Here is a 53,357-nt window from a genome sequence, read left to right as displayed (position 1 = left end):
TCGTCATCGGGCGGTTCGCACCGGACGTGCTGTCGCTCTCGCTGGGGACCAACGACGCCCCCGCCGGGCTGGAGGGGCTCGGGGAGTTCCGCGACGCCATGCGCGAGATCGTCGCCCGGTCCGCCGGCGCGCAGATCGTGCTGCACACGCCGCTCGTGGCCAGCCAGGCCGGGCGCGCCGCCCGCCCCGAGCTGCCCGCGTACTGCCAGGCCGTGCGCGAACTCGCGGTGGAGACGGGCGCGTTGCTCGTCGACCACGAGGCGTACTGGCTCGCCGAGTTCCCCGGCGGCGAGGCGATCCCGTGGCTGGACGACCCCACGCACCCCAACGGCGCCGGCCACCTGCACCTGGCCGACCACACGCTGCGCACCCTGGGGCTGGGCGAACTCACCGCCCTGTGAGCGGGCCGCGCCGGGCGGGCCGGCGGGGCGGTTGCCGCTGGTCCTGGGCTGATCGGCGGCTGGGCGGCGTCGGAAATTTTTGTCGGGTCCCTGTCTAGTTCGCTTGCGTCCTGGTGTGGTGGGATGTGCCCGTCACGGGATTTGAGGGCGCTGACGGGGGTGCGCGGTGAGGGGTGGACGGCTGTGCGGGCTGGACGGGGACGCGGCGCGGCTTGCCGCGGCGGGCCTGGTCCGGCTGGGTGCGCAGGAGTGGGTGGGCGACGCGGCCGGGGCGCCGGCGTGGCTGGGGCGGCTGCGGGCGGCGTCGTTCGCGGACGCCTGGCTGGCGTTCGGCGAGACGGCGGTGCCGGGGCTGCGGGTGCCGGCCGGGGAGGTCCTGCGGGCGCTCGCGTACCGGGCGGCGGAGCTGGTGCTCCAGGCCCGCGAGGGGGATGTGCCGGCGGTGCTGGAGTGGCTGGGCCGGCGGTCGGCGGAGGCCCGTGAGCAGGCGGGCCGGGCGGAGGTGACGCACCCGGCCGAACCGGCCGCGCTCGCCCTGGTGTGGCACGGCGTCCAGGCGGTCACCGCCGACGACGGGGGCGGGGGCGGGGGTGCTTCGGCGCACGGTCGGGAGGCCGAGGGCCGGGAGGCACACGGCCGGCGCATCGACGAGCGGGGCGAGGCGTACGTCCGGGAGCGGTACCACCGCCGGGACACCCTGGCGCTGATGCTGGCCTGCGCCCGGATCGCGGCCGCCGCGCTGGTGGAGTCGTGCGGCGGCGATCCGGGCCGGGTGGACGGGTGGCTGGAGGAGGACGCGGCCCGGTACATGGCGCTCGGCGGCCCGGCGCCGCTGTGGGTGCCGGGCCGGCCCGGGCAGCCGGCGGGGTGAGGCCAGGGCTCGGCGGGACGGCGGCCGGGCTCAGCGGGCCGGGAGGCCGAGGGTGGCGCGCAGGCCGCCGCCGGGGGCGGGGGTGAGGCCGAAGTCGCCGTGGTGGGCGTCGGTGATGGCCGCGACGATGGCCAGGCCGAGGCCGTGACCGCGGCGGGCGGGGTCGGACTGGGCGGTGCGGCCGCGGCCCCGCAGGAAGGGCTCGGTGAGGGTGGGGACGGTCTCGGGGGCCAGGCGGGGGCCGGTGTTGGTGACGGTGAGCCGGACCCGGCCGGGGCGGTCCGGATCGGCCCCGGTGGTGACGGTGACAAATCCCCCGGTCGGCAGGTTGTGGCGCAGCGCGTTCTGCAGCAGGTTGACGGCGGCCTGGCGCAGCAGGACCGGGTTGCCGGTGGCGGGGGCGGGCCGGCAGTCGGTGGTGACGGTGACGCCCAGGGCGGCGGCCTCCTCCTGGACGGCGGCGAGGGCGTCGCCGGTGGTGCGGGCCAGGTCGAGGGGTTCGAGTTCGGGGGCGGTGTGGCCGAGGTCGGCGAGTTGGAGGAGGGCTTCGCTGATCTCGATGCCGCGCTGGTTGGTGTCCTGGAGGCGGGCGACGAGGGTGGTCCAGTCCTGGTGGGCCGGGTCGGCGGCGGCGACCTGGAGCATGGTGCGGGTGATGGCCAGGGGGGTGCGCAGTTCGTGGGAGGCGTTGGCGGCGAAGCGCTGCTGGGCGTCGAAGGAGCGCTGGAGGCGTTCGAGCATCTCGTCGAAGGCGTCGGAGAGGTCGGTGAACTCGTCGCGGGGGCCGGCGAGGGCGATGCGGTGTTCGAGTGCTCCGCTCGCGGCGCGGTGGGCGGCCCTGGTGATGTCCTGGAGGGGCCGCAGGACGCGGCCGGCGATGAACCAGCCGCCGATCGTGCCGACGGCGGTGAGCAGGGCCAGGGCGTAGCCGGAGATGGTGAGCAGGGAGCGGAGGATCTCCTGGCGGGAGGGGGCGGAGAGACGGTCGCGGGGGTTGGAGGAGGTGAGCGGGTAGTTGGGGATGTAGCGCATGCCGACGTAGACGACGGCCAGGCAGAGGGTGCCGGTGATGACGGCGAAGAGGGTGTAGCTGAGGGTGAGCCGCAGGCGGGCGGTCAGGCGGCGCGGTCGCGGCGCGGGGCGGGTGCGGGGCGGGGCGCTCACGTGGGGGTGCCGTCGGTGAGGCGGTAGCCGACGCCGGGCACGGTCTGGATCACCCAGGGTTCGCCGAGTCGTTTGCGCAGGCCGGAGATGGTGATGCGGACGGCGTTGGTGAACGGGTCGGCGTTCTCGTCCCAGGCGCGTTCGAGGAGGTTCTCGGCGCTGATGACGCCGCCGCGTGCGGTCATCAGGACCTCCAGGACGGCGAACTGCTTGCGGGAGAGGGCGACGTAGCGGCCGTCGCGGTAGACCTCGCGGCGGAAGGGGTCCAGGCGCAGTCCGGCGTATTCGAGGACGGGGGGCGCGGCCTGGGCGGGGCGGCGGGCCAGGGAGCGCAGCCGGACGACGAGTTCGGCGAGGTCGAAGGGTTTGGTCAGGTAGTCGTCGGCGCCGAGTTCGAAGCCGGCGACCTTCTCGTTGAGGCGGGCGGCGGCGGTGAGCATGAGGACGCGGCAGCCCAGGCGGTGCTCGACGATGGTGCGGCAGACGTCGTCGCCGTGGGTGCCGGGGATGTCGCGGTCCAGGACGACGACGTCGTAGGTGTGGACGGCGAGGCGTTCGAGGGCGGCGTCGCCGTCCGTGACGATGTCGCAGGCGATCGCCTCCAGGCGCAGGCCCGCCTGGACCGCCTCGGCGAGGTAGATCTCGTCCTCCACCACCAGGACCCGCACGCGCTGTTCTCCCGTCCCGCTCTTGTGCCGTTGCCGTTGCCGTCGGTGTCCATTGGACACGAACGGGCCTATCGAAAACGTATCGGTTAGTGCAGACGTCCTGGTAACACCGCATTTCCTCCCATGGTGTGGCCGCCGGGTTTCCCCGTCGCGGCGAGATGACGAGCGCCGGGAGGCAGCGATGGACGGGACGACGCGCCGGGAGGCGACGCGGTGGCGGACGGTGGGGGGCGGCCGGCGGGCGGTGGCCGTGGGCACCGGGGCGGTGGTGGTGCTGGCGCTGGCCGGCGCCTGCGCGGCCGCCGACCCGCCGGCGACCGAGGCGGCGCTGCGGACCCTGGCGGCCACCGTCGCGCCGTTCTCCTCCTCCCTCGCCCCGGGCTCCGGCTCCTCGGCGGGGGCGGACGGCGACATACCCGACGGCACGACGCTGACCCCGTTCGACACCGGGGCGCCGGCGGTGGGCAACCTGGACGGGCCGCTGCTGGAAGCCGTCCAGCAGGCCGCCCGGGACGCGCGCGCCCAGGGCATCGAGATGACCGTCACCTCGGGCTGGCGCAGCAAGGAGTACCAGCAGCGGCTGCTCGACAAGGGGGTGGTCAGGTACGGGAGTCTGGAGCGGGCCAGGCAGTTCGTGAACACGCCGGAGAAGTCGGCGCACGTCTCGGGCAAGGCGATCGACATCGGTCCGACCAATGCCGACTACTGGCTGATCCAGCACGGCGCGCGGTACGGGCTCTGCCAGGTGTACGCCAACGAGATCTGGCACTTCGAGCTGCTGACCAGCCCTGGCGGGACCTGCCCGGCCCTGTTGCCCGACGCGGCCGGGTAGGGGGCGTTCATGATCCGATCGCAGGAGGGGCTCGCGCCGGGGGCGGGGGCGGTCTCAAGGCCGGGGGCGGGGGCCTCAAGGCCGGGGGCGGGACAGGGGACGGCGGGGGGCGCCTCGGCGGGTGTCTCCCGCCCGGGCGGGCGTCGATGCCGTCGGCGGCGGCAGCGGCGCCCGCCGGTCGGGCGCTGGCGGCGCGGCCACGTGGCCGCCGCCGTGGCGCTGCTGACCGCCCTCGCCCTGGCCGGTCACCGGCACGTGCCGAGCCTGGGCGTCCAGCTGGGGAGCCTGTGGGAGAGCGCCCTGCCCTGGGCCGGCGTCGTGGTGCCCGCCGTACTGCTCGCCGCCGCGCTGCGGCGCGCGCCGGTGCCGGCGTGCGCCGCGGTGGTGCTGGCCGCGGTGTGGGCCGTCGTGCTCGGGCCGGTGCTCGCCGGCGGCGGCCCGCCGCCGGGGGGCGGTGCGGGCCCGGCCGACGGTGCGGGCCTGACCGTGGTCACCCACAACGTGAGCGCGCAGAACCCGGATCCCGCCGACACGGCCCGGGCGCTGCTCGCCGCCCGCCCCGACCTGGTCGCCCTGGAGGAGGTCACCGACGCCGCGCTGCCCGTCTACGAACACGTGCTGGACGCCGAACTGCCGCACCGCACGCGGATCGGCACCGTCGCGCTGTGGAGCCGCTACCCGGTGACCGACGCACGGCGGCTGACCATCGACCCGGGCTGGAGCCGCTCACTGCGGGCCGAAGTCCAGGCCCCCGGTGGGCCGCTGGCCGTGTTCGTGGTCCATCTCGCCTCCGTCCGGCTCAACGTCACCGGCTTCGCCACCACTCACCGCGACCGCAACCTCGCCGCGCTCGGCGCCGCGCTGGACGAGGAGCCCCTGCGCCGGGTACTGCTGCTGGGCGACCTCAACACCGCCGCCGGGGACCACGCGCTCACCCCGGTCACCAGCCGGCTGAGCTCCGCGCAGGACAGCGCGGGCGGCGGCTTCGGGTTCACCTGGCCGGCGGTCTTCCCGCTGGCACGGATCGATCACGTCATGACCCGGGGCCTGACCGCGACCGCCGCCTGGACCCTGCCCGCCACCTCCAGCGACCACCTGCCCGCCGCCGCCCGGCTGACGCCGTGAGGGGCGCGCGGGCGGCGGGGGCGGCTATGGACCGTGGTCTCCCTCACGGCCCGACGAGTCCCATCAGGCGAGGAGGTCGGACTGGAGGGTGACCACCTGGCGGAAGGCCGCGTCCGGGACGCCGTCGGGGTTGGTCATGGTGACGACGGCGACGAGGTCGGAGGCGCAGAGGTAGGCGACGCGGCCGGTCGGGGTGCCCTTGGCGCCCTTCGCCGTGCTCTCCTGGGCGTCCAGGTGGACGCCCTCGACGGTGTCCCAGGCGCTGTGGGAGGTGCTCTTCGCGCCGGGCAGGGCATTGGGCCTGGCGTCGGAGCGCAGGGAGGAGAAGACGTTCCAGGACTCGAAGGAGGCGCCGAAGCGCAGCAGCCGGATCTGGGTGCGGGTGCCGTCGGAGGCCGTCCACTCCCGGACGGTGGCCGCCCGGCAGGCGTCCCGCAGGAGCAGTGCGCGGAGCTCGGCAGGGTCCCGCTGGTCGGCGAGGATCGCGTCGCAGGTGACCCAGTCGGCCGGGGCCTGGCCGGCGGGGGCCGTGGACGGGCTCGCGCCCGCCGAGGCCGACGCCGACGCCGAGGCGGAGGCGGTCGGGCTCGGGGTCGCGCTCGCCGACGGGGTGCCGGTGGCCGAGGTGGTGGGAACCGGGTAGAGCGCCGGGGTGAGGCTGCCGCCGGCCTCCTTGGGGGCGGGCAGCAGCAGGTAGCGCAGGTCCGCGGCGTGCAGGGCGTTCTTGCCGCCCGTACGGTCCGGCGCGCCGCTGCCCGAGGGCAGCGGCGGCAGCGTCAGCGGCGGGAAGGTGTAGCGGCCGTCGCCCGGGGTGGCCAGGCCGGGCAGGTCGGTGCGCTCGGGGGCGGTGACCGCAAGCGCGGCGCCGGTGCCCGTGAGGGCGAACACCAGGGTGGCGGTGGCCCAGCGCGCGGCCGCCCTGCGGCGGGCGCTGCGCCGGGCGAGGCGGGCCTCGTGCTCCTCGGGGGTCTCGGCGAGGGTCTCGGCGGGAGGGCCCGCGGGGGCCTCGGAGAGGGCGGCGGGCTCGTGCGGGGTGGCGTGGTCGGTCATGCGGACGCTCCCGGGCGGGCGAGGCGGTCGAGCTGCAGGGTGAAGAGGGCGACGATCCGGTCCTTGGGCAGCGGTGCCACGCCCTCGACGTTCATGACCACCAGGAGGTCGCCCTCGGCGGCCGAGCACTCCAGGTAGTCGATCGGCGCGGACGGCGGCGCCGGCATCAGGTAGCAGTGCGCCTCGGGGTGGCCCGGGATCTCCGGACCGATCCGGAACAGGCCGGTGTCGCCGGTGAAGACCGCGGTGTACTCGTTGAGCTTCTGCACTTCCTGCTGGTTGAACTGGCGCAGCTTCAGGCCGACCACCAGGTCGTCCTCGCTGGTCCGGTACGTCCGCACGCCGGTGGCCTTGACGTGCAGGCCCTCCCAGTAGGAGCGCAGCTTGTCGCGCTTGTCCTTGGGGATCTGCTGGAGTTCGTCGTCCAGTTCGGCGGACAGGAACTCGGCGCCGAGTTCGGTGTCGTTGCCGTAGCCGCCGTCGTCCGGGCCGAGTTCGTAGCCGGCCGGGACGGGCAGCAGCAGGTCGCGCAGCGAACCGAAGTGGTTGCCGTTGGACTTGGCGCCGAACGGCGTGGCGGTCGCGGTCGGGACGGGCGCGGCGGACGGCCCGGCGGCCACGGCCGGGGCCGGGTCGTCGTACTGGGTCTTGATGATGCCGACGCCGATGGCCACCCCGGCCAGCGCCGCCGCGGCCGTCGCGGCGCCCGCGCGCAGCAGGCGGCGGGAGGCGGGGCGCGGGGCGGCGGGCGCGGTGGGTACTGCGGGCTCGGCGGGTACCGGGGGCTCGGGTGCGAACTGCTGCTCGGCGACGGGCTGTTCGGCGGCGGCCTGCTCGATGGCGGGCTGCTCGGGGGCAGCCGGGGCAGGCTCGGCGGCCGGGGTCCCGGTCATGGTGTTGTCGGTCATGCGAGTCGCTCCCACTGCTGCTTGGCGAGGTCCTTCACGACGGCGGGATCCACCGGCTTGGTGCCGAAGACCTCCACCACCATCACCACCGTGCCGCGTTGGGCGAGGGCGCTGCCGTAGTAGTACTGCTCGGTGGTCTCGGCCCAGCGGCGGGGATCCTTCTCCACCTGGTAGCCGCCGTTGGCGCCGCTGGCGGCGTCGGCGAACGGCTCCATGGTGCGGGCGGTCAGGACGTTCGTGACGGCCTCGTTGGCGCGGTCCGGCGCGTACTGGATCAGCGACACGCGGTACTTGACGTCGTCCTTCTTCCAGTCCACCTCGGCCGCTCGCCGGAAGCCGCGCGCGTTCAGGTCCTTGAAGGCGCGGACCGCGCCGCCGTTGCGCTCGGCTATCTCGCCGACCGACATCCAGCTCGGCTTGTCCGGGTAGTCGGCCCAGGCGGTGCTGCCGTCCGGGGCGCCGATCAGCAGCTTGAGCAGGTCGCCGTCGATGGCCAGCGGCTTGGGCTGCTGGGCGGCGTAGGCGGTCGGGTCGACCGCCACGGCCGGGTAGGACGGGCGCGCGACCTGGATCGGCGGCAGCGGCGTCGGCGGGCGCTGGGCCTGGACGGCGTAGCCGACCCCGCCGCCGGCCAGGGTGCCGAGCACCAGGCCGGACACCGCCAGCAGCACCGGGCGCGGGCGACGCGGGGCGCGGGGCGCCCGCTCGGGGGCGGGCGGCAGGAACTCGGTGGCCGGCGCGTCGGACGGCGGTTCAGTGGCGAACTGCGGTGCGGCGAAAGGCGATTCGGCGGCAGGCGATTCGGCGGCAGGTGCTTCGGCGGCCGGGGTCTCGGCGGGCGCGGCGGCGGGCCGCGGCGGGGCAGCGGGCGCCGGCGCGGTGCCGGGCGGGGGCAGCGCGGGTTCGGTGGTCACGGGGTGGCTCCAGAGGAGGGTGGGGAGGACGGCGTCGGGGCGGGCGGCGGCGCGGGTCCAGCCGCGTTCAACCGCGTTCAGCTGCGTTCAGCCGCCGGAGGCGAGCCACTCGCGCTGGCGCTTCATCAGCCCGCTCAGCAGCGCCTTGTCCGGTGTCCCCTTCACCTCGACGTCGATCGTGTACTGGACGTCGCCCTGGCTGGAGATGCCGGTCATCGAGCCGGTGTACGCCTGCTGCTTGGGCTTGTGCAGGTAGCCGTGGGCGTTCGGGTCGCCGTCGATGTCGATCGGGTCCTGCGACTTGAGGGTGTATCCCTGGACGAACTCGCGCGCCATCGAGGTGGAGCCGAAGCGCAGCAGGGTGACGGTGACCTCGGCCTTGCCGTCGGCCGTCCGGTACATCCGGGTGGCGCCCGACTGGTAGCCGTACGAGCCGAGGATGTCCATGATGCCGTCCTGCTTGCCGAACAGGTCGGCGACGTCGTCGTTGGTCATGGTCATCCCGTCCGCGGGCCCGTACGACTCGCCGCCGTCCGGGATCGGGAGCAGGAAGTAGCGCAGGTCGCCCTCGTGCTTGCCGCCGTTGACGGTCCCCTTGACGGTGCTGGCCGGTTTGGGGGTGGTCGGGGCGGCGGTGGGCGTCGGCACCGGCACCGGGGTGGCGGAGGGCGTCGGGGTCGGGCTGGCGGTGGCGGTGGCCGGCGCGGGTACGGCGGCGGCCACCGGGCGGGCGTCCGGCCTGCCGACGGCGACGGTCACCGCGGCGCTGGTCGCCGTGACGGCGAGCAGGCCGGCGGTGGCCAGGACGACGCCGACGGCGCGCGGCAGCCGGCGCGCGGCCGGTTCGGGTGCGACGACGTGCTCCGGTACGGCGGGGTGCTGCGGCGCAGCGGGGTGCTGTGGTACGGCGGGGTGCTGCGGTACGGCGGCCGGTTCCGGCACAGCGTCGGGCTGCTCCGGAACGGCGGCTGTCTCGTTTTCGGGCGCGGACAAGGAACTCCCCCGGGAAAATGTGGGATCTCGCGCGCGGACTCCCTCGCAAACCGCTTCCCCAGCGGTTCTCCGGACCGTCCATCACGCGTCTCAGCAGGAATTATGAGAGACCGTTCGCATCACTGCCAACAAAGTTAATCGCCGCACTCCGGTCCAATTCTCGATGAATCGGACACGTCGTGATGTAACCGCAACAGGCGATCCCGGCGTGGTACTGCGGTACCGCGCCCCATCCGATGATCGGTCCGGGGTACCACGGATCGCGCCGGCGCCGCACCTAGCGTGGAGTGTGAGGGAGGCCGGGACGGTCCGGCCCCGGAGCGTAGGGGTGAGCGATGATCGAGGCGCACCAGCTGACGAAGCGGTACGGGGAGAAGACCGCCGTCGACCGGCTCGACTTCACGGTCAAGCCCGGCACGGTCACCGGCTTCCTCGGGCCCAACGGCGCCGGGAAGTCCACCACCATGCGGATGATCGTCGGGCTGGACGCGCCCACCAGCGGCTCGGTGCGCGTCAACGGGCGCCGTTACGCCGCGCACGCGGCGCCGCTGCAGGAGGTCGGGGCGCTGCTGGAGGCCAAGTCGATCCACCCGGGGCGCTCCGCGTTCAACCACCTCATGGCCCAGGCGCACACCCACGGCATCCCGCGCTCGCGGGTGGAGGAGGTCGTCGAGCTGACGGGGCTGCAGTCGGTGGCCAGGAAGCGTGCCGGGGCGTTCTCGCTGGGCATGGGCCAGCGGCTGGGGATCGCGGCGGCGCTGCTGGGCGACCCTGCGACGGTGATGCTGGACGAGCCGGTCAACGGTCTCGACCCGGAGGGCGTGCTGTGGATCCGCAACCTCCTCACCTCGCTGGCCGCCGAGGGCCGCACCGTCTTCGTGTCCTCGCACCTGATGAGTGAGGTCGCGCTGGTCGCCGACCACCTGATCATCGTCGGGCGGGGCCGGCTGCTGGCCGACACCACCGTGCAGGACCTGGTCCGCCAGGCCGGTGGCGACGTGGTGAAGGTGGCCGGCGCCGATCCGGCCCGGCTGCGCGCGGCGCTGGCCGGGCCGGGTGTGGAGGTCACCGGCCGTTCCGGTTCGGAGGAGCTCCTCGTCACCGGCCTGGCCGCGCGGGAGATCGGCCTGCGGGCCGCCGAGCAGGGCATCGCGCTGTTCGAGCTCACCACCCGCACGGTCTCCCTGGAGGAGGCGTTCATGGAGCTGACCAGGGACGCCGTGGAGTACCACGGCACCACCACCGCGACCGGGCCCGCCGCCAGTGCGGGTGCCGGCGCCGAGTCCCCGAGGAGCGCGGCATGAGCACCATCGCACCGAGCCAGACGCCCGCGGCCGCCGACCGTCGGCCCGCGCGCCCCGCCTACCGGGTGACGCCCGTGCGCGTGCTGCGCTCGGAGTGGGCCAAGCTGTGGTCGCTGCGCTCGACCTGGATCACGCTGGGCCTGGGCCTGCTGTTCCTGGTCGCGTTCGGTTTGATCGCCGCGTTCCAGTTCAAGTCGAGGATCACCTCGGGGCGCCCGATGGACCGGGGGGACTTCGCCGACGCCAGTGCCCTGAGCCTGTCGCTGTTCGGCACCAACTTCGCGCAGCTGGCGTTCGGCGTCCTCGGTGTGCTGGTCGCCGCGGGCGAGTACTCCACCGGCATGATCCGCTCCACCCTGGCCGCGGTGCCGCGCCGGCTGCCGGTGCTGTGGTCCAAGGCGGCGGTGTACGGGGTGGTGGTGCTGCTGCTCGGCACCGTCGGGGTGTTCGTCGCCTTCGCGGCCGACAGCGGCATTCTCTCCGGCACCCGCGCGGCGATGACATTCTCCGACGCCGGCGTCCTGCGCGGCCTGCTGGGGGCCGGGCTCTACCTGGCCCTGGTGGGCGTGATCGGTGTCGCGCTGGGCGCGCTGCTGCGGTCGGTGGCGGGCGGCATCTCGGTGCTGGTGGCCTCGCTGATGCTGGTCCCCGGCCTGATCTCGCTGCTGCCCTCGTCCTGGCAGGACCACATCAGCCCGTACCTGCCCAGCAACGCGGGCCAGGCGATGTTCGCCCTGCACCACGACGCGGCCACGCTGTCGCCCGCCGCGGGGCTGGCGGTCTTCCTGCTGTGGACGGTGCTCGCCCTGGCGGGCGCGGCCGTGCGGCTGATGCGCAGCGACGCCTGAGGGCTGGGAGACTGCGTGGACGTCCCGGTGCGGTGCCCGTTCGAGTCGGGTGCCGCACCGGGCCCGTTTCGTATCCGTATCCGTATCCGTATCCGTATCCGTATCCGTATCCGTTCCGGGGTGAGCTGGACGAAGGCGAGGTCCGTCGCGGATGGGCTGGACGAAAGTGACGTCCGTTTGCGGATGGGCTGGACGAAGGTGACGACCGTTCCGGACGAGCTGGACGAAGGTGACGCCGTGAGCGAGCACGACACCGCCGCGGGGGCGGGGGGCGACCCGCTGTCGGGGTACCCGGTGTTCGCGCGCCTGGCCCGGCTGGGGCAGCGGGCGCGGCAGGCGGACCGCGACCACCCGTGGGTGCTGGACACCGCGGTGGTGGCCGCGGTCTTCCTGCTGTTCTGCCTGCCGGACCTGCTGCCCTTCCACGACGGCGGGGAGCGGGCGCGCGAGCACCGGATCGTCTTCGCCCGCCCGCCGCTGGCGGCGATGCTGGCCTTGCAGGCGGGGCTGCTGCTGCCGCTGCTGTGGCGCCGGCGGCGACCGGCGGCGGCGTTCGCGGCGGTCGCGGCCGTGTTCGTCCTGCAGTGGTCGCTGGGGGTGGCGCTGCGCGCGGACGTCGCGCTGCTCGTCGCCCTCTACAGCCTGGCCCTGCACGGGAGCCTGCGGCACCTGGCGTGGGCGTGCGCGGCGATGGCCGGCGCGTCGGCGCTGGTCGCGGTGGAGCTGTCCGGCGGGCTGCCGGTCGGGGACGCGCTGTTCTTCCTGTTCAGCGCGGCGACGGCGGCGGTGGCCGTCGGCATCGCGGTGCGCATCCGCCGGGCCCAGCTCGCCGGGCTGCGCGAGCGGGCGGCGCGCCTGGAGGTCGAGCGCGACCAGCGCAGCCGGCTGGCCACCGCCACCGAGCGCACCCGGGTGGCCCGGGAGATGCACGACATCATCGGCCACAACCTGTCCGTGATCATCACCCTGGCGGACGGCGGCGCGTACGCGACCGAGGCCTCCCCCGAGCGGGGCCGGGAGGCGCTGCTGTTGATCGGGGAGACCAGCCGCCAGGCGCTGGGCGAGCTGCGGCGCATGCTCGGTGTCCTGCGTGACCAGGGCGGCGAGCAGGGCCCCGAGTTCACGCCGCAGCCGGGCATCGCCGACCTCGACGGGCTGTGCGCGCGCATCCGGGCCGCCGGGCCGCAGGTCGTGTACACCGCGCGCGGCGAGGTGGGGCGGCTGGACCGCGGGGTGCAGCTGATGGCGTACCGCATCGTCCAGGAGGCGCTCACCAACACCCTCAAGCACGCCGGGCCCGAGACCCGGGTGCACGTGACGCTGGCCGCCGAGGGCGGCCGGCTGCGGGTGCGGGTGCGGGACGGCGGTCCGCCCGGCGGGGTGGTGCGCGGCGGGACGGCGGGCGAGGAGGGGCACGGTCTCACGGGCATGCGCGAACGCGCGGCCCTGTACGGGGGCACCGTCACCGCCGGGCCCGGGCCCGGGGCAGGATGGACCGTGGAGGCCGTCCTCGACCTCACCCCCGACGGACCCGACGGACCCAGTGCCTTCACCTCCGGTCCCGACCCCGACTTCGACCCGACAGGCGGCCTGACGTGACCACGGTCCTCATCGTCGACGACCAGCCGCTCCAGCGGTACGGCTTCCGGATGCTGCTGGAGAGCCAGCCCGGCACGGAGGTCGTCGGCGAGGCCGCGCACGGCGCCGAGGCCGTGCGCCTGGCGGCCGACCTGCGGCCCGACGTCGTCCTGATGGACATCCGGATGCCCGGCATGGACGGCATCGAGGCCACCCGTCGCATCGTCGCCACCGGCGGGCGCTCGCGCATCCTCGTCCTGACCACCTTCGACCTCGACGAGTACGCCCACGCCGCGCTGCGCGCCGGCGCCAGCGGATTCCTCCTCAAGGACGCCCGCCCGGAGGACCTCCTGGCCGGGATCCGCGCCGTCTCCGAGGGCGACGCCGTCGTCGCTCCCGCCATCACCCGGCGCCTCCTGGACGCCTACGCCCACCACCTGCCCGTGCGCCCGCCCGGCGCGGCCGCCGAGGACGACCCGCGGCTGAACGCCCTGACCGAGCGCGAGCGCGAGATCCTGGTCGCGGTCGGCCGGGGCTGGACCAACGGCGAGATCGCCCAGCGCCTGGTGCTCGCGGAGTCGACCGTCAAGACGCACGTCAGCCGGGTGCTGGCGAAGATCGGCGCCCGGGACCGGGTGCAGGCCGTGATCTTCGCCTACGACCGCGGACTGAACCGGCCGAACCCGCCGGCCTGAGCCGTCACGCTCCTGCCGCGGGGGGTACGGCGTCAGGGGCGCTTCTTCGGAGCGGCTTCGAGGTCGGTGGCGGCGGCGGCGAGGATGGCGCCGAACACGTGGGCGATGACGGGCTTGCCGACCCGGCGGGCCAGGGCCGCGCCGACGAGGGGGACGGGGATCGCGAAGCCGGTCGCCCAGACGACCAGGGTGCCCTCGGGGACCTCCTCGAACGTCATCCGGCCGAACTCGTGCCGGGCCGGCGGGAAGCTGCGGTCGACGGTGTAGTCGAAGCCGTGCGGGGCGTTGTAGGCGGTGATCCGCTCGTTGAACCAGCCGATCAGCCAGGTGTGCAGCCGCACGGCCCCCACCCCGTAGGGCGCGCCCTCCCCGGGCCGGGCCAGGCGCGCCCTGAGCACGAACGGGGAGCGGGTGTAGTTGGTGCTCGTGGCGCACCAGTCGAACACCTCGGCGATCGGCGCCGCGATGACCCGTCGTACGGTCACGGTTTCCATGGCTCGTCCCTCTCCTGCAGCGGGGGGCGCGGGTGTCGGCCGCGCCCTGTTCACCGGTGAAGACCGGGCGCGGGCCGAAACCGTGACATCGGGCGGGGGCGTCCTCGGGGGTTGCGATGCCGCCGCCTACCGTTCGGCTTTGGGCGTGCGGGCCATGAGCAGGTCGACGGCGCGGTCGATGGTGACGGTGCCGTCGAGGATGGCGACGACGAGTGCGGTGATGGGCATCTCGACCTGGTGTCGTCGGGCGAGGTCGAGGATGGAGTAAGCGGACTTGGCTCCTTCGGCGGTCTGGCCGGTGGCGGTGGCGGCCTGTCCGATGGTCAGGCCTCGGGCGAGGTGTTCGCCGAAGGTGCGGTTACGGGAGAGCGGGGAGAGGCAGGTCGCGGTGAGGTCACCGAGGCCGGCCAGTCCGGCAAAGGTGGCGGGGTCGGCGCCGAGCGCTGTGCCCAGGCGAGCGGTTTCGGCGAGTCCGCGGGTCAGAAGGGTGGCCTTGGCGTTGTCGCCGAGGCCGAGGCCGACGGCCAGGCCGACGGCGAGCGCGATGACGTTCTTGACCGCGCCGCCGAGTTCGCAGCCGACGACGTCGGTGTGGGTGTAGGGGCGGAAGTACGGGGTGCGGAAGGCCGCTTGGAGTCGGCGGGCCGCGTCGTGGTCGGTGCAGGCGATGACGCTGGCGGCGGGCTGGCGGGCGGCGATCTCGCGGGCCAGGTTCGGGCCGGACAGGACGGCGACGCGGGCGGGGTCGAGAGCGGCGCCCTGGGCGATGACCTCGCTCATGCGCCGGCCGGTGCCGAGCTCGATGCCCTTCATCAGGCTGACGACCAGGGTGTCCGGCTCGATCAGGGGCGCCCACGCGGCCAGGTTGGCCCGCAAGGTCTGGGAGGGGATGGACAGGACGGCGACGTCGGCTCCGGCCAGGGCGACATCGGCTTCGGTGGTGGCCTTCACGGTGCCGGGCAGTGTGACGCCGGGCAGGTAGCCGGGGTTGACTCCCCGGGTGTTGATGCCGTCGGCGACCTCGGGGCGGCGCGCGTGCAGGACGACGTCGCATCCGGCGTCGGCGAGGACCAGGGCGAAGGCGGTCCCCCACGATCCGGCCGACAGTACGGCGACCCGGGTCATCCTCTACCTCCGCGTGCTGGTGGGGAGCTGAGGGGCAGCCTACTGGCGCCTGGGGGTGCAGGCGCCGGTCAGCGGCGGCGCGGGGTGAGCGCGACGGCGCGGCGCCCGTCCGGAGTGGGAAGCATGCGGGCTCGGGCCGAAACCGTGGCGTCGGGCGGGGGCGTCCTCGGGGGTGGCGATGCCGCCGCCTACCGTTCGGCTTTGGGCGTGCGGGTCATGAGAGAGACAGGCTTCCTGGCGGTTCCCAGAGTGGCGGGGCCTCGGGGCGGCACGCGTGCGTCAGACGTTGCCGAACTCTCCGGAACGGACGGCGGTGACGAAGCTCGACCAGGCGTCGGCCGGGAAGACCAGCGCGGGACCGTGGGGATCCTTGGAGTCACGGACCGGGACAGTGTGGACGACGTTCGCACCGACCTCGACGCAGTTCCCGCCCTGGGTGCTGTAGGAACTCTTGTACCAGGTGGCATTGCGATCATCCATGCTCAAAGCCTTTCCGCACGTTTCGAATGAACTCGATGCTCGCTGCTCGGCGCAGCGCCTCGGCCTGGAGATGATCGTACTCACTGGCCCACTCGGCCAACGTCTCCGGATCGCGTTCGAGGTAGCCGCGCCGCTGCGTCTCGCCGTACCCCACGATGGCCCTGTTCGGCATGGTCAGCAACGTAATTGGATGCCCGAACGGGCGGTTCTCGCCTGCCGCGGTAGGACACACCTGCACCAGGAAACGGGGACGTGCGGCGAGTGCTTCCAGGTGCCTGAGTTGCGCCACCATGACGTCCCGACCACCGATCGGCCGCCGTAGCGCCCCCTCGTCCATCACCACCTGGACGTGCGGCGCCGGATCTCGGGCGAGGGCCTGCTGTCGGAGCAGCACCTTCTCGATTCGTTCGTCGGCCTGCTGTTGAGTTGCGACCCCGCGCAGGACAGCCGCCTCCTGAAAAACTCGGCTGTACTCGGGCGTTTGGAGCAAGCTCGGAACCAGGTTGATCTCGAACAGCCTCAGGGCGATGGCCTTCGCTTCATTGCGCAGGTACTCGTCGAAGCCTTCGAACAAGACCCGCCGACCGGACGTGCTCCACTCCCTGAGGAACTGCTCTCCCGACTCGAACACTCGATCAAGTGCCGTTGAGATCTGTTGACTTGGTTTCCTTCGGCCGTGCTCGAGTGCGGAGATGTACGACGATGTACAGCCGATCAGCTCGGCAAGGTGTTCCTGAGTCCAGCCTCGCTGCTCGCGCGACGTGCGAAGCAGTACGCCGAACTCGGCGGCTGGGGATTCCGGAGGGCCAAGTTCCCGCTTGTTCAAGGCTGTTCGTCCTACCAATCTGACACCGTGGGACAAGTTGAACAGCTCCGCAGCCTAGAGGACAGTTGGCGGCCCCGGTAGTCGTCGGACTACGGAACGGAGTCGCTGTCGTGGCGCGCAAAAGCACCCCCGCGCCCCCGAAGCCGCGACACCGCCCGCAGGTCGGCGAACTGGTCGCGGACTTGAGGTCCGTTCCGCGCGGAGCGGGTTCCCAAGCCCGGACAGGTCGAGCCGACCGGGCGGGATCAACAACTCGGCCGACCGGCCGAGTTGTTGATCCCACCGGCACCACCACGAAATGGAGGCGCAGTACAGATGACAACCGCACCGTGGGGTACCACCCGGATGGGGCCGTTCACGGCTACCGTCCCGGTCCCGCAGCACACGCCCGTCATCGACCCCGAGACGCAGATTGCGGTGATCGTGGACGAGCACGGGCGCACGGTCGAGTTGGGCGGGCACGGCACCAGCACGAGCGGCCTGACGCCCACCACGACCACGCCCGACGGAAAACCGGGCGGGCCGACCGACGCCGACAGCACCGAGTCCTACGACCAGGACCAGAACAACGGCTGATGAACGACCGAAGCGGGTCGGTGCTGGTGCTGACCAATCCCCTTGACGTGACCGCGGATGCGGTACTGCGGGTGCTCGCCGAGCGCCGGGTTCCGGTGGTCCGGCTCGATCCCGGCGCCGACCTGCACACGGGCGCCTCGCTGATCGCCACGTACCGCACGGGCCAGCAGCGGGGCACCCTGCGCACGGCCAGCCGGGAGCTCGACCTCTCCGCCGTCCGGTCCGTCTGGGTGCGCCGGGCCTCACCCTACGAAGGGCCCTCCGAACTGGACGGCCAGGACCGCCGGTTCGCCGCCTCGCAATCCCTGTGGGGTGCGGGCGGCATCCTCGCCTCGCTCCCCGCCGCGCACTACGTGAACCACCCCTGGGCCAACCGTGCGGCCGAGCACAAGCCGGCACAACTGGCGGCCGCGCAGCGCTGCGGGTTCACGGTCCCCGACACGGTGATCACGAACAGCGCGGACGAGGCGCGGGAGTTCGTGGCGGCCCAGGCCGCCGGGGCGGTGTACAAGCCGTTGTGGAACATCCCCTACTCGGTCGGCGGGCAGCCTCACGCCGTGTGGGTGCGCGAGGTCGATCCGGCCGACATCACCGACGCCGTGTCCGCCTGCCCGCACCTCTTCCAGGCGAAGGTGCCGAAACTGTTCGACGCAAGGGTGACGGCCGTTGGCAACCGCCTGTTCGGCGTCCGGATCGACAGCCCCGACCTTGACTGGCGGCGCCGCCAGGACCGGATGACGTGCACCCCGATCGACGTACCCGGGCCGGTCGCACGTTCGGTCGCCGCCTACCTCGGAGAACTTCGTCTGGTCTACGGCGCATTCGACTTCGCCGTGACCACCTCGGGCGACTGGTACTTCCTCGAATGCAACCCGAACGGCCAGTGGGCATGGCAGCCGGCCGAGACCATCGAGGCGATTGCCCACGCCCTCGCCGACCAACTGCAGAAAGGCCGTGCCGCATGAGCACACCGGCTGAACTCCGCGCCGCTCTGGCCGACAGGCTCACCGGGGACGGCACACTGACCGAACGCGAGTGGGACAGCGCGGCGAGGGCCGTTCCGCGAGAGCTCTTCGTCGGAACCTACTTCGCTCCGGTCGCCGGCAGCGTTCCGACGAGCTACCGACCCGTCCGTCAGGGCGAGCCCGGGTGGCTGGCGGGGATCTACGATGACCAGACGCTGGTGACCCAACTCGACGGCCGCGTCGGGCCCGAGGACACCGCTGGGGAGACCGTGACAGGTATCCCGTCGTCGTCGTCCACCCTCCCGTCCGTCGTACTGCGCATGTGGCAGCAGCTGGGCGCCGAGGCCGGACACCGGGTACTGGAGATCGGTACGGGCACCGGGTACTCGACCGCGCTGGGCGCGCACCGCCTCGGGGACGCCGACCTCACCAGCATCGAGTACGACCCGGCAGTCGGCGCGGCAGCGGCGGCGGCGATCAGGACTGCGGGCTTCTCCCCCCGGTTGATCATCGGTGACGGGCTGCGCGGCGACCCGGACGGCGGGCAGTACGACCGGATCATCGCCACCTGTTCCGTCCGGTACATCCCTCTCTCCTGGCTCCACCAGGTCAAGCCCGGCGGTCGGATCCTGGTCACCCTCTCCGGGTGGAGCTACGCGAACGCACTCGTGCTGCTCGACGTGACCGGACCCGGCGAGGCCACTGGCCGGTTCCTGACCGGCCAAACCGGTTTCATGATCGCCCGCCCGCACGACCGACCGCCCCGCCCGACGCTGGACCTCCTGCCCGGCGAGGAGCGTCCGACCCGCATCGACCCGGCGAAGCTGGACAGTTGGACGGGCGCTTGGGTAGCCCAGCTTGCCGCACCCGGGGCAATCCGCATGGGTGTGGGGGCTCAACAGATCCTCTGGGACCCGGCCACCGGATCGCAGGCCCGGACGGCGCCCGACCCCACCGACGGGTGGACCGTGACCCAGCGCGGGCCCGTCGCCCTGTGGGACCGGGTCGAGCAAACGGTTGAGACCTGGCAGGCGGCCGGTGAGCCGCACCAGGATCGCTTCGGGATCACCGTGTCGGCTGCCGGACAGCGGGTCTGGCTCGGCACCGAGGACGGGCCCGGATGGGATCTGCCCGTATAAGCCTGGCTCGGCCCTGCGCCGAGCCGTGTCGCTCCATGATCAATCCGTCATGGAATCCTCCCGTCCGGCGAGGGGAACCAGCCCTCCGCCGACGCCCTTGCCGGCGTCACCACCGACCCCGCGACCGGGCGCGGACCGAAACCGTGGCGTCGGGCGGGGGCGTCCTCGGGGGTGGCGAGGGTGGGCGGGTGAACGGGGAGAGGGGGGCGGGGTGGGACGCGGGGCTTCTGTGGAGTGGGGGGCGCTGCACCGGCGGTGTGCGGTGGGTGTGGTGGCGGGGGTGGTGGTGCTGGGGGGCGCGGCCGGGCCGGTGGTGTGGGCGGGGTCGCAGGACCTGCCGGGCGATCGGCGGTGGTGGCTGGTGGTGTGCGGGGTCGCGCTGGTGGCGGCCGTCGGCGCCTCGCTGCCGCTGCTGCGTCGGGTCTCCACCACCGCCTACGTCGTCTCCTGCGTGGCGCTGGTGGTGCTGCTCGCACTCGCCCTGGGCACGGTGTTCGCGGCGGCGCAGGCCGCCTACGCCGTCCGGACCAGGCTGCACGAACCGCCCCACGTCACGGCCACCGTGACGGGCTGCCGAACGACGGGCCGGGAGCTGGACGACCAGAACCGGGGCCACGACGTCTACGGCTGCACCTACCGCTGGAGCGTCGGCGACCGGGAGTTCAGCGAGGAGCGGCCCACCGGGAAACTGTATCCGGACGGGCACGAGACCAGGGTGTGGCTCCCCGGCGAGCGGATGATCACGAGCCGGCCGAGCCTGCTCGGGATCCCGCTGTGGATCGCGCTCGCCCTGGCCGGGCTGGCGGGCGCGGTCCGGTTCTCGGCGTTCCTGGCCTGGAAGGCCCGCGACGTGGGCCTGAGGGGCTAGGGGTGGCCGGAATCCGGGGTGGTGGGTGTGGTGCTCTGGCAGCATCGGGCGGATGGGGCAGCGGGAGGGGATCGGGCGGCGCTTCGTCGTGGGCGCCGGGTACGCGCTGTACCGGGGGCCGTTGGCGGACAGCACGTCACACCGGCATGCCGCGTTCCAGGTCGCCGTCGCGGCGGCGGGTGACGAGGTGACGATCGTGGACGGGGCCGGGGTCCGGCACCGGGGCGCGGCGGTGGTGGTGGCGCCGATGGTGTGGCACCGGATGGCGCCGGTGCGGGAGGTGTCGGCGTTCTTCGTCGATCCGCACTGCGCGTTCGCGGACCGGCTGCGGGCGGGGTGCGGTGACGGTGTCACCGTGGCGCCCCAGTGGCGGGACCTGGTGGAGGAGGACCTGCGTGCGTCCGGGGTGCTGCCGTCGGCCGAGGTGGACGTGCGGCTGTGGGCGGCGATGGAGGCGCTGACGGACCACCGGGTCGCGCTGCCGGGGCTGGCGGCGCGGGTGGGGCTGTCGCCGCAGCGCCTGCGGGCGCTGGCGCGGCGGCAGTTGGGGGTGCCGCTGGCGCGCTGGCGGATCTGGCGGCGGCTGGCCCGCGCCGCCGACGCGCTCGGTGAGGGGCGCACGCTCACCGAGGCGGCGCTGGCGGGCGGCTTCGCGGACCAGGCGCACTTCAGCCGCCAGATGCGGGAGATGACGGGGCTGACGCCGTCGGCGGTGCTCCCGGTGCTGCGCGCCTCGGGCCGGGCGGGCGGCCCGGCGGGCGGCCAGGACCCCACGGGCGGCGCGGGCGCGGCCTACGCGCGGCGGGCGACGTAGAACGACAGCGAGCCGGTGAGCGTGGCGACGGTCTCGGTCTCGCGCACGCCGTGGAAGCCGGCCTCGCTGATCAGCCGGGGCAGGATGCCGTCGGCGTTGGGCTGGGTGTCCTCCTTGCCGTCCGCCAGTTGCACGATGCGGAACGCGAGGCGCATGGCGGCCGTGCGCTGGCGCCCGAAGTCGGCGATGACGAGCTTGCCGCCGGGGCGCAGCGCCGTGTGCATGGAGGCGAGGACGGCCTGTTTCATGGGGATGGGGCACTGGTGGAGGACGAGGCTGGAGACGACGGTGTCGGCTGTTTCGGCGCCGACGAGGTCGGCGACGGCGTCGCCCATGCCGATGCGCCATTCGGGGGTCACGCCGGCGGCGGCGGCCTTGCGGCGGGCCACTTCGAGGGTGGTGGGGTCGGGGTCGACGCCGATGACGCGGGCGCGGGGTTCGACGCGGCCGAGGAGGACGGCCAGGGAGCCGGTGCCGCAGCCGACGTCGAGGATCACGTCGTCGGGGCGGGGGGCGACGTGCATGGCGAGCAGGCTGCGCCACAGGCGTTCGCGGGTGAGGGAGACGATGGGGTCGTAGAAGCGTACGGGGCCGAGGCGGCCGGCGGCGGGGGTGAAGGCGCGATCGGTCATGCGGGTCAGTGTCGGCCGGGGGGTGTGGTGGCGTCTTGAACGAATCGCTCGCCGGGCGGGGCGGGTTGGGGGTTTTCGGGGCCGGCTGCGGGCCGGTTGTGGGCCGGTTGCGGGGGTCGGGTTCCGGCCCTCCGCGGGCACATAGAAAGTCTATCGACATATGACGTTGGATGACTTATCGTGATCGTCGCGGTGGTCCGGCGCGGCCGGCCCGCCGCGACCACCGTTCGGCCCTGCGAGAGGACCTCCGTGCCCCGTCGTTCCCGCACGTCCACAGCACTCGGCATCAGCGCCACCGCCGTGGTGGCGCTGGCCCTGGCCGCGCCGCCCGCCCTGGCCGGGCCCGCGGCCGCCCCCGACCCGGTGCCCTCCCTGGTGGCCGGTCAGGACACCGCCGCCCCGCAGCTGGTCACCGGCCTGGCCGAGCCGGCCGTCGGCAGCCCCGCCGACGCCGCCCGCGCCCACCTCGCGGCCCACGCCGACCGCTACCACGTCGACCCCGGCGAGCTGGCCGAGGTCGGCTCCGAGAGCACCCCCGACGGCCGGCGCACCGTCAGGTTCGAGCAGCGCCACGACGGCGTGCCCGTGTTCGGCGCGCAGTACCTGGTGCACCTGACGGGCGAGGGCGCCGGGCAGCGCGTCGAGTCGGTCGGCGGCAAGTACTTCACCGGCCTGACCGTGCCGACCACCGCCACCGTCCCGGCCGCCGCCCTGCGGGACCTGGCGCTCGGCTCCGTCCAGGACCCGAAGGCCCGGGCCGCGGCCACCGCCGAGGACCACGGCCTGGTCGTCCTGCCGGACGGCGCCGGCCGGCTCGCCCAGCGCTTCACCGTGCACGCCGCCGACCCGGCGACCGGGGGGCCCGCGGCCCGCGAGGTCTTCGTGGACGCCACCGTCGGCGTGGTCGCCCTCGCCTACGACACCCGCGCCCCGCTCCCGTCGCCGGCGCCGACCGCCGGGAGCTCCGCGGCCGGCCTCGAACCCGCCACCGGGACCGCGCCGGACGCCCGCGGCAACTCCGTCAAGGTGAACATCGCCCGCCTGCCGGACGGCAGTTACCAGCTCACCGACCTCACCCGGCCCGCCGCCATCACCACCTACGACGCCGGCGGCCGGGACGAGATGGACTTCGGCGGCGGCATCCCCGCCGACCTCCCCCCGGCCCACTCCCCCGGCCCGGACTTCCCGGCCTCCGCCGGCACCAGCGGCGCCACCGACGCCAGCGTCAACGCCGGTATCGTGTACGACTTCTACCACGACCGGTTCGGCCGCAACGGCCTGGACGGCAAGGGCGGCGCGATCACCTCCGTCGTCAACGTCACCCAGGACGGCGCCCCCTACGCCAACGCGTACTGGGACGGGAAGAAGATGGTCTACGGCAACCCGGGCCCCTCCTACTACCCGTTCTCCGCCGCCCTCGACATCGCCGGGCACGAGATGACCCACGGCGTCATATCGAACACCGCCGACCTCGTCGGCATGGGCCAGGCCGGCGCGATGAACGAGGGGCTCGCCGACTACTTCGGCAACGCCATCGAGGTCACCGCCCGCGGCATGTCCATGAACGACCCGGCGGCCGCGCTGCTCGGCGAGAGCAAGTGCCGCACCGGCACCCCCGAGGCCTGCGCGGACCGCCGGATGGACGACCACCGCACCACCGTGAACGACTACCTCGGCGGCACGGTCGACAACGGCGGACAGCACCTCAACGCCACCATCTTCAGCGGCGCGCTGTGGGACATCCGGCGCACCCTCGACCCGCTCACCGCCGACCGCCTCGTCTACCGGGCACTCACCGCCTACCTCACCCCGCTCGACGACTTCGTGGCCGGGCGCAACGCGGCACTGGCGGCCGGCCGCGACCTCGGCCTCAGCCACGCCCAACTGCGCACCGTGGCAGCCGCGTTCGACGCGCACGGGATCAAGGCCGGCTGGGAGAACCGGATCGGCATGGACAGCCGCACGCTGGCCCGCAACCTCTCCTACTCGATGGCACCCCCGGCCGCCGGCGGCGGGCACTGGGTGGCGATGGCCCCCGCCCCCGACCCGGTCAAGGGCACGGGCGGCGGCAACAGCAGCAGCACCACCGCGCTGTACACCGGCTCCACCACCGGGCGCGGCGCCCCCGTCCGGCTCAGCCCCGACGACGGCCGCTACCACAGCTGGCCCGCCACCGACGGCACCACCGCCGTGTGGAAGGCCATCGGCACCACCGCCCAGAACCACAGCCGCGAACTGCTGGCCGCACCGCTGTCCGGCGCCGGCCCGGTCCGCAGCCTGTTCCTCGCCGACGGGACGGAGCCCGGCAGCCCCCAGGTCTCCGGCGGCGACATCGCCTTCACCGTGAACGACTTCACCACCCACCGCACCAGCATCCGGCTGTCCCACGACGGCGCCCCCGCGGTCGAACTGCCGCTGGCCGACGGGCACCACCCGGACGACCTCACCCTCAAGGACGGCTACCTCGCCTGGACCGAGTCCTGGCAGGACGGACAGCAGTACGTCACCGCGCCGACCGTCTACTCGATCGCCGCCGGCAAGGTCACCGCCCAGTACACCGCGCACGCCGCCCCCGGCGCCGCCGCGACCAGCGCCTCCTCCGCCCGGCTCGCCGGCGGACGGCTGCTGTGGCTGGACACCCCCGCCGGCGCGACCGCCCGCGCCTCCGTCCGCTCCGGCGCCCTGGACGGCTCCGGCGTGACCGAGGTGCTGGCCGCCGACTCGCCGAACGCCCCGACGCGCGGCGGCAGCCTCACCGCCTCCGACCAGGCCCTCACCTACAAGGTCGAGAGCACCAAGCCCGCCGGCGGCTGGACCAACGCCGCACTGCCCAAGCTCTGGCAGCTCCCGGTCGGCGGCGGCACCCCGCAGCGCCTCTCCTGCGACCGGGGCGGCCAGGACCAGCCCGCCGCCGACCAGGGCACCCGGGTGGTCTGGCTGGACTCCACCCCCGGCCGCACCGACCTGGTCGTGCGCGACCGCGCGGCGGGCACCTGCTGACCATCCTTCCCTGACCCCCACCCCCCAGGGGTCCGGCCCGGCGCGGACGGCTCACAGCCAACCGCGCCGGGCCGCCTGCACGCCCGCCTGGAAACGCGTGGTGGCCCCCAGCTGGGCCAGCAACGCCGATACCCGGCGCACCACCGTGCGCCGCCCCAGCCCCAGCCGCCGGGCGATGGCGTCGTCCGTGGCACCACTGGCCATCAGGGTCAGGATGCGGCGGTCCCGCTCACCGATCCGCAGGTCGACGGCGGACACCGACGCCGGGACGGCCAGCCGCCAGAGCGTCTCGAACACCGCGGCCAGCGCCCGCAGCAGGCCCGAGGGCCGGATCAGCAGCGAGACGACGCCCGGGCGCCCGTCGGCCGCCAGCGTGACGATCGCCAGGTCGTCGTCGCCCAGGGCCAGCTTGAGCGGCGGCTCGTCCAGCGTGCGGGCCTGCTCCCCCGCCTCGACCATGCGCGCCATGTTGGGGCCCGCGACCGGGTCGTCGAAGGCGCAGCCGTGGTAGATCGAGCGGTAGACGACACCGGCGGCCATCCGCTGGCGCTGCAGCACCTCCTGGTCGAGGTAGTAGGCCGAACTGCCGGAGTAGGGCGGCACGTCGATGACCCGCACCTGGTGGCGGGCGGCGAGCTGGAGGCGCCGGCTGGCCGCCAGTACCTGGGCGGCGTCCTCGACCACCTCCAGGGCGCCGTAGGTGCCGGCGTCGCGCCGGGCGAAGCGGTAGAGGCGTTCCAGTTCCGCCCCGGCCCGGCGCGCCGCGGCCTGCCGGACGGCGTCGCTCTGCAGCACCGCCTCGACCACCCGGCCGGGCGGCAGCGCCTCCCAGGCGCGGTCGCGGTGGCCGTCGTCGCGGTGGCCGTCGTCGCGGTGACGGTCGTCGCGCGGGCCGTCGTCACGGTGGCCGTCGTCGCGCGGGCCCCCGCCGTTGCAGGCCACGACGACGCCCTCGTCGGCGAGTTCCCTGAGCACGGCCAGGACGGCGCCCTCGCCGAGGCCGACCCCGGCCGCCAGCTCCGCCGCCCGCGCCTGCGGACGGCCGACCAGGCAGCGGTAGATCCGGCCGCGTTCGGAGTCTGGATCCAGCACGTCATGCACGACGTCCCCCGTCATCGTGTCGGTGTGTCGGTGTGTCGGTGTGTCGGCTCATCGGCTCGTCAGCTCGGCGCTGTGCCGTTGTGCCGTTGTGCCGACCCGTCCGCTCATCGGTTTGTCGGCTTGTCGTCGTGCCGGTGTCGCCCGGACGGGCCGTCGGAGGCTACCCACCCCGGTGGCGCACATGCGCCAGTGGCCCAGGTGCGCCGCAGGTCGCTCTGGCGGACGGCCGGGCGATCTCGCAAGAGTTGTCGGTGTTCAGACAGCTCCAGCGGTTCCCCCCGGGAACGGCTGCACCCTCACGGCCAAGGACGACCCTTGACACCAGCCCAGCCCGCCCGGCGCCCGCCCGCGCGGCCCCTGCGCGCCCGGCTCCGGCACGCCAGGACGGCCGTCGCCGCCCTGACCGCCTGCCTCCTGCTGCTGGGCGTGCCCGCCGCGCACGCCGAGGCCCCCGCCCCGCCGCCGATGAAGGACGGCTTCGGGCTCACCCAGGTCGGCGCCCCCACCGGCAGCGCCACCAACTTCGTGCTCACCGTCACCACACCCCAGGTCGCCGGGGAACACACCATCCGGATCCTGCTGCCCGCCGACTACGCGGCCAGCCCGGCCAAGCGCTACCCGGTCCTGTACTTCCTGCACGGCGCCTCGGACAACCCGAGCGACCCGGCCCTGGCCTACCCCGCCCTCACCGCCGCGCAGTCGATGATCACCGTCATCCCGGACGGCGGCCTGCGCGGCTGGTACACCGACTGGCTCGACCAGAACACCGCCGCCGGGGCGCAGAACTGGGAGACCTTCCACCTCGACCAGGTCGTCCCGTTCATCGACGCCAACCTGCGCACCCTGACGGGCCGCAGGAGCCGGGCCGTCGGCGGCCTGTCGATGGGCGGCTTCGGCGCGCTGCACTACGCGCAGGACCGGCCCCAGCTGTTCGGCCAGGTCCTCACCATGTCCGGCGCGAACGACCTCTCCGTGAACGAGATGATCATCCGCGGGGCCGTGGTCGCCACCCTGGTCAACGCAGGCGCCGTGCTGTGCGGGCCCAGCGACGGGAAGCCCTGCGGCCTCGACTTTGGCCCCACGGTCTCCAGCGACGCGATCTTCGGCTCGCCGTACCCGGTGTTCAACGCCGACTGGCGCTGGAACGCCGCGGACCCGGTCTCCCGCGTGGGCGCGCTCGCCGACACCGGCATCGCGGTCTACACCGGCAACGGCAACGGCAGCGCCTCCGACATGGAGTTCTGGGCCGAGGGCACCGCCAAGCGCCTCAAGGACCGCCTGGACGCCCTCGGTTACCGCTACCGCTACGTCGACTACGGCAACGGCGCCGGCTGGGGCACCGCCTGCAACGGCGGCCACAGCGCGGGCTGCTGGGCGCAGGACCTCGTGGACTACGTCCCGCGCCTGGAAGCGGCCTTCGCCGCCGCCTGACCGGCCGCCCTCCCCTTCTTTCCGACTCCTCTCCCCTCTCCCTCTCCCCGTTCCCGACGAAAGGACCCGACCCCGTGCTTTCCGCCACGACCCCGAGCCGACCGGCTCCCTGGCTGCGCCTGATCGCGGCCGTCCTGGTGGCCTGTTGCGCCGCCCTGGGCTTCACCGCCTCCCCGTTCGCGACCGCGCGGGCCCACGCCGCCACGGCGCCGGCCGCCGCCTGCGCCTCCCCGCAGCAGTGCCTGACCATCAAGTCCCTCAGCAACGGGCGCCAACTCGACGTCCAGAACGGCACCATGGGCGACGGCGCCTACATCGTCACCAACTCGGCGCCCGGCTACCACCAGTCCTGGCGGCTGAGCGTCGACCCCTCCGACTTCTCCTTCACCATCGTCAACAACGACACCGGCAAGTGCATCGACCTGGCCTTCTTCACCCCGGCCCTGCGCCAGCAGACCTGCGCCGGGCAGGCCAGCCAGCGGTGGTTCCTGCAGCCGGTCGCCGGGGCCGCCGACGCGTTCATGATCCGCCACCTGGGCGACAACACCTGCCTGGACCTGCTGCTCGGCGCCCAGTACGACGACGCCTGGACCGACCAGTACACCTGCAACGGCACCGCCAACCAGCAGTGGTCCACCGGCTTCCCGCAGGCCGCCCGCGGCCTCGCCGTCGACCACGCCGCCAAGCAGTGCCAGAAGGACGTCTCCTCCTGCTCCTGGACCGTCAAGAGCGAGGCCCCCGCGGCGCCGCTGCCCAAGATCTGCGTCTCCTCGATCTGGTTCAACAACACCAGCAGCGCCGCCCAGCAGAACTTCGCGGTCACCAACATGACCGGCTGGTCCAGCACCATCGGCGGCGAGATCGGGGCGGAAATCTCCGGCGGCGCCCCCGGCGGCGTCTTCACCACCGCGGTCAAGACCGCCGTCAACTACAGCAACGTCTGGCAGGGCTCGACCACCGTCAACAACGCCGTCACCGTCACCGTCCCGCCCCAGCAGTACGGCTGGGTGACGCTGGCCGAGCTCGCCCGCAAGGTCACCGGCAACTGGACCTTCGACGCCCGCGGCTTCCCGTGGACCGCCGAGGACACCGTCACCGTCCCGCTCACCTCCGACCCCAGCGGCGGCGCCACCCTCTACATCGCCAACACCAGCCCCACCTTCACCAGCTGCACCTGAGCCCCACCGCACGGCCGACAGCCAGCCGCCGCCCGGCCCCGCCGGGCGGCGGCCCCGCTTTCCCCCGGCCCTTCCCCGCCCCGCCCTGACCCGCCGTCACCTGCCCTGACCTGCTGACAATTGTCACGGCCGGCCGGTGTGGCAGCACACTGCCGGTCGGGGGCGCGGCGCGGACAGCATGGGGGCATGACCTCCACCGACGTGCACCACCCCGACACCGTCCGGGCCTTCCGCACCATCAGGCGACTGGTGTTCGCCTACCTGGGCCTGAGCGTCGTCACCCTGGCGGCCGCCTACGCCCTGCGCAACCACCCCGACCTGGTGAACCCGGCCGTGTGGATCCGCGGCACCCTCGTCGTGGCCAGCGCCGTGGTCACGTCCCTGTTCACCACCCGGGCCGCCCGCGGCTCGCACGCGGCGTACCGGCGGCTGCGGATCATCTCGGCCGTCATGATCGCGGCGATCGTCGTGATCATCTGCGTGCCGGGGACCTTCCCGTTCTGGATGAAGGCCGAGCAGGCCCTGTGCGGGCTGGCGCTGGCGGGGGTGGCCACCGTGGTCAACGGACGCCACCTGCGTACCCTGTTCGCTCGATCCGACGCGACGTGAGGCAGGCGAGGGTGGACGAGGACACGCAGGCGGCCCTCCCCGGGCCCGCCGCCGCGGAGCGCGCCACAGGGGAGCGCGCCCCGCAGCGGTGGGTGCGGGGCTGGCGGCGGATCATGCTGGGCGCCGGGATGCTGGTCTACCCGTGCCTGACCGCCGTCGCCGTGGGCGGCAACGTGTCCGGGGCGGCCCTGGTCGCCGGGTACGCGGTCGTCGGCGCGTTCTGCCTCTGCTTCGTCCTCACCGCCACCGCGATGATCCACGGCCGGCGCCGGCAGGTGCTCCTGCTGCTGGCGGTGATGAGCGCGCTGTTCCTGGCCGCGCTGCCGTCCGCCCACGAGAACGCGTTCTACCTCGCCACCGTCGTCGTCTCCTTCGTCGCCGTGCTGCGGCGCCGCCACGCCACCCTGGTGACCGTCACCGCCACCCTGGCCGCCCTGCTGGTGCCGTGGGCGGTACCCGCCTGGCACGCCGGGCCCGGCGCCTTCCAGGCGCTGGCACTGCTGTTCACCGTGCTCACCACGGGCGCGTTCGCGGAGATCGCCACCACCAACCAGGCCCTGGTGGCCGCCCGGGCCGAGGTGGCGCGGCTGGCCTCGGAGGCCGAACGCAACCGGATCGCGCGCGACCTGCACGACCTGCTCGGGCACTCGCTCACCGCGATCACCGTCAAGTCCCGTCTGGCCCAGCGCCTCGCCGCCAAGGACCCCGACCAGTCGCTGGCCGAGATGGCCGCGGTGGAGTCGCTGTCCCGGCAGGCGCTGGCCGACGTCCGGGCCGCGGTCACCGGCTACCGCGACGTCACGCTGGCCGGCGAACTCGCGCGCGGACGCGAACTGCTGCGCGCCGCCGGGGTGGTCGCCGACCTGCCGACGTCCACCGACCCCGTCGCCACGCAGGACGGGGAACTGTTCGGCTGGGTCGTGCGCGAGGGCCTGACCAACGTGGTCCGGCACGCCCGGGCCGACCGCTGCACCGTCACCGTCACCGGCTCCTCCGTGGAGATCCGCGACGACGGGACGGGCGCGGACGGCAGAACCGGCGGGACCGGTGGGACCGGTGGGACCGGCGAGGGCAGCGGGGTCGGGAAGGGCCTGAGGGGCCTGCGGGAACGGGTCGCGGCGGCCGGCGGTACCGTCGAAGCAGGCCCGCTGAGCCCGCGCGGGTGGCGGCTGCTGGTCACCGTCCCTCCGGGCGCCCGCCACGGGCGCGCCCCCGCCCGGAAAGGGACGACATGACGATCCGCCTGCTGCTCGCCGAGGACCAGGAACTGGTCCGCACCGCGCTGTGCGCCCTGCTCGACCTGGAGGACGACTTCGCAGTGGTCGCCGCCGTCGGACGCGGCGACCAGGTCGTCGACGCGGCCCGCGGACACCGGCCCCACGTGGCCCTCCTGGACATCGAGATGCCCGGACTCGACGGCCTGGCCGCCGCCGCCGTCCTGGCCCAGCAGGTGCCCGACTGCCGGGTCGTCATCCTCACCACCTTCGGACGCGCCGGCTACCTGCGCCGGGCGATGGAAGCGGGCGCGGTCGGCTTCGTCGTCAAGGACGCGCCGGCCGAAGTGCTCGCCGACGCCATCCGCCGGGTCGCGGCGGGCGAACGCGTGGTGGACCCGGAACTGGCCGCGGCCACCCTGGCGGCCGGCGCCTCCCCGCTCACCGCCCGGGAACGCGACGTCCTGAACGCCTCCCGCTCCGGGGCCGGCGTCGCCGAGATCGCCGGCAAGCTCTACCTCTCGGAGGGCACGGTGCGCAACTACTTCTCCTCCGCCATCGCCAAGACCGCCACCCGCAACCGCACCGAGGCCCTGCGCACCGCCGACGACCGCGGCTGGCTGTGACACCGCCGCACGACGGGTGCAGGGCTTCCCGGAACGGCGTCAGAGCCGCTCGACGGTGACCTCGGTGATCACGACGTCCTCCACGGGGCGTTCACCGTCCGTGGGCACGGCCGCGAGGGCGTCGACGACGGCCCGGGAGTCGGCGCCGGCGACCTGGCCGAAGATGGCGTGCCGGCGGTTCAGGTGGGCGGGCGTGCCGACGGTGATGAAGAACTGCGAGCCGTTGGTGCCCGGGCCGGAATTAGCCATGGCGAGCAGGTAGGGCCTGGTGAAGTGCAGTTCGGGGTGGAACTCGTCGGCGAAGGCGTAGCCCGGGCCGCCGGTGCCGCCGCCGGTCGGGTCGCCGCCCTGGACCATGAAGCCGGCCACCACACGGTGGAAGAGCGTGCCGTCGTAGTACGGGCCACTGCCCGGCCCGCCGGTGCGCGGGTCGGTGTACTCCCGGGCGCCCTCGGCGAGCTCGACGAAGTTGCGGACCGTCTTCGGCGCGTGGAACTGGAACAGCTCCAGCCGGATCGGGCCCAGGGTGGTGTGCAGGGTCGCGAACAGGCCCTTGGCCATGGCGGACTCCTTTGCTCGGGTGGTCAGTTGGGGGCGGGGACCGGCTCGACGGGGCCGAAGTCGCGGAAGGTGCCGTAGGTGCGCGTCGGGGTGCCCCTGATCTCGACGCGCTGGTCGAAGCGCACGGTGCGGCCCTGGGCGTCGATCCACTGGTCGAGCTGGAAGGACGCCACCCCCATGCGCTTGAGGTTGAGGTAGCGCTCGGCGTCCACGGCGCGCATCTGCTCCACGCCGAGCGTGCCGGACAGGTGGAAGGCGGGCGCGCCGTTCTGCTCCTCCATGCCCTTGCGGGCGGCGGGGCCGAGCGCCAGCAGGGCCTTCGCGTAGCCGTGGTAGTCGGCGATCCGGTCGGCGAGGGGGGACTTGCGCCAGCCGCTGCCGGACTTGATGTACGCCGCGTCCTCGGTGACGACGACCGGGTCGCCCGCCGAATCGCCGCCGGCGCCGAGGGACTCGGTGAGGCGGCCGGTGCGTACCTTGCCGTTGAGGTTGATCCGGCCGGTGGTGGTCGCGACCAGCGGGCCGCCCTCGGTGCGGAAGTCCTGGGAGGCCGCGTAGGGCGTGCGGGCGGCCTGGGCGAGGGCCTGCTCGGGGTCGATCACCCCGCCGGCGGGCGCCTCGGCCGGGGCCGAGGCAGGTGCGGACGCCGGGGCCGATGCCGATGCCGACGCCGGGGCGGACGCCGGGGCCGATGCCGATGCCGGAGCGGACGGCGGGGCGGCGGGGGTCTGGGCCGCCGAGGGGGCGGCGTCGTCGTTGCAGCCCGTCAGCGCGGTGAGGGAGAGCACGGTCGCGGCGGCGGCCAGGGCGGTGGTGCGGCGAATCGTCAAGAAAGGTCTCCGGTCGAGGGGATCGGTGTCGGCATCCTGGCACACGGCGGGTTCGCCACCGCACTCGGCGCAGGGGCGGGGCGCAGGTCAGGGGGGTGGGTCGGGGCGCGGGTCGAGCGGATCCCGCGCGGCGCCAACTTCCCTGCAGGACAGGCCTGGTGTCCACTTGCATGGCGGATCGGCCCGGTTTCGGGTGGGTCGGGGGCGCGGGCGGGGGGATCGGCTTGAGAGGATCGGCCCGGAAACGGGATGGACGGGAGAGGGGTGAGACGTGGTCGGTGCCGTGCTGGTCGGTGTCCTAGTGATCGTGGTCGGCGGGTGCGTGTGCGTGGTGTGGGCCGAACGCGGCGGCCCCCGCTGGGTGCGCGCCGTGGCGTCCGTGACGCTCGCCTCGGGGTCCCTGCTGCGCCGCTCCTCGCGCAGCCGGCGCCGGAACCGGAGCCTGAGCGGCGGTGACAGCGGCGACGATGGCGGCGATGGTGGTGGCGGTGGTGGCGGCGGCGATGGCGGCTGAGCGCCCCGCCCGCGGGCGCGACGACGACGAGCGGCTGCGGCGGGTCTTCGAGGCGGTGCTGGCCAAGACCCTGTCCGGGACCGGACCGCTCACCTGCACGGGCCTGGACGAGGACACCGAGAACGCGCTCTGGGCGGTCTGGGAGGCGTACCCGCACGCTTCGGCCGAGCTGGTGCAGGCCGCGCGGCGCGCCTTCGCGGGCCAGCTGGACGGCAGCAACGCGGCCCGCTGGCACGCGGACCTCGCCCGGGCGATCGCCGGGCGCCGCGCCCACGGCTGAGCATGCGGCCCCACGCGCCCGGGCGTCCCCGGACGCGTGGGCGGCCGGGGACGCCCGGGGGGCGTCAGCTCTCGGTGGAGCGGCGGCGGGAGGCGACGACGAGCGCCGCGCCCGCGGCCAGGGCCGCAGCGGCGCCGCCGGCCTCCCAGCCGAGGCCCTCGGTGCCGGTGGCGGCGAGCTGGCCGGGGCGGGTGGTGACCGTGGTGGTGCCCGTGGTGGCCGTGGCCGTCCCGGCGGTGGTGCCCGCCGCGATCGCGCCCGCGGTCGTGCCCGTCGTGGTGGTCAGGGCGGCGGGCTGGACGGCCGGCTGGACGCCGGTGGCGGTCTGCGGCTGCTCGGCGGGCCGGGCCGGCTGCGGGGCCGGCTTGTTCGCGGCGGCCTCGTCCTCGGCACGGGCCGTGAACTGGCCCTCCTTCAGGAACTTCACGACGTCCTCGTCGGTGCCGCCGTCCAGCGCCCGGCTGGCGGCCTCGCACACGGCCCGCCCGCCGACCGCCATGATCTGGGCGAGCTTCACCCGGTTGTCGTCGGCCCGCTGCCTGCGGAGCTCGACGTCCAGGAAGTGCCGCACGTCGGCGACGGTGCCCGCGAGGGCCTTCTCCCCCGCCGCGCGCACGCCCGGGCCGGTCTCCTTGTCGTCCAGGATGCCCTGCACCTTCGCACGGGCCTCGTCCTCGGCACGGGCCGTGAACTGGTCTTCCTTCAGGAACTTCACGACGTCCTCGTCGGTACCGGCGTCCAGCGCCCGGCTGGCGGCCTCGCACACGGCCCGCCCGCCGACCGCCATGATCTGGGCGAGCTTCACCCGGTTGTCGTCAGCCCGCTGCCTGCGGAGCTCGACCTCCAGGAAGTGCCGCACGTCGGCGGCGGTACCCGCGAGGGCCTTCTCCCCCGCCGCGCGCACGCCCGGGCCGGTCTCCTTGTCGTCCAGGATGCCCTGCACCTTGGCGCGGTCCTCGTCCTCGGCGCGGGCGATGAACTGGCCCTCCTTGAGGAAGGCCAGGATTTCCTCGTTGCTGCCGGATATCGCCTTCCCGGCGGCCTTCTTCAGTGCCGGCCCGGCGCCGTCGAAGATCCGGGCGACCTTCAGCCGGTTGTCGGTCTGACGCCGCTCGTCGAGTTCGACGTCCAGGAAGTGCCGCACGTCGGCGGCGGTACCCGCGAGGGCCTTCTCCCCCGCCGCGCGCACGGCCGGGCCGGTCTCCTTGTCGTCGAGGATGCTCCGGACCTTGGCGCGGTCCTCGTCCTCGGCGCGGGCGATGAACTGGCCCTCCTTGAGGAACTTCGCGACGTCCTCGGCGGTGCCGCCCCGCAGGGCGGCCGTGGCGGCCTTCTTGACGGCCGGCCCGCCGACCGCGAGGACCTGGTAGGCCCTCACCCGGTTGTCGATCACGCGCTGGTCGTGGAGCTCGACGTCCAGGAAGTGCCGCAGGTCGGCGGCGGTGCCGTTCAGAGCCTTCTGGGCCGCCTCGCGCACGCCCGGGCCGCTCTCCTTGTCGGCGAGGATGCGCCGCACCTCGGCGCGGTCGTGCTCCTCCTGGCCCGTCCCCTGGTCCTCGGTGCCCTTGGACGCGGTGTCAGGTCCGGAGACACCGGCCGGCTGGGGGTTGTCGGCGGCGGAGGCCATCGACGGGAAGAGGACGGTGGGGGCCAGGACGGCGGCCGCGACGACGGCGGACACCCGGGGCAGCTTCATTCAGTACCTTGCGTTGTGCGGAGAGATTGTGAACGCCCGCCAGCATAGATCGTCTTTTACGGTTGCCATACCAAGTATTTGCCGCCCTCCCCGGTGCTGCGTGAACTGCGGGAGGTCCGTCAGCAGTTCGACCGCCCGTTCGTGGTGGACGCCTCCGCCTACGAGGCCGCTTTCGCGGTGCGCGCGACCGCGCTGGAGGAGCAGGTGGAGGCGACGGTGCGGTGGTGGCGGTGGGGGCGCATCCGTCGCGGATCGGTAGGGGGTACGTAGCGCGGCCGCCCCCGGCGGGTTGCCGGGGGCGGGTCTGGCGGGTGGTCAGGTCATGCCGGGTCGGGTGGTCAGGTCGTGGCGGTGTCCTTGGCGGCGGGTGCCGGGTGGGTGGTGGCGGGTGCGGCCCCGGTGGGCGGGGCGGGGATGGTGGCGGCGACCGCGGCGGCGGCCAGGGCCACGCCGCAGCCGATCAGCAGGCCGACCCTGAAGCCGCTCTCCGAGGGCAGGGTGTGGCCGCCGAGGGTGGTGGTCAGCTGGGCGAGGACCACGCCGACCACGGCGGCGGAGACGGAGGTGCCGAGCGAGCGCATCAGGGTGTTGAAGCTGTTCGCGGACGCCGTCTCGGACAGCGGCACGGCGCTCATGATCAGTGCGGGCATCGCGCCGTAGGCCAGGCCGACGCCGCTGTTGCACACCAGTGTCACGACCAGGACGCCCCAGGTCGAGCCGATGAGCACCATCGAGAGTCCGTATCCGGCGGCGATCGCGAGGGAGCCGGCGACCAGGGTGAACTTGGGGCCGCGCGCGGCCGACAGGCGTGCGCCCAGTGGTGAGACGGCCATCATCATCAGGCCGGAGGGTGCCATCCACAGGCCCATGGCCAGCATCGACCGGCCCAGGCCGTAGCCGGTGGCCTCGGGGAGTTGGAGCAGTTGCGGGATGATCAGCGCCTGCGCGTACATGCCGAAGCCGACCAGGACGGATGCGGCGTTGGTCAGCAGGACCCGGGGGCGGGCCGTGACCCGCAGGTCCACCAGCGGTTCGGGGCAGCGCAGTTCCCACCGGCCCCAGGCGAGGAGCAGGACGGCGGCGGCGGCGAACAGGCCGAGGGTGAGGGGGTCGGTCCAGCCCCAGTCGGCGCCCTTGGAGACGGGCAGCAGGAGGCAGACCAGTCCGGCGCCCAGGCCGGCCGCGCCGACGGGGTCGAAGCGTCCGCCGGCGGGGCGCCGGGCGGGGGCGGGGACGAGGAAGCGGATCATCGCGGCGACGACGAGGGTGAGGGCGGCGGCGCCCCAGAACAGGGCCCGCCAGCTGGCGTACTGGGCGACGGCGGCGGCGATCGGCAGGCCGAGGCCGCCGCCGATCCCCATCGAGGCGCTGACCAGGGCGATGGCGGAGCCGAGCCGTTCGGGCGGCAGGACTTCGCGCAGCAGGCTGATGCCGAGCGGGACGACGCCCATGCCCATGCCCTGGAGGCCGCGGCCGATGATCATCGGTACGGCCGCGGAGGCGAGCGCGCACAGGACCGATCCGATGAACAGCGGTACGCAGCAGGCCAGGAGCATGCGGCGTTTGCCCAGCAGGTCGCCCAGGCGTCCGCTGATCGGGACGAAGACGGCGCCGGCGAGCAGGGTCGCGGTGATCGCCCAGGAGGCGTTGGACGGCGCGGTGTGCAGCAGTCGGGGCAGTTCGCCGATCAGCGGGGTGACCAGGGTCTGCATGATCGCGGCCACGGTGCCGGTGAAGGCGAGGGTGGCGACGATGCCGGTGGTGGGGGTGGTACCGGCGGCCGGGGCGGTGGGGGCGGTCGTGCCGCCGGGCTGGGGGCCGTCCATGGCGGGCTCCTCGAAAACGGAATGTGTATCGTACATATTATGTGCATCGAGCACATTACATGGCCGGACCGCGCCGTCACACCCCTTTGCCATACTGGACAAGGCCCGCGAAACCCGCAGGTCAGCGGTGCGGCGATGAGGGTGAAGGGCGAAGGACGACGGCATGGGAGAACGTACGGACCTGGTCGAGTTCGAGTACATGGTGCTCGGCCGCCACCACTACCTGAGCCAGTCCGCCGCCCGCCCGCGCGGCAGCACCCTGGAGCGCAGCGCGTACATCCTGCTCAGCCGCATCCGCATCCAGGGCCCGATGTCCATCGGCGAGCTGAGCGAGGCCTTCAACCTCGACGCCTCCACCCTCAACCGGCAGACCGCCGCCATGACCCGGGCCGGCCTGGTCGAGCGGATCGCCGACCCCGACGGCGGGATGGCCCGCAAGTTCCGCCTCACCGACGAGGGCGACCGCCGCCTCGACGAGGAGCGCGAGGCCCACGTGGAGGCCCTGGACCGGGTGATGGCCGGCTGGTCCGCCAAGGACGTCACCACCTTCGCCGCCTACCTGCGCCGCTTCAACACCGACATCGAGCACCTCGACGGGCGCCCCTGGCCGCGCCCCTGACCAGTCGGGTGTCGAACGACCCCCCAGAAAACTGGGATACCGGCGATTGATCGCGCGCTGACAAGCTGACCGCGGCGGACGGACCGGGTGGCCCTGGGGCCCTCCGGACCGGCCGCCGCCCCTCGTCGTCTCCCCTCCTTGGAGAGCACTGTGCGTTCGCTAGTCCGGCGTATCGTCCTCGGCATCGCGCTCGCCCTGACCGGCCTGGTGCTGGTCCCGGGCGGCTCGGCCTCGGCCGACACCCCCTCGACGGTCCTGCTCAACCAGAAATCCGAGCGCTGTCCCAACGGCGCGATATGGGGCGGGCAGGAACTGCACCCCTGCGCGCCGTCCAACAACCCGGGCCAGTGGGTGTTCAAGCCCGTCCCGGGCCTGCCGAGCGTCTACACCGTCAACAACGCCGCCGACCAGCGCTCCTGCCTGACGGTCGACAGCACCCCCTCCGGCGTCCAGTGCTACGCCAACAACACCTCGCAGATGTGGCGGGTCACGCCGTGGACCGCGGCCGACAGCACGCCGCGGTACGGCATGCTCGGGATACGGCTGCAGAACATCTCCACCTCCCAGTGCCTGGACAACACCGAGCACAGGATCGGCGGCGGCTGGCGGCTCTACATGTTCGACTGCAACTACGGCGGGTACCAGGAGTGGGACATCGCCCGCAACACCTACGAGGCCCTGTTCGGCGGCGTCGCCACCCACAACGGCATGACCTGGGCCACCCTTGAGCAGCGCGCCGACAACGTCGTGCACGTCGGCAACGACAACAGCAGCAACGCGTACAGCGGCGACACCCCCGCCACCGCGCAGCTGCCCGTGCTGTGCCTCAAGCAGGACGGCCGCCCCGCCCCCGCCGGCGTGCCCACCAGCGGCTTCCACAGCTGGGCCGGCGGCGAGGTGAAGGCCACCATCCCCACCTCCGGCAGCCAGCTCACCAGCCGGACCGCCGCCGACCAGCTCTGCGCCGGCTACTTCGGCGCCGGCTTCCGGATGGCCGAGTTCCACGACGCCAACGGCTGGGGCCTGTGGGCCAACGGCACCCTGCCTGCCAACACCCGCTTCTGGACCGCCATCACCGACCAGCCGGCCAACCCCTGGAGCTGACCGCAGCTGAACGAGAAGGGGCGGGCGCCTGGCGCCCGCCCCTTCTCGCTGCCGAAGCGCCCAACGCGTCACCGACTGGGCCGATGTGGGCACCGACCCCAACCCGGCGGTGCCGATCAGGCCGCGCGCTGTCCGTGGAGGAGGACGGGTAGCGATCGGCCCGCCAACGCCTCGCTGACGCGGGCGGCTTGGGAGGGCGCCATGACGTCGGGGAGCCGGCGGGCGGGGACGAAACGGGCGCCGAACAGGCCACTGCGGTGCCGGGGCGGGACGGTGAGGCGGGTGTCGTCGTGCACGGTGCCGCCGTCGAAGACCAGGTTGAGGCGCTCCAGGTAGCGGTCGGCCGGGGTGAAGTCGACGGCTACAACGTCCGTGAGGCGCAAGCTGAGGCCGGTCTCGGCGAGGAGGTGACGGGCGGCGGCGAGGTTCGGGGACTCGTTGGGCTGGGCTGCGCCGCCCGGGAGGAGGAGGCCGTCCATGTAGTCCGGGTCGACGAGCAGGACGTCGCCGCGTGGGTTGCGCACGAGGACGAGGCAGCCGAGCCGGCACACGGGCGGCTTGGCGAGCAGGCGGGGGTCTTGCATCAGGGGTTCACTTCCTGAGGGCGGCGAGGAGTACGAGGGAGAAGCCCGCCCACCACAGCAGGCGGACGAGAAGTTCAGCCGTCATGCGTCAGGCGCTCGTAGCGCAGCCCCTTGCGGAGCAGGTCGACGACCCGCAGGAGTTCGACGGCACGGGCCGAGCCCAGACTCACCAGGTAGCACCCGGTCAACCGCCCGCGCTCCCAGTCGACTTCGACGGACGGAAGCGTCACTCCACCCAGGGCGAGGACGGTGGTCAGGTCGTCGAGGACGTCGGCCGCCTGGCGCCGCTGGTCGGCGGTCACCCGGGAGAGCATCGAGGACATGCTCACTCCCCCGGCCGTTTGTGGACCTCGAAGACGCGCCAGGCACTCCAGGCCTCGGAGAAGGAGCCGAACCCGCCGAGCTCACCGTCCGGTTGGCGCAGCCACTCCCGGGTGACCTCGTTGCGGACGCGGTAGAGGCGGGCCCCGGTGTCCCAGCGCACGCCGTAGCCGTGGAGGCGGGGAACCTGGTCATAGGCCATGAGGAAACCCTCCGCGATCAATGTTTCACGTTCTGTGCACATGGTGGCCCCGCGTCACCTAGCATCGGAAGCGAAGATGGACTTGTCTTCCCGGGCATCCACGTTGGAGCACCCATGGTGAACATCAGGGAAATCGATCCAGAGTCAAGCCGCTGGGCCCCCTTCGGAGTGCTGCTCCGCAGGTCACGAGTGGCGGCCGGCCTCACCCAGGGCCAGCTTGCGAGGCGCATCGGGTGCCACCCGTCCACGATCTCGGTCGCTGAAACTGCCACGAAGCAGGTGTCGAGACGATTCGCCGAGAAGGCGGACGAAGTCCTCGGGACCCACGGCTCCCTGACGCTGATGTGGCTCCAGGCCTCCAACAGTGCCGGTCTCGCCGAGGGATTCGCCGAGTTCACCAAGCACGAGACGCAGGCCACGGAGATAAGACTGTTCGAAATCGGCGCCATTCCTGGGTTGCTCCAGACCCGGGCCTACGCCGAGGCCGAGTTGGCCGGTGCCGTGGATCTGGGCGAGGTCACCGCCGAACAGGCCGAGGAACGTCTCAACTTCCGGATGGCCCGGCAGAAGTTCCTGGAGCGCACGCCCCCGCCCCTGGTCTTCGTCGCCCTCGACGAGAGTGCTCTTCGATGGCGGCTCGGTGGTCCCGCCGTCATGGCGGAACAGCTCCAGCGGCTCGAAGACCTGGCGGAAGGACTGCCGAACGTCCTGGTGCAGGTCGTCCCCTTCACCATGGGGGTCCACCGGTCGTTCCGCTCAGCCGTCACCCTGCTGACCGTCGGGGACAACACCCAGTTCGGGTACACCGAGACACTGCACCGGGGTTTCCTCGAACGCGATCGGGCCACTGTCGTGACGTGGCGCAGGAGATACGATCGCCTTCAGGTAGACGCGCCGCCCAGGGCCGAGTCCCTGGCCATGATCAGAAGCATCCGGAAGGAACTGGCACCATGAGCTCCCGCCCCGATCTGTCCTCTGCCCACTGGGTCAAGTCCTCCCACAGCACCGACGGGGGTCAGTGCGTCGAGGTCGCGCCCGGCTTCCCGAGCGTCATGCCCGTCCGTGACTCGAAGGACCCTCACGGCCCGGCCCTCGTCTTCCCCGCCGCCGCCTGGCAGTCCTTCGTCACCGCCATCCGCACCGGCGAATTCGGCACCAGCTGATACCGCTCGATGGCGCCGCCACCCCGGCCCGGGGCGGCGGCGCCTGGGGGTGTCACTCTGGATCCGGCAGCCCTTCACCTGCATGGTGGGCCAATGTGCGCACTGACCCCGAGCCGGCCACCTGGTTTCCGGCGGTGCCGATCAGGTCGCGCGCTGTCCGCGAAAGAGGACGGACGGCGTCGGCCCGCCAACGCCTCGGTGGCGCGGGCGGCTTGGGAAGGGACCATGACGTCGGGGAGTCGGCGGACCGGGACGAAGCGGGCGCCGAACAGGCCGCTCCGGCGCTGCGGTGGGACGGTGAGGCGGGTGTCGTCGCGCACGGTGCCGCCGTCGAAGACGACGGCGAGATCGAGCAGCGAGGCTACATCGATCGAGATACTGAGCCGATTGCTGCGCTGGCCGACGACTACGATCGGCTCGTAGTCGAAGCCATGAGCCAGGCCGACTCGGTGGCCATGATCCGCGCGGTACGGAGGGACTTTGAATGGATGCCGACCTGACTGACACCGGCTGGAGGAAGAGCTCATACAGCGGTAGCGGCGGCACGTGCGTGGAGGTCGCCAACGGCTTCACCGATGTGCAGCCCGTCCGCGACTCCAAGGACCCCCACGGCCCGGTCCTCCTCTTCCCCTCCGCCGCCTGGCAGGCCTTCGTCACCGCCGTCCGCACAGGCGAATTCGGTACCAACTGATGCCGCTCGATGGCGCCGCCGACCCGGCCCGGGGCGGCGGCACCTGACAGTGTCACTCTGGATCCGGCAGCCCTTCGCTTGCATGGGAAGAAGGAGCACGGAGCGGTGAACTCATCGAGGATGCAGCGGGTGTTGCCGCTCGCCGCAGGTCATACGATCTCCTCAGGGCCATGGCCCTGTCGCCCCGGGGCTCCAGGGCGATGATCAGGCGCATCTCACAGGAGTTCGGTCGTGCCAGCAGGGAACCAGGAGAGATGGCGGAAGAGTAGCCATAGCAACAACGACGGCGGCATGTGCATTGAGGTGGACGATGCCCAGCCAGGTCGCGTGCGGGACAGCAAGGACCCCGACGGCCCCCGCCTCAACTTCCCACCAGCCGCTTGGCAGACATTCATCACCGCCATCCGAGCCGGGGAGTTCAGCACCAACTGATCCACCTGCGCGGCGCAGCCATCGCGGATGACTGCGCCGCACAACCCAGGACCCCAAGCATCCGGAAGGAACTGGCACCATGAGCTCCCGCCCCGACCTGTCCTCTGCCCACTGGGTCAAGTCCTCCCACAGCAGCGACGGGGGTCAGTGCGTCGAGGTCGCGCCCGGCTTCCCGAGCGTCATGCCCGTCCGTGACTCAAAGGACCCTCGCGGCCCTGCCCTCGTCTTCCCCGCCGCCGCCTGGCAGTCCTTCGTCACCGCCGTCCGCACCGGCGAATTCGACACCAACTGACGCTGCTTGTGCGCCGCCGCCCCGGCCCGGGGCGGCGGCGCCTGACGGTGTCGCTCTGGATGACGAGCCGACGCTGAGCCACCTCTGCCCAAACGGTGGGCGAGCCTGGCGGGGCACGGTCTGCCGTGGCTCGACGCCCCCCGCCGGCCCCGAGTTCGGCGGCGGGAACGGGGGCCGGGTCAGTCCCACCAGAACGACCACTGGTTGGAGGCGACGAGGCGTTCGGCGTAGGCGGCCAGGGTGCCGGTGCCCTGGAAGACGAGGTCGGGGCAGAAGGCGGTGTGCTCGGCGGCCAGCGGAAGGGCCTCGGCGAGCGTGGCGGGCGGGACGGCGACGCTCAACTCCAGGGTGTCGAAGCCGACTTGGAGGACCTGGGCGCCGAAGCGGCGCTCCCAGTCGGCGAGTACGGCGGCGATCTTGGCGGTGTCGTCCTCGTGGTTGAGCGGGCCGCTCCAGCCGCAGGCGGCCAGCGCCTCGGCGCCGCTGCCCGCCCGGACCAGGCCGAGGCGCGCGTCCCGTACGGACAGCAGCACGTCGGCCAGGCCGCGGGCCTCGATGCCCGGGGCTCCGCCGGGGACGGCCGCGGCGGGGGCGGAGCCGGGCCAGGCGGGGCCGAAGGGGGCCAGGGCGGCGCGGAGTTCGGCGGCGTCCTCGGCGTCGAGCGGGCCCTCGGGCGCGTCCTCGTCGGTGCCGCCGAGCTGCTGCCACCAGCGGCGCAGCAGGGCGTCGGGGTCGTAGAGGGTGGGGTCGGAGGCGTAGGCCGGGAAGAGTTCGCCGGACAGCCAGGGGCGGCAGTCGGCGCCGTCGCCGAGGGGGACGAGCAGCAGCGGCCACAGGCCGGACTGCGGGTGGGCGTGGTGGAGTTGCTGCCACAGGCCGGCGGGGGCGGGGGCGTCGCTGATCCACAGCAGCGGCTCCGGCCCGTCCTCGCCGCCGACCAGGCGGCCGGGCGGGAGGGTGGCGGGCAGGAGACGCGACAGGTCCGAGGTCATGCGGCCACCGTAGGGGCGGTCACTGACAAGGGAGTTCGGGCGGCGGGGTTCGGGCCCGCAGTGCGGCGGGGTTCGGGCCCGCGGTGCGGCGGGGGCGGTTCAGGCCCAGGGCAGGGCGGCGCGGGTGCGCCAGTACTCCGGGGCGGGTTCGGCCAGGGTGGCGAGGGCGGCCAGGTCGTCGGGGGTGGGGTGCAGGGTGGCGGCGGTGAGGTTGGAGGCGAGTTGGTCGACGGTGGCCGCGCCGGACAGGACGAGGTCGGCCCAGGGCTGGGCGGCGGCCGCGGCCAGGGCGAGGGCGTCGAGGGGCGCGCCGGTGCGGGCGGCGAGGGCGCGCAGTGCGGCGGTGTCGTCGCCGGTGGCGTTGCGCCCGGCGAGGCGGCCGTTGGCCATGCCTTCCTTGATGACGACCAGCCAGCCGGCGGCGTGGGCTTCGGCCAGGGCGGGGGCGGCGGAGGGTTCGAGGAGGTTCCAGGTGGCCTGGACGGCGGTGAACAGCGGGCGGCCGTCCACGGTGACGGCCAGGGCGGCGCGGATGGTGTCCGCCTGGGCCGGGCCGCTGGTGGACAGGCCGACCCGCACGCCCTGCCCGGCCAGGTCGGCCAGGCGGGCGTGCAGGGCGGTGTCGGTCAGGGCGGGGCTGTCGGGGGTGACGGAGTGGACCAGGTAGACGTCCAGGTGCGGGCCCAGCAGGGAGCGGGTCTCGTGGAGCTGGCGGTCGAACACCGCCGTGGAGTGCTCCTTGACCTCGTGCACGGCCACGCCGGTGGTCTGCCAGTCGGCCGTGTAGGTGTAGCCCCACTTGCTGCCGACCGTCACCTCGGCGGCGGCCGTGGGGTGTTCGGCGAGCCACTGGGCGACGAACTCCTCGGCGCGGCCGTAGGAGCGGGCGGTGTCGAGGTAGCGCACGCCGGCGGCGTAGGCGGCGTCGAGCAGGGCGTGGGTGCGCTCGCACAGCGCCTCGACGGTGCGTTCGGCGGGCAGGTCGCCGTCACGCCCGAGGGTGATGTAGCCGGGCCGGCCGACGGCCGCGGTGCCCAGGCCGTACCGCGCGATCGGCGGGCGGGCGGCGGCGGCTCCGGTGGCGGGGTCGGTCGGCATGGTGGGGTCTCCTCGGGCGCGACGGTGCTCACCTGGGACTTTACCGTCGGGTCGGCCGGATCGGCCGGTCAGTCAGGCAGTCAGTCAGTCAGTCAGTCAGGCCAAGGCAGGTCAGCCGGGTCAGCCGGCGGCGATGGTGGCCCGGATCCAGTCGGCGTAGGCGCGCACGTCGGTGTACAGGCCCGGGCCTTCGGAGCAGGGCACGCCCGGGGCGCCGGGGCCGGAGGTGGTGCCGATGAGCTCCCAGCGGCCGCCGCGGCCGCGCTGGATCTGCGGGCCGCCGGAGTCGCCGAAGCAGGCCATGGCCTTGGGGGTGGGGCTGGTCGTGCACAGGCGGGTGGGGCCGGCGTAGCCGGGGGCGCAGTCGGCCACGGCGCCGCGGCGGGTGTCGAGCTCCTGGAGGCGGTCGGGGAAGACCATCTCCTCGAACTCGGGGGTGTCGACGACGGTGCCGAAGCCGAGCAGCCGGGTCGGGGTGCCGGGCGGGCCGGGGCGCTGGGCGACGAGGATGGGCCGCTGGGCGACGGCGCGGTCCAGGCGCACCAGGGCGAGGTCGTCGTAGTTGGGGCGGGTCTGGCCGTCGCCGAAGCTGAAGCCGGGGTGGACCACGGTGCGGGTGATGGCCCGGACGGTGCCGCCGCTCTTGCGGTGCGCGCTGCCGATGCGCACGGTGCCGTCGAGCGTCAGCTCGCTGCCCGGGTAGCCCTGGACGCAGTGGGCGGCGGTGAGGACCCACTGGGGGTCGATCAGGGTGGCGCCGCAGGTGCCGTCGGCTATCTGCTTGGCGCTCATCGGGATCGTGGCCATGAACGGGTAGCGCTCGGTGGAGTCGTGGCCGTTGACGATCGCCTGGGCGCTGCCGGTCATGGCGGTGGTGCCCAGGGCGGCGGCGAGGGCGGCGACGGCGGTGGCGCGGGCGGCGCGGCGGCGGACGGTCTTGCGCAGGAGCACGGGTGACGGCCTTTCGGATCGGGTGGTTCGGATGCGTCCAGCCAACCCTGCGGTGCCCGGCCGGGCCATCCGGGCAGTAGGCCGCCGGGCCCGGGGGTTGTCCCCCGGGCCCGGCGGCGGGCTACCAGGGGGTCGCGGTGGGCCGGGCGTTGGTGCCCGGGGCCTGCGCCGGCCTGGGCGCGGGGGCGGCTGCGGGCCGGGAGGCGGGCGCGGGGGCGGGCGCGCCGAAGTCGCCGACGTCGCCGGAGGAGGAGGTGCGGATGGCCCGGGGCGCGGAGGGCTGCGGGGAGTCGGCGGGGCGCACGGCCCGGACGGGGGCGAGGACGGGGGCCGGGGCGAGGCTCTGGTCGAGGCGGACGACGAAGTTGACGTAGTCCAGGGGCTTGTCGGGCCAGTGGCAGTCGTTGCTGGTCAGCAGGCGGCTGCGGACGCCGTCGCGTTCGGTGACGGGCCCGGGGGTGACGCGCAGGTTCGGCTGCCAGCTGCGGCCCCACAGGTGGTGTTCCAGGGTCAGCGTCCAGCTGTCCTCGTCGACCTCCAGGGTGGCGCCGACCCGGCCGGGCAGCATCCGGGCGCCGTAGGGGCCGCGCACCACCGCGCGCTGGTCGAAGCCGGCGTTCTTGCCGACCACGGTGATCCGCCACGCGCCGTGGAACCTGAGCATCGCCGCACTCCTGACGTCCTGGCGCGCCGTCCGGGCGGGCGCGCTTCCGTCGGGGTCAACGGCTGCGGGGCGGTGGGCGGCTCAGCGGTGGGCGGCGCAAGGGGCCGGGCCGGCCGGGCGGGCTGCGCGGACCCCGCCCGGTCCCGGTTCAGGCGGCGTCGGGGCGGGCGGCGGGCCGAGCGGAGGGGGACGCGCCGGGGGCGGTGTGGGCGAGCGCCGGGTAGCCGTGCGCGGTGAGGACGAGGTCGGCGTAGCGGCGGTCGTCGAGGGGGACGCCGTGGCGCCGGAGCAGGTCGAACAGTTCGGCGAGGCGGCGGGGTTCGGTGCCGCGTGGCAGCCCGTCGCGGGTGGTGCCCAGGATGCCGAGGACCGGCCCGTTCAGATGTGCGTCGCGGGCCCCGCGGGCGGTCCGGCGGGGTGCCGGGGTCAGGCGCAGCAGCAGGACGAGCCGGTGGGCGCCGGAGTCGGCGTCCTGCCCGGCGTCCATCGTGAGCCCCTGGATGTCCCGCCATCGGTAGCGGCGCGGGACGAACGCCCGTACCAGGGTGAGGCCGTGGTCGTCGGCGCGCAGCCAGAAGCCGTACGGGACGGGCAGGGCCACGCCCAGGACGGCCGCGCTCGACAGCAGCAGTGCGGGGACGGCGCCCATCCGGCCGGCGTCCCCGCTGTCGGCGAGCACGACGCCCATCGCCAGGGCGAGCACGCAGCCGATGGGGGCGCCGGCGGCTCGCCACAGGAAGCCCAGCCGCACCGTCTGGTGTCGCGGCGCCGTGTTCACGGGCGCCCCCTTCCCACGTCGTGCCGTCGGTGGGGCCGGCCGGTTCGGCCGGTCCCGTCTCGGGCGTCGATGCCTGGCGGTCCCAGGGGAGTCGGTCACACTACCGGCCTGCCGAGATCGTTCGGCCGATCCGGGGGAAACGTCAAATGTCGTCAACACGAACGGATTTGATGGTCAGTCAGCTCGATCGGCCCGCCCGCGGTCCAGGATGTCAGCCGCCGGTGGAGGGGTCAACTGACGTTGATTGGCGGTATCTTGTGATCCACGCCAGCTGATGCCGTTGGGTTATCGTGACCTGGCCGGCCCTGCCCGCCCGCCCGGAGGAGACGCGCGGGGCCCCGGTGAGGAGGGCGGGCCATGGCGGAATCGAACCGGGAGGACGGACCGGTGGAGCTGTCCGGACTCGCGGCCAGGATCGAGGCGCTGTTCCACACCGTCCGCAGACCCGACCGCGAGCAGTACACCAACGAAGAGGTGGCCCGGGCCTGCCGCGAGGCGACCGGGGAGTCGTTCTCCACCACCTACCTGTGGCAGCTGCGCACCGGGCGCCGGGACAACCCGACCAAGCGTCACCTGGAGGCGCTCGCCCAGTTCTTCCAGGTCCCGCCCGCGTACTTCTTCGACGAGCGGCAGGGCGCGGAGATCGCCAAGGAGCTCGCGCTGCTCGGGGCGCTGCGCGACGCGGGCGTGCGCAGCCTGGCGCTGCGCGCGGTCGGCCTCTCCTCCGAGGGCCTGGACACGGTCAGCGAGCTGATCGACGTCATCGCCCGCCGGGACGCGGCCCGCCGGCACCCGGCGCCCTGACGCCGTCGGCGGGGGCGCGGGCCGCGGGCGGGGCGGACGGGGTCCGGGGCTGACGGGCGCGGGGCCGACGGGACGCGGGGGCTACGAAGACGGGGGCCAGGCACGGAGGCGGAGCCACGGCGGTCGGGAGATCGGGGGGAACGGGGCCGCTGATCGAGAAGGAGAACACAGCGTGCGGGACGACAGGTGCTACCGATCGGCGCTGCGCCGCTGCCGGCGGATGGCCGAACAGCTGGAACTGCCGAGCCCGTTCGACACCACCGTGCTACTGGAGCAGATCGCCCGTCGGCGGGGGCGGCCGATCGACCTGCTGCCGGTGGCCGCCCGGCCCAACGCGCCCTGCGGGCTGCTGGTGTCCACCCGGGAGGCGGACTACATCCTGTACACCGCCGACACCAGCGCGCTGCACCGCCGGCACATCCTGGTCCACGAGATCGCCCACCTGCTCCTGGACCACGCCGGCTCCGCGCCGCTCGGCCCGGCCGCGGACCTCCTGCCGCACCTGTCCCCCGACCTGGTCCGGCGGGTGCTCGGGCGCACCGGCTACGACGAGCCCCAGGAGCGCGAGGCCGAGCTGCTGGCCTCGCTCGTCCTCAGCCGGGCCGCCAAGGCCGACGCGGCGCACCTGCCCGGCCCGGCCCCGCACCCGGACTCGCTGGACGTCCTGGACGCCCTGCTCGCCGGCGAGCCGGGGCCCGCCGGCGGTCGGACGGCGGGGCGTCCGTGAGCGGCCTCGTCCTCTACGGCGTCGCGTTGTTCTTCGCCCTGAGCGCCTGCCACTTCGCCCGCGGCCGCCGGACCAACCCGCGCGCCATCGCCCGCTACAGCTGCTACGCCACGGCGCTGCTCGCCGCCGCGCTGCTGCTGCTCGCCCCGCCCACCGTCCAGGCCGCCGACCGGCTGCACCTGCTCGGGATCGCGCCCGCCGTGCCCGTCCTGCTCGGCGACGTGCTGCGCATCGGCGCGGCCTGCGCGATCCGGCTGCTGGCTCTCGCCCTGCGCGATCCCGAGCCGGCCCGCCGTGCGGTGCGGCGCCAGTTGGCCCTGTTGGCCGGTGTCCTGGGGGTGCGGGCGGTCCTGTTCGTCGCCGCCGCGCCTGGCCTGGACGCCTCCGACCTCACCGCCGCGCCCTCCACCGGCGCCCGGCTGGCGCTGGCCGGGTACACCGCCGCGGGCGTGCTCTACCTCGCCTACTGCCTCACCGCCCTGCTGCGCCGGCTCGCCCGGCTCGCCCGCGCCGCCGCGCCCGGGCGGCAGCGCAGCGGGCTGCGGCTGCTCACCCTGAGCCTGGTCGCGGGCCTGCTGTGGAACGCCTGGGGCGTCGACGACGTCGTCCAGGCGGCGGTCACCGGCACCCAGGCCGGCGCCGAGGACGCCCTGTGCGGCGTCCTGGGCCTGCTGTGCGTGGCGCTGCTCGCGGCGGGCCTGGGCAGCACGGTGTGGCCGGCCGCGCACGCCGCCGTCCGCCGCTGGCTGCGCGCCCACCGCCGTTACCGGGCGCTGGCCCCGCTCTGGCGGGATCTGCACACCGTGCTGCCGGAGATCGCGCTCGCCCCGGCCAGCCGCCTGCCGCTGCTGCCGCCGCGCGACCCGCAGTTCGCCCTGTACCGGCGGATCATCGAGATCCACGACGCCCGGCTGATCCTGCGCCAGCACCTCGACCCGCGGACCCCGCGGTGGCTCGCCGCCGCCGCCGCCGCGCGCTTCCCCCCGTCCGCCGCCCGGGTCGGCGCCACCGCCGGCGCCACCGCCGAGGCCGCCGCGCTGGCCGCCGCGCTGGAACGCGCGGCCGCCGGGGCCCGGCCCAACCCCGACACCCCGCGCGCCGCCCCGGCGGCCGAACCGCCGCGCGCCCTGGGGCAGGATCTGGAGTCCGAGGCCGACCAGCTGGCCCACCTCACCCGCGTCTACGCCACCTGCCCGGCCGTCGCCGAGGTCCGCGCCCGTGCCCGCGCCGCCGCCTCCTCCACCGCTGCCGACCCCGGCCCGGTCGCGAGCCCGGTGCGATGAGCCGCCGGACCAGCCGGGGGGCAGCCCGGCCGGGGCGGCGGCCGCTACCGGCGGACGGCCGCCAGCGAGCGCAGCTGCACGTGGACGGCGCCCGGTTCGGTGCCGGTCAGGGCGGCGACCTCGGCGGCGGGCAGGGCGAGGACCAGGTGCAGCAGCAGGACGTCCTGCTGGGGGGCGGTGAGGTGGGCGACCGGGCCGAGCGGGTGCGGGCCGGCCAGGGCGCAGACGTGTCGGCGGACCGCCTGCCAGGCGCAGGCGGCCGGGCTGGCGGTGGCCAGGGCGTCGAGCCAGTGGCCGCTGAGGTCGTCGAAGGCGCCCTGGACGGCCAGCGGGGCGTCGGCTGCGGGGAGCAGCAGGGCGGCGTAGTCGAGGTAGTGGCGCAGGTGGAGGTCGTACAGCGCCCACAGGCCCAGCGCCGGTCCGGTGGCGGCGGTCGTGGTCGTGGTCGTGGTGGTAGCGGTGGTCGGCTGTCGTGGTGGTGTCGGCATGGTTGATTCCCGAGGTGGCGCGGGTGGGTGCTGGTCCGCGGACGGGGCGCTGGTGGCGCGTTCCCGTCCGCGGACCGGGTCACACGAGTACCGGCGGGCCGCCGGCGCCGTCGCGGCCCGTCCCGGCGGAGTGGCCGGGGTGGCCGGCGTCCTCGGCGCGGTCGGCGGCCAGGCTGTTGCGCAGGGTCACCCACAGTTTGAACAGGATGTCCGTCGAGGTGCCGCTGCTGGAGGACTGCATGGCCCGGGTGAACTCCCGTTGGTACGTGCGGGAGTTGACCGGTGCCGGGGTGCGGGCGTTGTTCGTCCGCTCCCAGGCCGCCGCCCACAGTGCGCGGCGGGCCTCCTTGACCCCGCAGACCTCCATGTAGGTGAGGAACACCGCCTTGCGCAGCGGGGCCTCACCCCTGAGGACCAGCGCCAGGGTGCTGGAGGGCAGGCGCCCTCCCCCGGCCCGGGCCCGGCGGTCCAGCTCCTCCAGGGAGGGCCAGTCGGCCTTGCGCCGCATCTCGTGCATCGCCCGTCGCAGGTCGGCGAGGGAGTCGACCTGCTCGGGGTTGAGCCGTCGGGGCGCCCGGCGCTGGGTCCCGGAGGGGCGCGGGACGTGGGCCCAGTAGTTGGCCAGGGTCCACTTGCGGCGGGCCGCCTTGAGGTCGCCGTCGCAGGCCCGGGTGAGGGCCTCGACGACCTCCCAGTTCGGCATGGTCCGGCCGCTGGTGGCCCGTTGCAGGGTGGTCGGGTGGTAGTTGGTCCGGTCGGCGAGCTGACGGTAGGTCAACCCCGCCTCTTCACGCTGCTCGCGCAGCAACGCGGCGAGTCGGCCCAGGGCCGGCTCGGTCGCCGCGATCGGTTTCTCCTGGCGTCCCATCGCGGTCCGGCGTTCCTTCTAGGCCCGCCCCTGCTGGAGCCTGGCATTCAGCAGCAGCCCGCCGGTGGCCAGTTCGAGCGCCGCTGCCGCCGACATGCCCGTCCTCACCAGGGCGGCGGCCACGACGACCACGACGACGACCACGGCCGTCCGCACGGGGCCGGACGACCAGGGCAGGCCCGGTCGCGGCGGCGCCGGGTGGCCGGCGGTGCAGTGGGCGGGGGCGCGCTTCTTCTTCCGCTTCCTCGTCATCGAGGACCTCCTATATCACCGTCTACTCCAATGGACGGGAACTTCGGTGGTTGGCGTCACGCGAGGAACCCGTTTCGCGCAACACTCTGTCAGGCGTACGGGTGATTCCCAATCGGTTCGGTGAACATCGCGAAGATTGATGCGCCAGAATCCCGGGTCCGGCCCGCAATCTCGTCACAACCCTCTGGCATCAGTGCAGTTCAGGAACTCGAAACCGGAATTTGATGCATTTTTGTGCAACTCGCCCTTGTAGCCGTCCTGGCTGAATGTGACGATGTGCAGCAGCGTCATCCAGACCTGCGGGTCAGGAGCCCGGGGGCGCTGTCTACTCCAAATTTTCGGGAACACCGGCAGCGGGCCGTGTTGGCGCATGGGCCCGTCCGAACAGCAGAGACCGCCCGGCCCCAGCGGCCCGAGCGGTCTCTCTGCATTTCCCCGGCCCGAGAGGACCCCGCCCGGTGAACGGCTTCGAGTACCTGCTCGGCATGCTGCTGGCCCAGCCCGTACGGGCCCGGGACGCGCTGCGCGCCCGCCTGCCCACCACCCGCCGGCTGCGCGCCCTGGCCTCCTCGCCGCGGGTCGAGGCGCTGCGGGCCGCCGAGCGCGAGCGGATCCGCCGGCTGGTCGAGGGCCTGGCCGCGGTGGAGGGCGTGACGCACCTGCTGACCCGCGTCGCCGACCACTGCGACCGCCCCTCCTCGCTCGGCCTGCTCACCACCACCGCCGAGGGCCGCGGCGTGCTGGTCTGCCGGATGAGCGCCGCCGCCTACTTCGCCACCGGCGAGGACATCACCACCGTCCTGCCCAGGATCGAGGCGGCGGGCCTGGCCGACTGGGGCTTCCCGAACACCTGGGGCGACGAACCGCCGTACTCACCGGGCACGGTCGCCTACGCGCTGCGCTACCACCGCGACCGCGGCCGCTACCCCGACGGCCGGCGGATGCCCGGCCCGAGCCTGTCCACCGCCGACGCCGCCCTGGTCTGGGACCTGCCCGGCGTCCCCCGTCCGGACCCGTACTGGCCGCGCACGGGCAGCGACGTGTGCTTCCGGCACGAGCAGATCCCGGCGGACGGCGACCCGGGCGCGCTGCTGCGGGCCGCCCGCGGCGAGGGGCGGGGCCCGGTGCTGGTGCTCACCTTCGGCCGCGACTGGACGGACACCTGCACGTACCACGCCGTGCCGCGCGGGCGCGAACCGGCCTGAGTGACTCGCCGGTGCGGCCGGGGGCGGTGCCCCGGCCGCACGCACGGTTCAGGTGCTCAGCACTGGGGCCGGCGGCCGTGGTTGGCCCCGCGCCGGGCCCGGGCCTTCTTCTTGCGGCGACGCTTCGACGACATGGCCACTCCTCTCGCAACCAGGACACCCCCGGCTTCCACCGTTCCACACCCGGCCCGCACCGGCCCGCCGGGAGCGGCCGTCACGGGCCCCGGGCGGGCGGGGGCGGGGCCTCATGCGCGGGCGGCGCTCCGGTCGAGGGCGGCGCGCCAGGCGGGGCTGTCGACGTAGTGGTTGTCGAAGCGCCCGGCGGAGGCGGCGATCGCGCCCGGGTCGGCCTCGCCGCGCATGACGCGGCCCAGCAGGCGCAGGTAGTCGAAGCGGTCCATGCCCGGGGTGAACACGAACAGGACGTCGGCCTCGGCGCCCGGGGCGGCGGCGAAGGCGTGCGGGGTGTGCGGCGGCACGGCGAGGAAGTCGCCCTCGCCCAGGATCGTGACCTCCTCGCCGACCAGCACCTGCAGCGAGCCGCCGATCACGAAGAACAGCTCCCACGCCCGGGTGTGGAAGTGCGCGGGGGCGCCGGCGGCGCCCTTGGCGAAGGTGGAGCGGTAGCTGGTGAACCCGCCCTCGGTGTGCGCCGATTCGGCGAGCAGGGTCATGGTGCTGCTCGGGTCGGCGCAGGTCTCGGCCCCGGCGTGGCGGGTCAGCACGGGGGCGGTGGTGGCGGCGGTGCTCGTCGTCGTCATGGGACCAGGCTAGAACCGGAAAGACCGGCCATCAGGTGGCAATCCCATGCCGCTTTCATGGGTCAATTCCCGGGGGCGGCGGCCGCCGGCAGACCGGCCCGATGACGACGGACGATCTCCTGCGGCACCAGGACGAACGGCAGGCCGGGTCCGGGCCCGCCTGACCCGTCCGCCCGCGCCACTTCCCCGGGCCCGCCTCCCGTCAACGCGGACGGCGCGGGGGCACCCGTTCGGGGGGCGGATGTGCGGCGCGGGCCGCCGTGCCCGTAGCGTCGTCGCTGCACACGGCGTAGGGCGCGGGGAGGGTGTCGGCGATGGCGGGAGTGCCGGTCATGAGGGGTGGGCGACGGCCCGGGCGGGCGGCTGCGGCCCTGGCGGTGGCGGCGGCACTGCTGACGGCGTCCGCCTGCGGCGCCTCCCCCGTGCCGGACGGCGCGGGGGACGACGCGGTCGCCGCCGCCGACGGGCGGCCGCTCGCGCTGGTCTACCGGGGCCCGGCGGCCTGTGAGGGCTGCCCGGAGGCGGCGCGGGAGCTGCTGGAGCGCGACGGCTTCGCGGTGCGCTACGTCGGCCCCGGGGAGCGGCTGCGTTTCGGCGCGGGCGTGCTGGCCGGCGCCGCGCTGTACGTGCAGCCGGGCGGCACCAACGGGCAGGAGGTGAGCACCGCGTGGGGCCTGCTGCAGCGCGACCCCGGCTTCTCGCCGGAGCTGGTGCGCGACTACGTCCGGGGCGGCGGGCACTACCTGGGCCTGTGCATGGGCGGCTACCTGGCCGGCGACCCGGGCTACGACCTCCTGCCGGGCGACTCCGGGCAGTACATCCGCTCCCGGGGGGCGACCGTCACCGACGAGCAGGACCGCCTCGTCGACGTCTCCTGGCGCGGCCGCCCGCAGCGGATGTACTTCCAGGACGGCCCGTACTTCGACGTCGACGGCCCGGGCG

63 protein-coding genes and 2 pseudogenes (2 of these 65 running past the window's edge) are annotated in these 53,357 nt (G+C 74.1%); 36 read left to right on the top strand and 29 right to left on the bottom strand.

The window, feature by feature from the left end; all coding sequences use genetic code 11:
- On the top strand, window positions 1-401 hold the 3' portion of the coding sequence (locus tag ABT015_RS21890) for an SGNH/GDSL hydrolase family protein (protein ID WP_350881498.1). 205 nt of this gene lie to the left of the window's left edge; 401 of the gene's 606 nt are visible here — the last part of the coding sequence; its start codon lies off the left edge, out of view; its stop codon occupies window positions 399-401.
- A 166-nt stretch (window positions 402-567) separates the two neighbouring features.
- Window positions 568-1,272, top strand: coding sequence for a hypothetical protein (locus ABT015_RS21885; protein ID WP_350881496.1), 705 nt, complete (start codon window positions 568-570; stop codon window positions 1,270-1,272).
- Window positions 1,273-1,302: 30 nt separating this feature from the next.
- Here the strand turns inward: ABT015_RS21885 and ABT015_RS21880 are convergent, their stop codons facing one another.
- Together ABT015_RS21880 and ABT015_RS21875 are read right to left on the bottom strand one after the other, a co-directional pair.
- Window positions 1,303-2,436 carry a sensor histidine kinase gene (locus ABT015_RS21880; RefSeq protein WP_350881493.1) on the bottom strand — a complete coding sequence of 378 codons (1,134 nt, stop codon included), beginning with the start codon at window positions 2,434-2,436 and terminating at the stop codon, window positions 1,303-1,305.
- Entirely contained in the window at window positions 2,433-3,104 is a 672-nt protein-coding gene (locus ABT015_RS21875) for a response regulator transcription factor (RefSeq protein ID WP_063353004.1), read from the bottom strand. The genes ABT015_RS21880 and ABT015_RS21875 overlap by 4 nt, the downstream gene beginning before the upstream one ends.
- 181 nt (window positions 3,105-3,285) lie before the next feature.
- Between ABT015_RS21875 and ABT015_RS21870 the strand changes: the two genes are divergently transcribed.
- Window positions 3,286-3,936 carry a M15 family metallopeptidase gene (locus ABT015_RS21870; protein WP_350881491.1) on the top strand — a complete coding sequence of 217 codons (651 nt, stop codon included), beginning with the start codon at window positions 3,286-3,288 and terminating at the stop codon, window positions 3,934-3,936.
- 201 nt (window positions 3,937-4,137) lie between these two features.
- On the top strand, window positions 4,138-5,061 hold the full coding sequence (locus tag ABT015_RS21865) for an endonuclease/exonuclease/phosphatase family protein (RefSeq protein ID WP_350881489.1): 924 nt from the start codon (window positions 4,138-4,140) through the stop codon (window positions 5,059-5,061).
- Between the two features lie 63 nt (window positions 5,062-5,124).
- On the opposite strand, the gene ABT015_RS21860 is transcribed toward ABT015_RS21865, so the two are convergent.
- The 4 genes from ABT015_RS21860 to ABT015_RS21845 form a co-directional block, all read right to left on the bottom strand.
- Window positions 5,125-6,111 (bottom strand): hypothetical protein, encoded by a 987-nt coding sequence (locus ABT015_RS21860; protein WP_350881487.1) that lies wholly within the window; start codon window positions 6,109-6,111, stop codon window positions 5,125-5,127.
- A complete protein-coding gene (locus ABT015_RS21855) occupies window positions 6,108-7,019 on the bottom strand; it encodes a hypothetical protein (RefSeq protein ID WP_350881485.1) in 912 nt (303 codons plus the stop codon). Before ABT015_RS21855 ends, ABT015_RS21860 begins: the two co-directional genes overlap by 4 nt.
- Complete coding sequence (locus ABT015_RS21850) at window positions 7,016-7,933, bottom strand: hypothetical protein (protein WP_350881483.1); 918 nt, start codon at window positions 7,931-7,933, stop codon at window positions 7,016-7,018. The genes ABT015_RS21855 and ABT015_RS21850 overlap by 4 nt, the downstream gene beginning before the upstream one ends.
- 87 nt (window positions 7,934-8,020) lie before the next feature.
- Window positions 8,021-8,926 (bottom strand): hypothetical protein, encoded by a 906-nt coding sequence (locus ABT015_RS21845; protein ID WP_350881481.1) that lies wholly within the window; start codon window positions 8,924-8,926, stop codon window positions 8,021-8,023.
- 335 nt (window positions 8,927-9,261) lie between these two features.
- Here ABT015_RS21845 and ABT015_RS21840 point away from each other — a divergent pair, with 335 nt between their 5' ends.
- From ABT015_RS21840 to ABT015_RS21825, 4 genes are all read left to right on the top strand, one after another.
- Window positions 9,262-10,230, top strand: a complete 969-nt coding sequence (locus ABT015_RS21840) for an ABC transporter ATP-binding protein (RefSeq protein WP_350881479.1) — start codon at window positions 9,262-9,264, stop codon at window positions 10,228-10,230.
- Window positions 10,227-11,078, top strand: coding sequence for an ABC-2 transporter permease (locus ABT015_RS21835; protein ID WP_350881477.1), 852 nt, complete (start codon window positions 10,227-10,229; stop codon window positions 11,076-11,078). Before ABT015_RS21840 ends, ABT015_RS21835 begins: the two co-directional genes overlap by 4 nt.
- Window positions 11,079-11,315: 237 nt before the next feature.
- Window positions 11,316-12,677, top strand: a complete 1,362-nt coding sequence (locus tag ABT015_RS21830) for a sensor histidine kinase (RefSeq protein ID WP_350881475.1) — start codon at window positions 11,316-11,318, stop codon at window positions 12,675-12,677.
- On the top strand, window positions 12,674-13,351 hold the full coding sequence (locus tag ABT015_RS21825) for a response regulator (RefSeq protein ID WP_063352848.1): 678 nt from the start codon (window positions 12,674-12,676) through the stop codon (window positions 13,349-13,351). The genes ABT015_RS21830 and ABT015_RS21825 overlap by 4 nt, the downstream gene beginning before the upstream one ends.
- A gap of 32 nt (window positions 13,352-13,383) precedes the next feature.
- Here ABT015_RS21825 and ABT015_RS21820 read toward each other — a convergent pair whose 3' ends face one another.
- The 4 genes from ABT015_RS21820 to ABT015_RS21805 all read right to left on the bottom strand — a co-directional run bounded on the left by ABT015_RS21820 (window position 13,384) and on the right by ABT015_RS21805 (window position 16,276).
- Window positions 13,384-13,845 (bottom strand): SRPBCC family protein, encoded by a 462-nt coding sequence (locus ABT015_RS21820; protein WP_350881472.1) that lies wholly within the window; start codon window positions 13,843-13,845, stop codon window positions 13,384-13,386.
- Between the two features lie 126 nt (window positions 13,846-13,971).
- On the bottom strand, window positions 13,972-14,970 hold the full coding sequence (locus ABT015_RS21815; RefSeq protein WP_350881470.1) for an NAD(P)H-dependent glycerol-3-phosphate dehydrogenase: 999 nt from the start codon (window positions 14,968-14,970) through the stop codon (window positions 13,972-13,974).
- Window positions 14,971-15,249: 279 nt separating this feature from the next.
- The gene (locus tag ABT015_RS21810) at window positions 15,250-15,450 is read right to left on the bottom strand and encodes a DUF397 domain-containing protein (RefSeq protein ID WP_350881468.1); all 201 of its coding nucleotides are present in this window, start codon (window positions 15,448-15,450) and stop codon (window positions 15,250-15,252) included.
- Complete coding sequence (locus ABT015_RS21805; protein WP_350881466.1) at window positions 15,443-16,276, bottom strand: helix-turn-helix domain-containing protein; 834 nt, start codon at window positions 16,274-16,276, stop codon at window positions 15,443-15,445. The genes ABT015_RS21810 and ABT015_RS21805 overlap by 8 nt, the downstream gene beginning before the upstream one ends.
- A gap of 315 nt (window positions 16,277-16,591) precedes the next feature.
- Between ABT015_RS21805 and tgmA the strand changes: the two genes are divergently transcribed.
- From tgmA to ABT015_RS21780, 5 genes are all read left to right on the top strand, one after another.
- Window positions 16,592-16,852, top strand: a complete 261-nt coding sequence (gene tgmA, locus ABT015_RS21800) for a putative ATP-grasp-modified RiPP (RefSeq protein ID WP_350881464.1) — start codon at window positions 16,592-16,594, stop codon at window positions 16,850-16,852.
- Window positions 16,852-17,817, top strand: a complete 966-nt coding sequence (gene tgmB, locus ABT015_RS21795; RefSeq protein ID WP_350881462.1) for an ATP-grasp ribosomal peptide maturase — start codon at window positions 16,852-16,854, stop codon at window positions 17,815-17,817. Before tgmA ends, tgmB begins: the two co-directional genes overlap by 1 nt.
- Complete coding sequence (gene tgmC, locus ABT015_RS21790) at window positions 17,814-18,956, top strand: ATP-grasp peptide maturase system methyltransferase (RefSeq protein ID WP_350881460.1); 1,143 nt, start codon at window positions 17,814-17,816, stop codon at window positions 18,954-18,956. Before tgmB ends, tgmC begins: the two co-directional genes overlap by 4 nt.
- 280 nt (window positions 18,957-19,236) lie before the next feature.
- Complete coding sequence (locus tag ABT015_RS21785) at window positions 19,237-19,824, top strand: hypothetical protein (RefSeq protein ID WP_350881458.1); 588 nt, start codon at window positions 19,237-19,239, stop codon at window positions 19,822-19,824.
- A 52-nt stretch (window positions 19,825-19,876) separates the two neighbouring features.
- Window positions 19,877-20,638 carry a helix-turn-helix domain-containing protein gene (locus ABT015_RS21780; RefSeq protein WP_350881456.1) on the top strand — a complete coding sequence of 254 codons (762 nt, stop codon included), beginning with the start codon at window positions 19,877-19,879 and terminating at the stop codon, window positions 20,636-20,638.
- On the opposite strand, the gene ABT015_RS21775 is transcribed toward ABT015_RS21780, so the two are convergent.
- Window positions 20,617-21,270 carry a class I SAM-dependent methyltransferase gene (locus ABT015_RS21775; protein WP_350881454.1) on the bottom strand — a complete coding sequence of 218 codons (654 nt, stop codon included), beginning with the start codon at window positions 21,268-21,270 and terminating at the stop codon, window positions 20,617-20,619. The genes ABT015_RS21780 and ABT015_RS21775 overlap by 22 nt on opposite strands.
- Window positions 21,271-21,519: 249 nt before the next feature.
- Between ABT015_RS21775 and ABT015_RS21770 the strand changes: the two genes are divergently transcribed.
- Entirely contained in the window at window positions 21,520-24,270 is a 2,751-nt protein-coding gene (locus ABT015_RS21770; protein ID WP_350881452.1) for a M4 family metallopeptidase, read from the top strand.
- A gap of 51 nt (window positions 24,271-24,321) precedes the next feature.
- Here ABT015_RS21770 and ABT015_RS21765 read toward each other — a convergent pair whose 3' ends face one another.
- Window positions 24,322-25,362 (bottom strand): helix-turn-helix transcriptional regulator, encoded by a 1,041-nt coding sequence (locus tag ABT015_RS21765; RefSeq protein ID WP_350881450.1) that lies wholly within the window; start codon window positions 25,360-25,362, stop codon window positions 24,322-24,324.
- 324 nt (window positions 25,363-25,686) lie between these two features.
- Between ABT015_RS21765 and ABT015_RS21760 the strand changes: the two genes are divergently transcribed.
- From ABT015_RS21760 to ABT015_RS21740, 5 genes are all read left to right on the top strand, one after another.
- Entirely contained in the window at window positions 25,687-26,802 is a 1,116-nt protein-coding gene (locus ABT015_RS21760; protein ID WP_350881448.1) for an alpha/beta hydrolase, read from the top strand.
- Between the two features lie 74 nt (window positions 26,803-26,876).
- The gene (locus tag ABT015_RS21755) at window positions 26,877-27,980 is read left to right on the top strand and encodes an RICIN domain-containing protein (protein ID WP_350881446.1); all 1,104 of its coding nucleotides are present in this window, start codon (window positions 26,877-26,879) and stop codon (window positions 27,978-27,980) included.
- A gap of 186 nt (window positions 27,981-28,166) precedes the next feature.
- A complete protein-coding gene (locus ABT015_RS21750) occupies window positions 28,167-28,589 on the top strand; it encodes a hypothetical protein (protein WP_350881444.1) in 423 nt (140 codons plus the stop codon).
- Window positions 28,590-28,600: 11 nt separating this feature from the next.
- A complete protein-coding gene (locus tag ABT015_RS21745) occupies window positions 28,601-29,824 on the top strand; it encodes a sensor histidine kinase (RefSeq protein ID WP_350881442.1) in 1,224 nt (407 codons plus the stop codon).
- Entirely contained in the window at window positions 29,821-30,429 is a 609-nt protein-coding gene (locus tag ABT015_RS21740; RefSeq protein WP_350881440.1) for a response regulator transcription factor, read from the top strand. Before ABT015_RS21745 ends, ABT015_RS21740 begins: the two co-directional genes overlap by 4 nt.
- A 39-nt stretch (window positions 30,430-30,468) precedes the next feature.
- Here the strand turns inward: ABT015_RS21740 and ABT015_RS21735 are convergent, their stop codons facing one another.
- Window positions 30,469-30,990 carry a peptidylprolyl isomerase gene (locus tag ABT015_RS21735; RefSeq protein ID WP_350881438.1) on the bottom strand — a complete coding sequence of 174 codons (522 nt, stop codon included), beginning with the start codon at window positions 30,988-30,990 and terminating at the stop codon, window positions 30,469-30,471.
- A 23-nt stretch (window positions 30,991-31,013) separates the two neighbouring features.
- Window positions 31,014-31,820 carry a hypothetical protein gene (locus tag ABT015_RS21730; protein WP_350881436.1) on the bottom strand — a complete coding sequence of 269 codons (807 nt, stop codon included), beginning with the start codon at window positions 31,818-31,820 and terminating at the stop codon, window positions 31,014-31,016.
- A gap of 271 nt (window positions 31,821-32,091) precedes the next feature.
- On the opposite strand from ABT015_RS21730, the gene ABT015_RS21725 reads away from it, so the two are divergent.
- Window positions 32,092-32,334 (top strand): hypothetical protein, encoded by a 243-nt coding sequence (locus tag ABT015_RS21725; protein ID WP_350881433.1) that lies wholly within the window; start codon window positions 32,092-32,094, stop codon window positions 32,332-32,334.
- Window positions 32,273-32,614, top strand: a complete 342-nt coding sequence (locus ABT015_RS21720; RefSeq protein ID WP_350881431.1) for a hypothetical protein — start codon at window positions 32,273-32,275, stop codon at window positions 32,612-32,614. Before ABT015_RS21725 ends, ABT015_RS21720 begins: the two co-directional genes overlap by 62 nt.
- Before the next feature lie 64 nt (window positions 32,615-32,678).
- On the opposite strand, the gene ABT015_RS21715 is transcribed toward ABT015_RS21720, so the two are convergent.
- The gene (locus tag ABT015_RS21715; protein ID WP_350881429.1) at window positions 32,679-34,310 is read right to left on the bottom strand and encodes an ALF repeat-containing protein; all 1,632 of its coding nucleotides are present in this window, start codon (window positions 34,308-34,310) and stop codon (window positions 32,679-32,681) included.
- 87 nt (window positions 34,311-34,397) lie between these two features.
- Between ABT015_RS21715 and ABT015_RS21710 the strand changes: the two are divergent.
- Window positions 34,398-34,580: pseudogene (locus ABT015_RS21710) on the top strand (hypothetical protein); the annotation flags it as partial.
- A gap of 68 nt (window positions 34,581-34,648) precedes the next feature.
- On the opposite strand, the gene ABT015_RS21705 reads toward ABT015_RS21710, so the two are convergent.
- Window positions 34,649-36,136 (bottom strand): MFS transporter, encoded by a 1,488-nt coding sequence (locus ABT015_RS21705; protein ID WP_350881427.1) that lies wholly within the window; start codon window positions 36,134-36,136, stop codon window positions 34,649-34,651.
- A gap of 163 nt (window positions 36,137-36,299) precedes the next feature.
- Here ABT015_RS21705 and ABT015_RS21700 point away from each other — a divergent pair, with 163 nt between their 5' ends.
- Window positions 36,300-36,755: a MarR family winged helix-turn-helix transcriptional regulator gene (locus tag ABT015_RS21700; RefSeq protein ID WP_350881425.1), complete on the top strand. Its 456-nt coding sequence runs from the start codon at window positions 36,300-36,302 to the stop codon at window positions 36,753-36,755.
- Window positions 36,756-36,905: 150 nt separating this feature from the next.
- A complete protein-coding gene (locus ABT015_RS21695; RefSeq protein ID WP_350881423.1) occupies window positions 36,906-37,859 on the top strand; it encodes a ricin-type beta-trefoil lectin domain protein in 954 nt (317 codons plus the stop codon).
- A 116-nt stretch (window positions 37,860-37,975) separates the two neighbouring features.
- Here ABT015_RS21695 and ABT015_RS21690 read toward each other — a convergent pair whose 3' ends face one another.
- The 3 genes from ABT015_RS21690 to ABT015_RS21680 all read right to left on the bottom strand — a co-directional run bounded on the left by ABT015_RS21690 (window position 37,976) and on the right by ABT015_RS21680 (window position 38,966).
- The gene (locus tag ABT015_RS21690; RefSeq protein ID WP_350881421.1) at window positions 37,976-38,443 is read right to left on the bottom strand and encodes an NUDIX domain-containing protein; all 468 of its coding nucleotides are present in this window, start codon (window positions 38,441-38,443) and stop codon (window positions 37,976-37,978) included.
- A 74-nt stretch (window positions 38,444-38,517) separates the two neighbouring features.
- Window positions 38,518-38,766, bottom strand: a complete 249-nt coding sequence (locus tag ABT015_RS21685; RefSeq protein WP_350881419.1) for a hypothetical protein — start codon at window positions 38,764-38,766, stop codon at window positions 38,518-38,520.
- Between the two features lie 2 nt (window positions 38,767-38,768).
- On the bottom strand, window positions 38,769-38,966 hold the full coding sequence (locus tag ABT015_RS21680; RefSeq protein WP_350881417.1) for a hypothetical protein: 198 nt from the start codon (window positions 38,964-38,966) through the stop codon (window positions 38,769-38,771).
- 114 nt (window positions 38,967-39,080) lie between these two features.
- Here ABT015_RS21680 and ABT015_RS21675 point away from each other — a divergent pair, with 114 nt between their 5' ends.
- From ABT015_RS21675 to ABT015_RS21645, 7 genes and pseudogenes are all read left to right on the top strand, one after another.
- Complete coding sequence (locus tag ABT015_RS21675; protein WP_350881415.1) at window positions 39,081-39,920, top strand: helix-turn-helix domain-containing protein; 840 nt, start codon at window positions 39,081-39,083, stop codon at window positions 39,918-39,920.
- Window positions 39,917-40,129 (top strand): DUF397 domain-containing protein, encoded by a 213-nt coding sequence (locus ABT015_RS21670; protein ID WP_350881413.1) that lies wholly within the window; start codon window positions 39,917-39,919, stop codon window positions 40,127-40,129. Before ABT015_RS21675 ends, ABT015_RS21670 begins: the two co-directional genes overlap by 4 nt.
- Before the next feature lie 95 nt (window positions 40,130-40,224).
- The gene (locus tag ABT015_RS21665) at window positions 40,225-40,629 is read left to right on the top strand and encodes a hypothetical protein (RefSeq protein ID WP_350881411.1); all 405 of its coding nucleotides are present in this window, start codon (window positions 40,225-40,227) and stop codon (window positions 40,627-40,629) included.
- Window positions 40,614-40,820, top strand: a complete 207-nt coding sequence (locus ABT015_RS21660; RefSeq protein ID WP_350881409.1) for a DUF397 domain-containing protein — start codon at window positions 40,614-40,616, stop codon at window positions 40,818-40,820. Before ABT015_RS21665 ends, ABT015_RS21660 begins: the two co-directional genes overlap by 16 nt.
- Before the next feature lie 80 nt (window positions 40,821-40,900).
- Window positions 40,901-41,089, top strand: a pseudogene (locus tag ABT015_RS21655) (helix-turn-helix domain-containing protein); the annotation flags it as partial.
- Entirely contained in the window at window positions 41,052-41,252 is a 201-nt protein-coding gene (locus ABT015_RS21650) for a DUF397 domain-containing protein (protein ID WP_350881407.1), read from the top strand. The pseudogene ABT015_RS21655 and the gene ABT015_RS21650, both read left to right, overlap by 38 nt.
- Window positions 41,253-41,331: 79 nt before the next feature.
- Window positions 41,332-41,544, top strand: coding sequence for a DUF397 domain-containing protein (locus tag ABT015_RS21645; RefSeq protein WP_350881405.1), 213 nt, complete (start codon window positions 41,332-41,334; stop codon window positions 41,542-41,544).
- Window positions 41,545-41,723: 179 nt separating this feature from the next.
- Here ABT015_RS21645 and ABT015_RS21640 read toward each other — a convergent pair whose 3' ends face one another.
- The 5 genes from ABT015_RS21640 to ABT015_RS21620 all read right to left on the bottom strand — a co-directional run bounded on the left by ABT015_RS21640 (window position 41,724) and on the right by ABT015_RS21620 (window position 46,027).
- Complete coding sequence (locus ABT015_RS21640; protein WP_350881403.1) at window positions 41,724-42,536, bottom strand: DUF4253 domain-containing protein; 813 nt, start codon at window positions 42,534-42,536, stop codon at window positions 41,724-41,726.
- A gap of 99 nt (window positions 42,537-42,635) precedes the next feature.
- Complete coding sequence (locus tag ABT015_RS21635) at window positions 42,636-43,634, bottom strand: aldo/keto reductase (RefSeq protein WP_350881401.1); 999 nt, start codon at window positions 43,632-43,634, stop codon at window positions 42,636-42,638.
- A gap of 120 nt (window positions 43,635-43,754) precedes the next feature.
- Complete coding sequence (locus ABT015_RS21630) at window positions 43,755-44,654, bottom strand: S1 family peptidase (RefSeq protein WP_502897370.1); 900 nt, start codon at window positions 44,652-44,654, stop codon at window positions 43,755-43,757.
- A 52-nt stretch (window positions 44,655-44,706) separates the two neighbouring features.
- Window positions 44,707-45,249: a hypothetical protein gene (locus ABT015_RS21625; RefSeq protein ID WP_350881397.1), complete on the bottom strand. Its 543-nt coding sequence runs from the start codon at window positions 45,247-45,249 to the stop codon at window positions 44,707-44,709.
- Window positions 45,250-45,397: 148 nt separating this feature from the next.
- The gene (locus ABT015_RS21620) at window positions 45,398-46,027 is read right to left on the bottom strand and encodes a PH domain-containing protein (protein WP_350881395.1); all 630 of its coding nucleotides are present in this window, start codon (window positions 46,025-46,027) and stop codon (window positions 45,398-45,400) included.
- Window positions 46,028-46,384: 357 nt separating this feature from the next.
- Here ABT015_RS21620 and ABT015_RS21615 point away from each other — a divergent pair, with 357 nt between their 5' ends.
- The 3 genes from ABT015_RS21615 (at window position 46,385) to ABT015_RS21605 (ending at window position 48,841) form a co-directional block, all read left to right on the top strand.
- A complete protein-coding gene (locus ABT015_RS21615; protein WP_063352883.1) occupies window positions 46,385-46,831 on the top strand; it encodes a helix-turn-helix domain-containing protein in 447 nt (148 codons plus the stop codon).
- A gap of 172 nt (window positions 46,832-47,003) precedes the next feature.
- Entirely contained in the window at window positions 47,004-47,558 is a 555-nt protein-coding gene (locus tag ABT015_RS21610) for a ParH-like protein (RefSeq protein ID WP_350881393.1), read from the top strand.
- Complete coding sequence (locus ABT015_RS21605; protein ID WP_350881391.1) at window positions 47,555-48,841, top strand: MAB_1171c family putative transporter; 1,287 nt, start codon at window positions 47,555-47,557, stop codon at window positions 48,839-48,841. The genes ABT015_RS21610 and ABT015_RS21605 overlap by 4 nt, the downstream gene beginning before the upstream one ends.
- A 44-nt stretch (window positions 48,842-48,885) precedes the next feature.
- On the opposite strand, the gene ABT015_RS21600 is transcribed toward ABT015_RS21605, so the two are convergent.
- From ABT015_RS21600 to ABT015_RS21590, 3 genes are all read right to left on the bottom strand, one after another.
- Window positions 48,886-49,329 (bottom strand): hypothetical protein, encoded by a 444-nt coding sequence (locus tag ABT015_RS21600; protein WP_350881389.1) that lies wholly within the window; start codon window positions 49,327-49,329, stop codon window positions 48,886-48,888.
- A gap of 79 nt (window positions 49,330-49,408) precedes the next feature.
- The gene (locus ABT015_RS21595; RefSeq protein WP_350881387.1) at window positions 49,409-50,197 is read right to left on the bottom strand and encodes a helix-turn-helix domain-containing protein; all 789 of its coding nucleotides are present in this window, start codon (window positions 50,195-50,197) and stop codon (window positions 49,409-49,411) included.
- A gap of 18 nt (window positions 50,198-50,215) precedes the next feature.
- On the bottom strand, window positions 50,216-50,449 hold the full coding sequence (locus tag ABT015_RS21590) for a hypothetical protein (protein ID WP_350881385.1): 234 nt from the start codon (window positions 50,447-50,449) through the stop codon (window positions 50,216-50,218).
- Between the two features lie 458 nt (window positions 50,450-50,907).
- Here ABT015_RS21590 and ABT015_RS21585 point away from each other — a divergent pair, with 458 nt between their 5' ends.
- A complete protein-coding gene (locus ABT015_RS21585; RefSeq protein ID WP_350881383.1) occupies window positions 50,908-51,654 on the top strand; it encodes a hypothetical protein in 747 nt (248 codons plus the stop codon).
- A 56-nt stretch (window positions 51,655-51,710) separates the two neighbouring features.
- Here the strand turns inward: ABT015_RS21585 and ABT015_RS38010 are convergent, their stop codons facing one another.
- Both ABT015_RS38010 and ABT015_RS21580 read right to left on the bottom strand, forming a co-directional pair.
- The gene (locus tag ABT015_RS38010) at window positions 51,711-51,788 is read right to left on the bottom strand and encodes a hypothetical protein (RefSeq protein WP_464336931.1); all 78 of its coding nucleotides are present in this window, start codon (window positions 51,786-51,788) and stop codon (window positions 51,711-51,713) included.
- Window positions 51,789-51,899: 111 nt separating this feature from the next.
- Window positions 51,900-52,415, bottom strand: coding sequence for a cupin domain-containing protein (locus ABT015_RS21580; protein ID WP_350881381.1), 516 nt, complete (start codon window positions 52,413-52,415; stop codon window positions 51,900-51,902).
- A 332-nt stretch (window positions 52,416-52,747) separates the two neighbouring features.
- On the opposite strand from ABT015_RS21580, the gene ABT015_RS21575 reads away from it, so the two are divergent.
- On the top strand, window positions 52,748-53,357 hold the 5' portion of the coding sequence (locus ABT015_RS21575) for a hypothetical protein (RefSeq protein WP_350881379.1). It continues 203 nt past the right edge of the window; only the first 610 of its 813 coding nucleotides appear in the window; its start codon is at window positions 52,748-52,750; the stop codon falls past the right edge of the window.

The sequence above is a fragment of the Kitasatospora sp. NPDC094016 genome (assembly GCF_040304045.1).
In the GTDB taxonomy this organism is placed as follows: Bacteria; Actinomycetota; Actinomycetes; order Streptomycetales; family Streptomycetaceae; genus Kitasatospora.
Note: the sequence above shows the minus strand (reverse complement) of the source record. Positions and strands in the feature narration are given on the sequence as shown.

What these genes read in the sequence shown, in the direction of transcription:
- ABT015_RS21735 (WP_350881438.1), bottom strand. Translation starts at nt 30,990, where the DNA reads ATGGCCAAGGGCCTGTTCGCGACCCTGCACACCACCCTGGGCCCGATC.
- ABT015_RS21625 (WP_350881397.1), bottom strand. Translation starts at nt 45,249, where the DNA reads ATGCTCAGGTTCCACGGCGCGTGGCGGATCACCGTGGTCGGCAAGAAC.
- ABT015_RS21675 (WP_350881415.1), top strand. Translation starts at nt 39,081, where the DNA reads ATGGTGAACATCAGGGAAATCGATCCAGAGTCAAGCCGCTGGGCCCCC.
- ABT015_RS21600 (WP_350881389.1), bottom strand. Translation starts at nt 49,329, where the DNA reads ATGCCGACACCACCACGACAGCCGACCACCGCTACCACCACGACCACG.
- ABT015_RS21680 (WP_350881417.1), bottom strand. Translation starts at nt 38,966, where the DNA reads ATGGCCTATGACCAGGTTCCCCGCCTCCACGGCTACGGCGTGCGCTGG.
- ABT015_RS21615 (WP_063352883.1), top strand. Translation starts at nt 46,385, where the DNA reads ATGGCGGAATCGAACCGGGAGGACGGACCGGTGGAGCTGTCCGGACTC.
- ABT015_RS21715 (WP_350881429.1), bottom strand. Translation starts at nt 34,310, where the DNA reads ATGAAGCTGCCCCGGGTGTCCGCCGTCGTCGCGGCCGCCGTCCTGGCC.
- ABT015_RS21640 (WP_350881403.1), bottom strand. Translation starts at nt 42,536, where the DNA reads ATGACCTCGGACCTGTCGCGTCTCCTGCCCGCCACCCTCCCGCCCGGC.
- ABT015_RS21645 (WP_350881405.1), top strand. Translation starts at nt 41,332, where the DNA reads ATGAGCTCCCGCCCCGACCTGTCCTCTGCCCACTGGGTCAAGTCCTCC.
- tgmB (WP_350881462.1), top strand. Translation starts at nt 16,852, where the DNA reads ATGAACGACCGAAGCGGGTCGGTGCTGGTGCTGACCAATCCCCTTGAC.
- ABT015_RS21700 (WP_350881425.1), top strand. Translation starts at nt 36,300, where the DNA reads ATGGGAGAACGTACGGACCTGGTCGAGTTCGAGTACATGGTGCTCGGC.
- ABT015_RS21810 (WP_350881468.1), bottom strand. Translation starts at nt 15,450, where the DNA reads ATGGATGATCGCAATGCCACCTGGTACAAGAGTTCCTACAGCACCCAG.
- ABT015_RS21670 (WP_350881413.1), top strand. Translation starts at nt 39,917, where the DNA reads ATGAGCTCCCGCCCCGATCTGTCCTCTGCCCACTGGGTCAAGTCCTCC.
- ABT015_RS21820 (WP_350881472.1), bottom strand. Translation starts at nt 13,845, where the DNA reads ATGGAAACCGTGACCGTACGACGGGTCATCGCGGCGCCGATCGCCGAG.
- tgmC (WP_350881460.1), top strand. Translation starts at nt 17,814, where the DNA reads ATGAGCACACCGGCTGAACTCCGCGCCGCTCTGGCCGACAGGCTCACC.
- ABT015_RS21690 (WP_350881421.1), bottom strand. Translation starts at nt 38,443, where the DNA reads ATGCAAGACCCCCGCCTGCTCGCCAAGCCGCCCGTGTGCCGGCTCGGC.
- ABT015_RS21635 (WP_350881401.1), bottom strand. Translation starts at nt 43,634, where the DNA reads ATGCCGACCGACCCCGCCACCGGAGCCGCCGCCGCCCGCCCGCCGATC.
- ABT015_RS38010 (WP_464336931.1), bottom strand. Translation starts at nt 51,788, where the DNA reads ATGTCGTCGAAGCGTCGCCGCAAGAAGAAGGCCCGGGCCCGGCGCGGG.
- tgmA (WP_350881464.1), top strand. Translation starts at nt 16,592, where the DNA reads ATGACAACCGCACCGTGGGGTACCACCCGGATGGGGCCGTTCACGGCT.
- ABT015_RS21815 (WP_350881470.1), bottom strand. Translation starts at nt 14,970, where the DNA reads ATGACCCGGGTCGCCGTACTGTCGGCCGGATCGTGGGGGACCGCCTTC.
- ABT015_RS21835 (WP_350881477.1), top strand. Translation starts at nt 10,227, where the DNA reads ATGAGCACCATCGCACCGAGCCAGACGCCCGCGGCCGCCGACCGTCGG.
- ABT015_RS21685 (WP_350881419.1), bottom strand. Translation starts at nt 38,766, where the DNA reads ATGTCCTCGATGCTCTCCCGGGTGACCGCCGACCAGCGGCGCCAGGCG.
- ABT015_RS21660 (WP_350881409.1), top strand. Translation starts at nt 40,614, where the DNA reads ATGGATGCCGACCTGACTGACACCGGCTGGAGGAAGAGCTCATACAGC.
- ABT015_RS21870 (WP_350881491.1), top strand. Translation starts at nt 3,286, where the DNA reads ATGGACGGGACGACGCGCCGGGAGGCGACGCGGTGGCGGACGGTGGGG.
- ABT015_RS21705 (WP_350881427.1), bottom strand. Translation starts at nt 36,136, where the DNA reads ATGGACGGCCCCCAGCCCGGCGGCACGACCGCCCCCACCGCCCCGGCC.
- ABT015_RS21780 (WP_350881456.1), top strand. Translation starts at nt 19,877, where the DNA reads ATGGGGCAGCGGGAGGGGATCGGGCGGCGCTTCGTCGTGGGCGCCGGG.
- ABT015_RS21860 (WP_350881487.1), bottom strand. Translation starts at nt 6,111, where the DNA reads ATGACCGACCACGCCACCCCGCACGAGCCCGCCGCCCTCTCCGAGGCC.
- ABT015_RS21750 (WP_350881444.1), top strand. Translation starts at nt 28,167, where the DNA reads ATGACCTCCACCGACGTGCACCACCCCGACACCGTCCGGGCCTTCCGC.
- ABT015_RS21580 (WP_350881381.1), bottom strand. Translation starts at nt 52,415, where the DNA reads ATGACGACGACGAGCACCGCCGCCACCACCGCCCCCGTGCTGACCCGC.
- ABT015_RS21840 (WP_350881479.1), top strand. Translation starts at nt 9,262, where the DNA reads ATGATCGAGGCGCACCAGCTGACGAAGCGGTACGGGGAGAAGACCGCC.
- ABT015_RS21630 (WP_502897370.1), bottom strand. Translation starts at nt 44,654, where the DNA reads ATGGCCCGGCCGGGCACCGCAGGGTTGGCTGGACGCATCCGAACCACC.
- ABT015_RS21855 (WP_350881485.1), bottom strand. Translation starts at nt 7,019, where the DNA reads ATGACCGACAACACCATGACCGGGACCCCGGCCGCCGAGCCTGCCCCG.
- ABT015_RS21590 (WP_350881385.1), bottom strand. Translation starts at nt 50,449, where the DNA reads ATGACGAGGAAGCGGAAGAAGAAGCGCGCCCCCGCCCACTGCACCGCC.
- ABT015_RS21595 (WP_350881387.1), bottom strand. Translation starts at nt 50,197, where the DNA reads ATGGGACGCCAGGAGAAACCGATCGCGGCGACCGAGCCGGCCCTGGGC.
- ABT015_RS21775 (WP_350881454.1), bottom strand. Translation starts at nt 21,270, where the DNA reads ATGACCGATCGCGCCTTCACCCCCGCCGCCGGCCGCCTCGGCCCCGTA.
- ABT015_RS21740 (WP_350881440.1), top strand. Translation starts at nt 29,821, where the DNA reads ATGACGATCCGCCTGCTGCTCGCCGAGGACCAGGAACTGGTCCGCACC.